Below are 55,728 nucleotides of genomic sequence, written 5' to 3' on the forward strand. Positions count from 1 at the left end.
AAATCATGGTCGAACACCGCCGGCTCGCCTGCCTTCTGCGCATCACGTTCCCATTGCAGGAGGAACTTGGCCATGCCGCGCAGCACCGCCATGTCGCCGCCGAGTGCCGGGCGGAAATACGCGGTGTTGGTCGGCTTGTCGCCGTTGGTGAGCATTTCGATCGGGTGCTGGGGATGCTGGAAGCGCTCCAGACCGCGCTCTTTCAGCGGATTGATGCACACCACCTGGGCGCCGCGTTTCACCGCTTCACGCAACGGTTCGAGCATGCGCGGATGGTTGGTACCGGGGTTCTGGCCCCAGACGAAAATCGCGTCGGCGTGTTCGAAGTCGTCGAAAGTCACCGTGCCTTTGCCGACCCCGACACTCTGCGCCAACGCCACGCCGCTGGCCTCGTGGCACATGTTCGAGCAGTCAGGGAAATTGTTGGTGCCGTAAGCCCGCACGAACAGCTGATACAGATACGCCGCTTCGTTGCTGGCGCGGCCCGAGGTGTAGAACTCGGCCTGATCCGGGCTTGGCAGATTGCGCAGGTGCTTGCCGATCAGGGCGAAGGCATCTTCCCAAGAGATTGGCTTGTAGCGATCGGACTCGGCGTCGTAGACCATCGGCTCGGTCAGGCGGCCCTGATATTCCAGCCAATAATCGCTCTGCTCCAGCAGGGAAGTGACGCTGTGCTTGGCGAAGAATTTGGCATCGACGCGACGCTTGGTCGCTTCCCAGTTCACCGCTTTGGCGCCGTTCTCGCAGAACTTGACCATGCCGCTCTCCGGCGAATCACCCCAAGCGCAACCCGGGCAGTCGAAGCCGCCATTCTGGTTGGTCTTGAGCATCATGCGCAGGTTTTTCAGGGCGTTGTCGCTGGTCAGCCACGCCTGGGCCACACTGATCAGGGCGCCCCAGCCGCCAGCGGCACCTTTGTAAGGCTTGTAGCGCGGGACAGGTTTCTGGTCGGCTTGATGATGTTGGCTCACGCTTGATTCTCCATCGCGGGGCTGTACACCCGCGGCGCACTTTTCTGCGGCAGGTGGATGAGATTGAGGTTATGGCGCCGGGCCCATTGCACGGCAAGGCCGGTAGGCGCCGACAGGCTGACCAGGGTCTGGATCCCGGCACGCAAGACTTTCTGGATCAATTCGAGGCTGCAACGGCTGGTGACAATCGCCAGGCCGCCTTCGGTGGAAATCTTCTGGCGGATCAACCCGCCGATCAGCTTGTCGAGGGCGTTGTGTCGGCCGATGTCTTCGCGGCCGAGCAGCAATTCGCCACGGGCATTCATGAACACCGCTGCATGCACCGCGCCGCAGTGCTGACCGAGCGGCTGGAACGCGCCGATGCGCTGGCGCAAACCGTCGAGCCATTCGATTGGTGGCAGGGCTGCGCCCGGCAATACCTTGAGATCGGGCAACGCCTGTTCGACGGCTTCGACGCCGCACAGTCCGCAGCCGCTGGTGCCGGCCAACTGCCGACGCTGCTGTTTGAGGTTCCAGAACGCACGGTTGGCGATGGTCACCTGCGCGTATTGCGCCGAGCCTGCGCCTGTCAGTTGCAGATCGTAGATATCGCTGGCGTCTTCGATGATGCCGCTGCCGAGGCTGAAACCGACGATGAAATCTTCGAGGTCGGTCGGCGTCACGAGCATCACTGCCTGACTGATGCCGTTGTAGGCGATCGCCAACGCGACTTCCTCGGCCAGCGCAGTGCTGGCCGATTCCTCAAGGGGTAGATCGCTGTAGCTGTAGGTCTGGCTGGCGGCAGGCGCGGGCGTTTCAATTGCTGGCGCCGCGCAGGCTGGGCGCTTGGCGTTCATGGCATCACCGACGGTTTGATCTAGGTCAAGACTAGGCGCGGCAAGTTGTCGCGTCTAATCGCTATTACCGATCTACCGATAGATGCCGTCGATCAAGCGTCTTTTGACGATTTCTGATAAAGCGCGAAACAGGCTTCTGCCAGCGCTGAACGCGGCGCGCCACGGCGCATGATCAGGCCTAGCGGGGCGAGGGTGTGGGCATTTTCGATCGGTTGCAGACGCAGGTGATCAGCAAGGGTTTCCGCGCCGCCGTCGAGGGGCATGATCGCGCAGCAAAAACCGCCGTGGACCGCTTGCAGCAGTTGATGCACGGCGTCGGTTTGCAAGAGCGGTTGCGGGGTAAGGCCACGGCTGTGGAAGTTGTGGTCGATGGACTGGCGAAAATGCATGCCGCTGGTGAGCATGCACAGCGGCAGTTCTATCAGCGACTCCCAACTCAGGGGTGCTTCGCCGAAGTTGAACGAGCGCTCGTCATAGAGCAGGCCCATGCGCGTCTCGTTAAAGGCCAGCGAATCGAAGCGCTCGCTGTCCAGACGCTCCAGATAGGACACGCCAATGTCGATGCGGTTGTTCGCCAAGTGTTCGAGCACCTGCTCGGAGCTCAGCGACGACAGCTCGAAGCGCAGGTCCGGGTGCGCCGCGTGCAGTCGTTGCATCAGCGGCAAGGGATCGAAACTCGACAGCGGCACCACGCCCAGGCGCAGCGTACCGATCAGGTTGCCGCGACAGGCCGCCGCTTCCGCCTGCAAGCCGTCATAGGCTGCCAGCACCGTACGCGCCCACGCCAGCACGCGTTCGCCCGGTGCGGTGAAGCCTTCGAAGCGCTGGCCGCGATTGACCAATGGCAGGTCGAGTTCTTCCTCGAGGCTGCGCAAGCGCATCGACAAGGTCGGCTGGGTGATGTGGCAGCGCGCGGCGGCCTGGCCGAAATGGCGGGTTTCGTCGAGGGCGATGAGGAATTTCAGTTGCTTGATGTCCATCTTCGCTCCAGGCGGTTGGCGGGGTGTGGCGATTCTACCGCCTGCGGCGCGGCAGCGTCATTGGTCGGACTGGAACCGGGTTTGGCTGGGGTGGTCTAGGCTTGGACGACTGACCCTTTATTACATGGAGTGAATGCGATGAGCCTGTTCAGTTTTTTGAAAGAAGCCGGTGAAAAGATTCTCGATGCACTGACGCCGGACAAGGCCGAGGCCAACAGCGCAGCGCTGACCAAGCACGTGCAGGAAGCGCTGACCGGTATCGATACGTCGAAGATCCAGGTCAAGGTTGAGGGCGAGAAAGTCATCGCCACGGGTGAAGCGGCGAGTCAGGAAGAGAAAGAAAAGATTCTCTTGGCCCTGGGTAACGTCGCCGGCGTGAGTGGTGTGGACGATCAGATCACCGTGACGGGTGGCGTTGCCGCCGCTGCAAAATTTGTCACGGTCGAGAAGGGCGACACGCTGAGTGCGATTTCCAAGCGCGTGTATGGTGACGCCAACCAGTACAACAAGATTTTCGAGGCCAACAAACCTCAGCTCAAACATCCAGACAAGATCTACCCGGGACAAGTACTGCGCATTCCTGAATAACATTCGAAAGCGCTTTCGCGAGCAGGCTCGCTCCCACATTTGAAACGCACTTCAGTGTGGGAGCGAGCCTGCTCGCGAAGGCAGCAACGCGACGTCAAAGCCCTGCAATCAAATCGCGGTAATCCTCGACAGCGGCAAACTCTGCTGTGTCCTTCGGCCCTTTGCGGCTGTCCGGTTCTTTCACCGCCAGCAAGTGCGCCACGCCAAAATCCCGTGCACTGCGCAGGATCGGCAAGGTGTCGTCGATAAACAGGCTGCGCGCCGGATCAAAACCGATGTCCGCCTGCAAGGCATCCCAGAACTGCGGGTTCTCCTTGGGATAACCATAGTCGTGCGAGCTGATCAGCCGCTCGAAGTATGGTGCCAGTTCGATCCGTTCCAGTTTCAACGACAGCGAATCGCGGTGCGCATTGGTGATCATGATCACCCGTTTGCCGGCGCGTTTGATTGCGTCGAGAAAGGTATCGGCATCCGCGCGCAGGGCGATCAAGTGGGCGGTTTCCTGTTTCAGTTCACGCACCGACAATTTCAGTTCCGCGCTCCAGAAATCCAGGCAGTACCACTGCAACTGGCCGGCGTGGCGTTCGAACAGCGGCTGCAATTCCAGCTCGGCCATGGCCCGGCTGATACCGTGGAGTTCGGCGTAGCGCTGGGGCAGGTGTTCGAGCCAGAAATGGTTGTCGAAGTGCAGATCCAGCAGCGTGCCGTCCATGTCGAGCAGAACGGTATCGATGTCGGACCACGGTAAAGAAGGCATGGCAACGTCTCGAACGGTGAAAAGATATCCGACGCAAACAATCGGGAAAGCCGCGTTATAGTAGCGCGTTCACGCCAAGGAGCTTTGCATGCGCCAGAAACCCACCGTACTCGCCCGCGAGATCGTCGCCACCAGTCGCCTGTTTCGCGTCGAAGAACTCAAGCTGCGATTTTCCAATGGCGTGGAGCGCACTTACGAGCGTCTGGTCGGCAAGGGCGCGGGTTATGGCGCGGTGATGATCGTCGCGATGCTCGACGCCGAACACGCGGTGCTGATCGAAGAATATTGCGGCGGCACCGACGAATACGAACTGTCCTTGCCCAAAGGCCTGATCGAGCCGGGCGAGGACGTGCTGGCGGCGGCCGAGCGGGAACTCAAGGAAGAGGCCGGTTATGGCGCGCGCCAGTTGGAACATCTGACCGAGCTGTCGCTGTCGCCCGGTTACATGAGCCAGAAAATCCAAGTGGTGCTGGCCACCGACCTCTATGAAGAGCGGCTGGAAGGCGATGAGCCGGAGCCGATGCGGGTCGACAAGGTCAACCTGCGCGAACTGTCGGCGCTGGCGCAGAATCCGCAATTTTCCGAGGGCCGCGCGTTGGCGGCGCTGTATTTGACCCGTGACCTGCTGAGCCAGCGCGGGGTGTTCAGCTATGAGTGAGACGTCGATGAATTTTCCCCATCCGCTGATGGCACCTGTGGTTGCGCTGGCTTTACAGGCTGGCGAGGCGATTCTGCCGTTCTGGCGTGCCGGCGTCGAAGTCACGGCAAAGTCCGATGATTCGCCGGTGACGGCTGCCGATCTGGCTGCGCATCACCTTATCGTTGCCGGGCTGACGGCGCTGGATCCGAGCATTCCGGTGCTCTCGGAAGAGGACGCCGACATCCCGCAAAGCGTGCGCGCCGGTTGGCAGCGCTGGTGGCTGGTGGATCCGCTGGACGGCACCAAGGAGTTCATCAGCGGTAGCGAGGAATTCACCGTCAACATCGCACTGATCGAAAATGGCCGGGTGGTATTTGGCGTGGTGACGATGCCGACCAACGGTCGTTTTTACGTCGGCGGTGCCGGGCTCGGTGCATGGCGTGGCGACGAGGGCGCTACGCCGGTAGCGATTCGGGTGCGCGATGTGCCTGCGCCGGGCGAGGCGTTTACCGTGGTGGCCAGCCGTCGCCATTCAAGTCCCGAGCAAGAGCGTTTGCTGGCCGGGTTGAGCGCCAGTCTTGGTGAGTTGCAACTGGCCAATATCGGCAGTTCCTTGAAATTTTGCCTGCTGGCCGAAGGTGCTGCTGATTGCTATCCGCGACTGGCGCCGACTTCGCAGTGGGACACAGCGGCAGCGCAGGGCGTGCTGGAAGGGGCGGGGGGCGAGGTGCTGGATCTGAGCGGCGAGGCGTTCAGTTATCCGCCGCGAGAATCGCTGTTGAACGAGTTTTTTCTGGCGCTGCCGGCGAAGGCTGCGTGGCGCGGACGGTTGTTGGAGTTGGCCCGAGGCTAACTGGCTGATCCGCAATTCCCCTCACCCCAGCCCTCTCCCCCAGGAGAGGGAGCCGACCGAGTTGTCTGGCGCTATGCATCGACCCGGAGAATCGAGTCGATTGTGGATTCGGCGAAGCAATTTCAGGTCGACGTAAATCTGTAGCATCCCCGTATCGGTTCCCTCTCCCTCGGGAGAGGGCTAGGGTGAGGGGCTGTTGATCTTCAACGGTGCAAAACGTACTGCCCGGTAAATCTAACCGCCTCGTCCTCACTTCCCGCATTCAGGATCCGCGTATCCAGCGTCAACCGCGCCCGTCCGTATCGCCGATACATCGCCACAAAGCGCTTCCACACCGCGGCATCCGATGCCGGGCAGATCGCCACGGCGTCCCCGGTCACCGGCAGCGGATAACTGATCTGCCCTTCCTGAATGACGATGTGTCCGTCAGTAATCCCTTCTTCCTGCAAACGTAGATGCAACCAGCCCCAGCCGGCCAGCACCGCGCCGCAGTAGAGGCTGCCGCCAAACATGGTGCTCTTGTGATTGACGTTGGGCGCAAGCGGCAGGTGCAGGCTCAATTGCTGCTCACGCCACTCGAGCACTTTGAGGCCCATCTCGGCGGTCAGCGGAATGTCGTGATGCAGCACCGTTTGCAGGTATTCGCTTGCGCTGCTCATTCGTTGTCTTCCCCGTGGCTGCTGTCGCCGAAATTCAGACCGTGTTTGCGCAGCTTGTCATGCAGGGTCTTGCGCGGAATACCCAAGGCTTCGGCGAGGCTGCGTACCGAGCTGTGCGAGCGCGCCAGTTCGGCGGCGATCAGCGATTTCTCGAAGTTTTCCACTTGCTCGCTGAGGCCGCCACTGACCACTTCTACCGGCGTGCCGCCGCTGCCATCAGCGCTATTGTCCAGTGCCAGTTCAAGCCCGAGGGCGAAGCGTTCGGCGGCATTTTGCAGTTCACGTACATTGCCCGGCCAGGTGTGGCGCAGCAGCAGGGCGCGGTGTGCCGGTTGCAGCTCGTGGGGGGGCAAGCCGTGGCGGACGCTGGCTTCATCGGCGTAGTGCTGGAACAGCACCAGCGCGTCTTCGCCCCTTTCGCGCAGCGGCGGGATGCGCAGCGGCGCGACGTTGAGGCGGTAATACAAGTCGGCGCGGAAGCGACCCTGATCCGCCGCCTGACGCAGGTCCTCCTTGGTCGCGGCGATGACGCGGATGTCGAGCGGGATCAACTGATTGCCGCCCAGACGCTCGACGACTCGCTCCTGCAGCATGCGCAGCAGTTTCACTTGCACGTCCATGCTCATGCTTTCGATTTCGTCGAGGAACAGCGTGCCGCCGTTGGCGAATTCGAATTTGCCGATGCGGCGTTTCTGCGCGCCGGTGAAAGCGCCGGGTTCGTGACCGAACAGCTCGCTTTCCACCACCGATTCCGCCAGCGCACCGGCGTTGATCGCTACGAACGGGCCGTTGCGGCGGCTCGACAAGTCGTGCAGCGCGCGGGCCACCACCTCTTTACCAGCGCCGGTTTCGCCGAGGATCAGCACGTCAGCCTTGGTCGCCGCCAGCGCACCGATCTGCTCACGCAGGCGCAGCATTGGCGTCGAATGGCCGACCAACCGAGCGCTCAATTCGTTGCGGTCGCTCAAGGCCAGACGCAGGCTGCGGTTGTCCAGCACCAGCCGCCGTAGCGCGAGGGCGCGACGGACGCTGTCGAGCAGCGCATCGCTGGCAAAGGGTTTTTCCAGAAAATCGTAAGCGCCGGCGCGCATAGCCTGCACCGCCAGCGGTACGTCGCCATGACCGGTGATCAGCAGCACCGGCAACTCGGGATCCTGTGCGTGCAATTCACTGAGCAGCTCGAGGCCGTCCATGCCCGGCATGCGGATGTCGCTGACCACCACCCCCGGCCAGTCACGCTCGAGTTGCGCGGCCAGGCCGTTGGCTTCGGACAGCGGCAGGATTTTCAGGCCGGCCAGGTCCAGGGTCTGGCCGAGGGCCTGGCGCAAGTGCGGATCGTCGTCGATCAACACTACCTGGATGCGATTGTCGATGGTCATGCACTTCGATCCTCGGACGGTTGCAGGCTGACTCCGGGCGCGCCGGCGCGCAGGCGCAGGGTGATCAGGGCGCCGCCTTGCTTGTGGTTGGCGAACGACAGCTCGCCACCAAAGGCGCGCATCAGCGTTTCACAAATGGCCAGCCCCAGACCCAGACCCTGGGTGCGGGTCTTGGTGGTGTAGAAGGGCTCGCTGGCGCGGCCAAGGGCTTCCATGCAGAACCCGGGGCCGTTGTCGCGAATGTACAGATTGACGCCGTCGGCGGTGGCTTCGGCACTCAGCCACAATTTGCGCGGCGGGCCTTTTTCGGTGAGCGCATCGAGGGCGTTGGCCAGCAGATTGCCCAGCACCTGACGCAAGCGGGTTTCGCCGGCCTCGACCCACAGCGTGGCTGCGGGCAAGTCGCGGATCAGTTCGACTTCCATGCTGCGCCGACGTTTGGCCAGCAATGCCAGCGCATCGTCCAACGCCGGTTGCAGAGCGACGCTTTCCGGTGCGTGGCGATCGCGGCGGGCGAAGGCACGCAAATGGGCGATGATCGAGGCCATGCGCCCGGTCAGTTCGCTGATCAGCTTGAGGTTGCCGCGCGCGTCCTCGGTGCGCTGATGATCGAGCAGCACTTCGGCGTTTTCCGCATAGCTGCGAATCGCCGCCAGCGGTTGATTGAGTTCGTGACTGATGCTCGCCGACATGGTCCCCAGCGCCGACAGTTTGCCGGCCTGGACCAGATCGTCCTGGGCGCGCACCAGCTCCTGCTGCGCCTGCTCACGCTCAAGCACTTCCTGCTTCAAACGCCGGTTGAGGCCCTCCAGATCGCTGGTACGTTCAGCCACCCGACCTTCCAGTTCGCGGCGCGCCTTGGCCTCGAAGGCGATGCGCTCCAGATAGTGCCGGCGACGTTGCATCATCAAACCCACCAGCAGCATCACCACCAACAGCGTGGCGCCGCCGATCGCGACCACCGTGCGCACCGGACGATCGATCAGCGTGCGCGGGGCGAGAATGCTCACGCTCCAGCCGGTTTCGGCGATGTCGTGGGTCTGCGTCAGCCAGGCGTCGGCGCTCAGGCTAAGCGGTCGGGGTTCGCGGGTCGGGTAGGGCTGGATCGCGGTGATCGCGGCGCGCTCGGCATCGCTCAACTCGCGAGTGGAGCGGAAACGCCATTCCGGGCGCGACGTCAGGATGACCACGCCGTTATGGTCGGTCACCAGCAGTTGTTCCGGGGTTTTGCCCCACAGGCTTTCGGTGTGGTCGAGGTCGACCTTGATCACCAGCACGCCGATGATCTTTTCGCCGTTGCGCACAGCAGCGGCGAAGAAGTAGCCGCGTTTGGCGGAAGTGGTGCCGAGGCCGAAGAAGCGTCCGAGGCGCCCGGCCATGGCTTCACTGAAATACGGGCGGAAGGCGAAGTTGCGGCCGACGAAGCTGTCGCGTTTGTCCCAATTCGACGCCGCCAGCGTCTGGCCGGACGTGTCCATCAGGTACATGACTTCAGCGCCGGTCTGCGCGGCGATGTTTTTCAGCAGGCGATTGGCGTTGCCTTGGGTCACGCCGTCGTCCGGCGCACCAAGCACCGCGCGAAGGGCCGGCAGATCGCCGAGAATCTGCGGCAACACTTCATAGCGATGCAGGGTGCCGAGCAGGTTGGCGACGTACAGATCGAGGGTCTGGCGATTCTGCCCGGCGAGTTCGCTGCGGTAATAGCGCTCGGCAAGATGTTCCAGCGGCCACAGCAGCGGCGCCAGGCACATGGCCAACAGTGCGAGGCTGCGCCAGCGAGGTCTGCGGGGGAGCGGTGGTTTCATGTGCCGGATACGCCTGTAGGGACAGGCGCATTATGCCCGGCCTCAGGCGAAGACGTCAGCGTCCTTGAGCAGCGCAGCCGCCTGGTCCTTGGCCGACAGCTTCGGCGCTTCGTCCAGTTGCCAGTCGATGCCCAGCGCCGGGTCGTCCCAGCGAATGCTGCGCTCGGAGGACGGGTCGTAATAGTTGGTGGTCTTGTAGAGGAACTCGGCGAACTCGCTCAGCACCACGAAACCGTGAGCGAAACCTTCCGGTACCCATAGCTGACGATGGTTTTCCGCCGACAGGCGCACCGCCACCGATTTGCCGAAATGCGGCGAGCTGCGACGGATGTCTACCGCCACATCGAGCACTTCACCCACGGTCACGCGAACCAGTTTGCCCTGGGTGTTCTGCAACTGGTAATGCAGGCCACGCAGCACGCCTTTTTGCGAGCGCGAATGGTTGTCTTGCACGAATTGCGTTTCCAGACCGGTAGCGTCCTGAAACGCCTTGGCATTGAAACTCTCGTAGAAAAAACCGCGCTCGTCGCCGAACACCTTGGGTTCGATGATCAGAACACCGGGCAGATCGGTGGTGATGACATTCATGGGGATTTCCATTGATAGGTGTGAATGGCCGACATTCTTGCGCAAAGCGCTGCGGGGCGCGAGTGTTGGGTTTGAATTGGAGCGTTCATTGAAGTCGGGGGTTGCGTAACCGCCAAGGCAATGGCGATATAAGCGCCTAATAAAATTTCAGGGGTCGTTTCATGCCGCTCGCCACGTTGATTCATCGCGCCAGTTTGCCCGGTCCGCAGGTTTCAGAGGCGCAGGCGCTGCAATGGCTGGCCGAGCATTACGGGCTCAGCGGCACGTTGCAGGTGCTGGGCAGCCAGCAGGATCTGAATTATCGCGTCGACAGCGAGCGTGGACGCTTCGTGCTGAAAGTCTGTCGTGGCGATTACGCTCTTGTTGAGCTGCAAGCCCAGCACGCCGGGCTCAAATACTTGGCCGAGCATTCGGCGATCAAGGTGCCGCGCGTCATCGCAGCCAATAACGGTGCAGATCTGTTGTCGCTGCAAGCCAATGGCGAAACGGTGCATGTGCGGTTGCTGGAGTACATCGACGGCCAGCCGTTGACCGATTTCGATCATCTTGGCCAGGACGTGGTTGCCGGGTTTGGCCGACTCTGTGGCGAGATGGATCTGGCGCTGGCAGGCTTCGATCACCCGGGCCTTGAACGCACCTTGCAGTGGGACGCGCGTCACGCCAACGCTTTGATCAGTCATCTGTTGCCGGTGATCACCGACGCGCAGCAGCGTGCGGTGATCAGCGCTGCCGCCGAGCAGGCCGAGCGCCGTTTGCAGCCGCTGCTGGACAAGCTGCCGGTGCAGGCGATTCACATGGATATCACCGATGACAACGTCGTCTGGGCGCGCGACGCCCAGCGGCATTGGCAGTTGCAGGGTGTGATCGACTTCGGTGATCTGGTGCGCACCTGGCGTATCACCGATCTTTCGGTGACCTGTGCGGCTTTGCTGCATCACGCCGATGGCGATCCGTTTGTCATCCTGCCGGCGGTCCAGGCTTATCACGCGGTCAATCCGTTGCAGTACGCTGAGCTGCAAGCGCTGTGGCCATTGATCGTGGCGCGGGCGGCGGTGCTGGTGCTCAGTGGCGAGCAACAGGTGAGCATCGACCCCACCAATACGTATAGCCGCGACAATCTCGGTCACGAGTGGGAAATCTTTCGCGTCGCGACATCGGTGCCACAGGCGCTGATGGAAGCGGCGATTCTCAGCGCCGTGGACCAGACCGTGCCGAAGGTCGAAAAACTGGAATTTGCGCCATTGCTGCCCGGATTGGTCGGGCGTGAATTTGCGCTGATTGATCTTGGCGTGTTGAGCCCGCACTTCGAGGCGGGCAATTGGGAGCAGCCGGGCATTGATCAGCGCTTGCTGACAGAAGCCGCAGCGGTGCACGGGCTGGCGGCGACGCGTTATGGCCAGTACCGCTTGTCACGTACTCGGCCAGACAGTGCGACTGAGCCGGACACGTTCCCGTTGCATGTCGAATTGCGTGTGCCGGCTGGAGCCGAAGTGCAAGCACCGTTCGCCGGCGTTTTGAAGCAAGCGGCAAACGGTGCGCTGCAACTTGATGGCCCACAGTTCAGTGTTCGCCTGTGGGGCGTGACGCCCGTTCTGGAGCAGGGTGTGGCAGTGGATAGAGGCCAGAAAATCGGTGAAGTCACTGGGTTGCTGATTGTGCAGTTGTGCCGAGAAGCAGAGCTCGAGGCGCCGCTGTTCTGCACGCCGTCCCGTGCATCGGCGTGGCAGGCGTTGTGCCCGTCACCGGCGATGTTGCTCGGGCTGGCCTGCGACGCCGAGCCTGAGCTGGACGCCAAAACCCTGCTCGAACGCCGCGATGCCAGTTTTGCCCGCACGCAAAAACACTATTACGTTGACCCGCCGCGCATTGAACGCGGCTGGCGCAATCACCTGATCGACATGCACGGCCGATCCTATCTGGACATGCTCAATAACGTCGCCGTGCTCGGTCATGGTCACCCTCGAATGGCGGCGGTCGCGGCGCGGCAGTGGTCGTTGCTCAATACCAATTCGCGTTTCAACTACGCGGCGGTCGCCGAGTTTTCCGAGCGCTTGCTGAAGCTGGCGCCGGAAGGCATGGATCGCGTGTTCCTGGTGAACAGCGGCAGCGAGGCCAATGACCTGGCGATTCGCCTGGCCTGGGCGTTCAGCGGCGGGCGCGACATGATCAGTGTGCTTGAGGCGTATCACGGCTGGACGATCGGCGCCGATGCGGTATCGACGTCGATTGCCGACAACCCGAAGGCGCTGGAAAGTCGCCCGGACTGGGTGCACCCAGTGCCGGCGCCGAACACGTATCGCGGCGAATTCCGTGGCGCCGATTCGGCGCCGGATTACGTGCGCAGCGTCGAGCATCACCTGCAAAAACTGGCCGAGCAGAAGCGCCAACTGGCCGGTTTCATCTGCGAGCCGGTCTACGGCAATGCCGGGGGTATTTCTTTACCGCCGGGCTATTTGCCGCAGGTGTATGAAAAGGTCCGCGCGCAGGGCGGGGTGTGCATCGCTGACGAAGTGCAGGTCGGTTATGGGCGCATGGGCCATTTTTTCTGGGGCTTCGAAGAGCAGGGCGTGGTGCCGGACATCATCACCATGGCCAAAGGCATGGGTAACGGTCAGCCACTTGGCGCGGTGATCACTCGCCGGGAAATCGCCGAGGCGCTGGAGGCAGAGGGCTATTTCTTCTCGTCGGCGGGCGGCAGTCCGGTCAGTTGCCAGATTGGTATGGCGGTGCTCGATGTGATGGAGGAAGAAAAGCTCTGGGAAAACGCCCAGGTCGTCGGCGGCCACTTCAAGGCGCGCCTGGAAGCGTTGATCGATAAACATCCGCTGGTCGGCGCGGTACACGGCTCCGGTTTTTATCTGGGGCTGGAGCTGATCCGCAATCGGCAGACGCTGGAACCGGCAACTGCCGAGACTGCGTTGCTGTGTGATCGCTTGCGCGAGTTGGGGATCTTCATGCAGCCGACGGGCGATGACTTGAACATCCTCAAAATCAAGCCACCGATGGTGACGTCGCGCCAGAGCGTGGATTTCTTCGTCGAAATGCTGGATCGGGTGTTGAGCGAAGGCCTGTAAGCAAGGCGCATCCCCTGTGGGAGCGAGCCTGCTCGCGAAAGCTGTGTATCAGTCGCCACATGCGGTGACTGACACAGTGCATTCGCGAGCAGGCTCGATCCCACATTTGTTTTCGGTCTGAAGTCCGATTTGTATCGGTTTAATTGGTGTTCATACAGATAGATTCCTTCTTTACAGCTTTTAAAGCCGATATTTATCGGTTATAAAGTCGCCATTGCTCCGGCATGGTGATCTCTTGTCCGGTGCGCGCGTTTTCTTTTCGGTCGAATTCTTCGACCGTCAAAGCACTAGCCCGGAGATGATTCATGAGCCGTATCGTTACCGTCGCCGCCACGCAGATGGCCTGTTCATGGGACCTGGAAGCCAACCTCGAAACCGCTGAAAGACTGGTCCGCGAAGCCGCCGGCAAAGGCGCACAGATCATCCTCATCCAGGAACTGTTCGAGGCGCCGTACTTTTGCCAGAAGCCGAATCCGGATTACTTGCAACTGGCGACGACGGTTGAAGAGAACGTGGCCATCAAGCATTTCCAGAAAATTGCCAAAGAGCTGCAAGTAGTACTGCCGATCAGCTTCTACGAACTGGCCGGGCGTGCACGCTTCAACAGCATCGCGATCATCGACGCCGACGGCAGCAACCTCGGGATTTATCGCAAGAGCCACATCCCCGACGGCCCGGGCTATCACGAGAAGTATTACTTCAACCCGGGCGACACCGGCTTCAAGGTATGGAACACCCGTTACGCGAAAATTGGCGTTGGCATTTGCTGGGACCAGTGGTTTCCGGAAGCGGCGCGCAGCATGGCCCTGCAAGGGGCGGAAATTCTCTTTTATCCGACCGCGATCGGCAGCGAGCCGCACGACAAGACCATCTCTTCACGCGATCACTGGCAGCGAGTGCAGCAGGGCCATGCCGGCGCCAACCTGATGCCGCTGATTGCCAGCAACCGCATCGGCAATGAAGAGCAGGACGGCTACGACATCACCTTCTACGGCTCGTCGTTCATCGCCAACCAGTTCGGCGAAAAAGTGCAGGAGCTGAATAAAACCGAAGAAGGTATTCTTGTGCACACGTTCAACCTCGACGAGCTGGAACATGTTCGCAGCGCGTGGGGTTCATTCCGCGACCGCCGGCCGAATCTGTACGGCGCGTTGAAAACCCTCGACGGTTCCCTGGAGTCCTGATGACCACATTGAAAAGTACCCCACGCGCCGATGGCTTCTACATGCCGGCCGAGTGGGCGCCACAGACCCAGACCTGGATGGTCTGGCCCGAGCGCCCGGACAATTGGCGTCTGGGCGGCAAACCGGCGCAGGCCGCGCACGCCGCCGTGGCCAAAGCCATCGCCCGTTTCGAGCCGGTCACCGTTGCCGTCTCCGCCGGCCAATACGAAAACGCCCGCGCGCGCCTCGATGTGCCGAATATCCGCGTGGTGGAAATGTCCAGCGACGATGCCTGGGTTCGCGACAGCGGCCCGACCTTCGTCATCAACAACCGTGGCGAAGTGCGCGGTGTGAACTGGGATTTCAACGCCTGGGGTGGTTTCGATGGCGGCCTGTATGCACCGTGGAACCGTGATTCGCAGGTCGGCGGCAAGATCCTCGAGATCGAGCGCAGCCCGCGTTACCGCACCGAAGGTTTCGTGCTCGAAGGCGGTTCGATTCATGTCGACGGCGAAGGAACGCTGATCACCACCGAAGAATGCCTGCTCAACCGCAATCGCAACCCGCACCTGAGCCGCGAAGAAATCGAAGCCGTACTCAGCGACAACCTGTCTGTGGACAAGATCATCTGGTTGCCGGATGGCTTGTTCAACGATGAAACCGACGGCCATGTGGATAACTTCTGCTGCTACGTGCGTCCGGGCGAAGTGCTGCTTGCATGGACCGACGATCCGCAGGATCCGAACTACCCACGCTGCCAGGCCGCAATGAAAGTGCTGCAAAGCAGCACCGACGCCAAGGGCCGCCCGTTCACGGTGCACAAAATGCCGATTCCGGGGCCGCTCTATGCGACCGAAGAAGAGTGCGCCGGCGTCGATGCGGTGGACGGTTCGCAGGAGCGCAATCCTTCCGTGCGTCTGGCCGGTTCCTACGTGAACTTCCTGGTCGTCAACGGTGGCATCATCGCGCCGAGCTTCGACGACCCGATGGATGCCCCGGCCAGGGAAATCCTGCAGAAGCTGTTCCCGCAACACGAAGTAGTGATGGTGCCGGGCCGCGAACTGTTACTGGGTGGCGGCAATATTCACTGCCTTACCCAACAGCAGCCAGCGCCGCACAAAGAGTGAGTTGAGTCGTAACAGCTTGAGTTGATTAACAAATCAGCCAGGCAATGATTAGCTCGCTCAGCATCAAAGCAAGCCCGCGGCCCGTCAGGACCGCGGGCTTGTTTGTATCCGCCGGTCGACATTCGGGTCGCCTTGGCATAGCTCTTGTATTGCTCCTGATGCACTAGGGAGGGCGGGGAACTTCAACAGTTCTGTCACAAACCTTGGATAACGTAGCCGCTCACGAACGGGGAGAGAGCGCTGAAATGAACGCCGAAGTGAACGTAATCAGCGAGCGGACTGTGCATCCCATGGCCGTCAACGGCGAATCGCTCCAGCTTGTCGCGCACTGGTTGAAGTCCAATGGAACGCGTCAGATCAGACAACCTGATCCGCGCCGGATGATGATCGAGCGTTACCCCGCTGGCCTGTTCAGCGAGGCCGAGCTGGAAGCCTTGTGGGATGTGATGGAAGGATAAGAACAATAGGGATTGGTAAAAGCGCTGCCGGGATGGCGGCGCTTTTTTTGCCTGATTTTTATCCACAGGTATTCAAAGGTGGGAGCGAGCCTGCTCGCGAAGGCGTCAGCCCTGCCAATGACTTTGTTGACTGATCCAGCGCTTCGCGAGCAGGCTCGCTCCCACAGTTCAAACTCCCTGTTTAATCCGTTTTTTCTGCAACCGCCCAGCAAAAAAATCACGTTTCTTAGACGTTTTTCGCCTATTTAAAGACGATTCTTGAAATTGACACACTGTTCAGGGCGCGGCTACGATTCGGCCCAACGCCTGTGGCTAACCGCCATGACTCAAAATAAGGAGCAGGCCCGCCATGACGTTAACGTCGGCGGGCTTTTTTGTTTCGGGGTGAATACAAGAGTGCAGAAAGCGCCGTTTCAGCCGTTCGACACAGCGCGTTTCAACCCGTAATAAGGAAAACAAAATGTTGAACAAGCGAATCAGTCTGATCGCACTGGGGATGTTGAGTGCTACACAGGCCATGGCTAACGACCAGGCCGAATCCAAGGGTTTCGTTGAAGACAGCAGCCTGAAAGTACTGTTGCGCAACGCCTACATCAATCGTGATTACAAAGACGGTAACAAGGACAAGGCCGAATGGGGCCAAGCGGCCATCGGTACGTTCTCGTCGGGCTTCACCCAAGGCACCGTCGGTGTCGGCGTGGACGCTTTCGGTCTGTACGCATTGCGCCTCGACGGCGGCAAGGGCCGTAGCGGCGCCGGCGGCATCGATTTTTTCAGACAGGAAAATGACGGTCGTGCGAACCACGACATCGCCAAGGGCGGCGCAGCGGTCAAATTCCGTGTTTCCAACACCGTGTTGACCTATGGCGACCAGATGCCGGCCCTGCCGGTGCTGAGCTACGACAACGTGCGTCTGCTGCCGGAAAGCTATACCGGTACGTTGATCACTTCCCGTGAAATCCAAGGCCTGGAATTGAACGCCGGCCGTTTCACCGCCGAATCACGCAAAAGCGATGAGGGCCGTGACAGCGGCGGTCTGAAGTCGATCAACGTGTTGGGCGGCAGCTATCAGTTCACCGAACACTTCAAAGGCGCGCTCTATGCGTCCGACGTTGAAGACGTCTTGAAGAAACAGTACGTGAACGCCAACTACGTGATCCCGTTCAACAAGGATCAGTCCCTGACCCTGGATTTCAACGGCTATCGCACCAAGCTGGACAGCTCGTACGTACGCGAAAACACCGTACCGGGCGAAAGCATCGTCACCGGTCGCGACAACAAGATCTGGAGCCTGGCAGCCACTTTCGCCACTGGCCCGCACTCGTTCACCGTGGCGCATCAGCGTTCCACTGGCGACAGCAACCTGGGCTACGCCTATGGCGGCTATCAGAAAGACCAGGGTCGTGTCGGCGACGGCGGTAACTCCATCTACCTGGCCAACTCCTACTGGTCTGACTTCAACGCCGAAGACGAACGCAGCTGGCAGCTGGGTTATGGCCTGGACTTTGGTTCGTTCGGCGTTCCGGGTCTGAGCTACAACTTCGCTTACGTGCGCGGCGACAACATCACCACGTCCACCAGCGAAGGCGGCACCGAGCGCGAGATCTTCAACCAGTTCAAGTACGTCGTGCAAAGTGGCCCGGCCAAAGACCTGAGCGTGAAGTTGCGCAGTTCGATCCTGCGCGTGTCGCAGAAATCCAGCGAGTACAACGTCAGCGGTAACGAACTGCGTGTATTCGTGGACTATCCGATCAACATCTTCTGATGATCGATCCGCTGTAAGAAAAATGAGAAAACCCCGATTCGTTCGGGGTTTTTTTTCGGCGTTTTTTCAGCGTAAACCGCAAATAACCGGTGTTCTTGTCATGTAAAAGTCGTTTTTCAAGCGCTGCAGATTCCGTTTCAAGCAGTGCTTCATATGCCTGAAATTCTTTCTCATGGACGCAAATTCTCCACCCAATAGATTAGGGCGTTCAACGCAGCGGAGAATTTGGTAATGATCGTTTTGAACAGAGAAGTGGGCGAATCGCTACGGCGCGACAAGTTTGTCAACGTCCAGGGTGGTGACTTCAATCTCTACGGTCATTTTGCCGACTTCGTCAGACTGACCAAAAGTTGGGAAAACATGGAGCCTGACAGCTACTACGGTCAGGCCGAAGCCGGCATGCGCTACCGTCGTTACAGCGACTTTGAATACAACCCGAAAACCCGTGAACTCAAGCAACTTGAGCACCGCGCTTACGTGCAATCGAAAGAGAACAACGCTTACGTCGGTGGCGTGGTGCGGCATTTTCAGGACTTTTCCGAAGAAGTGATCTCTTCGCCGGTGATGCGCAGCCTGATCGACACCGATTTCGAAGTGTACAAAAGTGTCCTGCCGGAAGAGTTGCACGATGAAATCTGGCAGTGCCAGATCCATCAGATCCGCATCGAGATCAAACCCGGCAAGCAGCTGGAAATCACCCCTGAAGGCATTCATTGCGACGGCTATCCGTTCAGCGGCGTGCACTTCTGGGGGCGTAATAACGTCGAGGGTGCGGAGAGCCGTTTGTACGATACCCACAAGCAACAACTGGCGGCGACCACCTACGAGGAAATTCTCGACACCACCTACTTCCTCGATCGCGACATGCGCCACTACGTGACCCCGGCGCGCAATACTCACACCCATGCCATGGCGTACCGGCAGATTCTGGCGATTTCCTTCTCGCGGCCCGGGACCGCTTTCGACATTGTTCGCTAATCAGATCACCCCAATCGACGGCGTCGAATGCTCGACGCCGGTGGTACTGCGCCGCGCCACCGCCAAGGATGCGCAACGCATGGAGCGCTTCTTCCGCCAGTTCGACGAAGTGTCGTTCTGCGAATGGCAGGACGCCAAGTGCCTGCGCGGCGTGTTGATCCAGAAAACCACCACGGCGTATCTGGCTTTCGATGTGGATGGCGAGATCGTCGGCGCGGTGCTCGGCGGCATGCTCGGCAGTCGCGGCACGATCAACCATCTGGCCGTGAGCCCGCGTTACCGCAGCCAGGGCGTGGGCCAGCGTCTGGTCGAAGCAGCGTCGTCCGACATGAAACGGGTCGGGGTGCTGCGGATGTTTCTGTTCGTCGACGATGCTAACCTCGCGGGCAAGCGATTCTGGGCTGCCCAGGGTTTTTGCGAGCCTCACGGCGAACGAACATTTGAGAGGGATCTATGAATGAAAGGTCCGGCAGCGCGCCGCTGATGGCGACTCATCAGCCGTCGCGCACGTTTGCCGAAGCCAGCCCGGTGGTCGCCGGGTATTTCACCGTGTCGTTTGTCTTCGGGCTGATGGCGGTCAACGCCGGCCTGCCGATGTGGCTGCCGGTGGCGATGTGCTTGTTTGTCTATGCCGGCGCTTCGCAATTCGCCGCGCTGGCGCTGATCTCCAGCGGTGCGTCGCTGACCACCATTGTGCTGACCACGTTTCTGATCAATGCGCGGCACATGCTGATGTCGGTGTACATGGCCAAAGCCCTGCGTGCATTGGGCTTGAGCCGCATGGAGCGTTGGGCTTACGCCGGTGGCCTGACCGATGAATCCTTCGCCTTTCATAGCGTCAAGCTCGGCACGGGCGCACCGGTCAACGTGCGTTACCTGATTGGTTTCAATCTGTTCTGCCACACCTCGTGGGTGCTCGGCGGTTTGCTCGGTGCGGTCTGCGCGCAGTACGCGGCGCACTTGATCAAATATCAGCTCGATTACGCGCTGACGGCGATGATGCTCTACGTGCTGGTCTCGCTGTGCAACACGCGTAACAAATTGATTGCGGCCGCTGCTGCCGTGGTCTGCATGGGCGCGCTGAGCCTGATCGGCAGTTCGCCCTTCAACGTATTTATCGCCACGTTTGTGGGCTGCGGAGTGGGTGTATGCCTGACCAAACGTTCCTGATTCTGGTGGTGGTGCTGATGATGGCGGTGACCTTCCTGCCGCGCGCCTTGCCGCTGCAGATCAACACCGAACACTGGCCGCCGTTCGTGGCGCGCGCACTGGAATATCTGCCGGTGGCGATCGTCGCTGCGATCAGCCTCACGCCCCTGTTGATCAAGGACCGGCAAATTCAGCTCGATCGCCCGGAATTCTATGCCGCGATTCCGACGTTGCTATGTGCGTATTTCAGCAAAAACCTCTTTCTCAGTGTGGCGGTGGGGACGGCTGCGTACATTGCGCTCGGCTCGTTCATGTAGCGGCAGATCAACGACGTCGTTCAGCGCCTGGTGGGACAACTCCGGGTTGTTTACCGCCAGCCGGACTTCGAGGAAATCCTCGAAACCGGGAAAAATCGTCAGTCCGTTCTTCTGCGCCGCTTCACGCGAGACCATGCCGACCGCATCCATCTGCGTGATCAACGACAGCGTCAGGGTTTCGCTGCAGGAATAGACCATGCGCTGGCCGTTCTCGTGATTGCCCAGTCCGGCGTCGAGAAAGCGCAGAAAACTGTGGGAATATGGACAATCTTCCGCAGGACGCACCTGAAACTTGTTGCCCAGCAAGGTCAGCGGATCGTTTTCCTGACCGCAATGCGCACCGACCACCTGCACCTGCACATCCGGCAGGACGATGCTCGGCAGCCCCGGCCGCTGCGGGCCGATCAGCACGGCAAGGTCGAAATCTTCATTCTTCAGCTTGCTGAGGTTTTCCATCGACTCGGCGTAGCTGAACTCCATCTGATAATCGGGAAACACCTCGATCAGGCGTCCGATCATGCGTCGGTTGAAATCAGGCGACAGGGTGTTGTTCAACGCCACTTTCAACGTGCGCTGCCCGGGCACCTTCAGCGCCTCGACCTTTTCTTCCATCTGTCGCGTGGCGATCAACACTTTGTCGATGTAAGGCGTGAGCTCCGTGCCTTGCGGCGTCAGCGTCAGGCCCTTGTTGGAACGGCGAAACAAGCGGAAACCGAACTGCTCTTCGACCTTGTTCAACTGTGCGGCCAACGCCTGCACGGTCAGGCACGAATGCTCGGCTGCGGCCGACAACGAGCCGGTCTGCACGATGCGCATGAGGTTGCGTAAGGTTCTGCTATCCATGGGTAATGCCCTCTGAAGTGGGCTGGGTATTGTTGTGTACGAAACGACCGAAACGGCGCCATATGCCGGCTATATTCCTGCACCTGAGCATAGTTGTCGCGGATTTAGTAGCGAATTGATTTCCCCGCCGATGGCTGGAGGCTGACAGAGGATCGGGGTTTTTGGTGAAGTGGGGGTGATGAAGGTCAAAAAAGTGCGTGGTTTTGGTGCGCGGGGAGATTCTTTTCGAAGAGAAACAGCTTACATCTTCCTAGCTTTTTGCCTGCGTCATACGCAGATAGCTCTCGGGTAAAGTAACGATTTAGCTGATAGCGCCCAACAGTCAAAGGAGATGAAATGGATGTCTGGCATGCGAGCCATGGTGGTACATAACCACCTATCAACTTCGCGTTGACCGACGAAGATCACTCCGAACACAATGCAGAGGTAGCGCTGATGTAGCTACAAAACCACGATGAGGTAATTGAAATGGCTGCACTCCTGAAAACTACCGATGTGCGCTGCCGCATTGATGAGGATTTGAAAGCGCGTGCCACTGAAGTCTTGAACGCTTGCGGGCTGAGCATTAGTGACGCCATGCGACTTTTTCTGCGACAGGTTGTTGCTACTCAGGGGCTTCCCTTCGAAGTGCGAGTCCCATCGGAGAAGACGGCCCGCGCAATGATGGAAGCACGAGAAATCCGTCAGCGTTTCGACTCGATAGACGACATGCTGAGGAATGCTGATGGCGAAACAGGAGAAAACACAAAAACGCGCTGATCGACCTAAACAGTGTGCACAGACTTCTGAATTCAAGAAGTCTTGGGATCGTTATAACCGTGCCGGAAGGCGAGATATGAACGACGTTCGGAAGGTGATGGCAATGTTGTTCCTGGGGCAGCAGTTACCGGCAGAATATCTGGATCATGCGCTGACTGGAGATTGGTCTGGATTCCGCGAGTGTCATATCGGTGGCGATTTTCTGATGGTTTACGAGAACACACGTCCAGACCTGATCACGTTCGTGGATGTAGGGAGTCATTCAGAACTGTTTCAATAGCGCAGAAATACGTAAGTCGGCTTAACTCCGGCTTCTGTGCGTTTGATTGTTACGATTAGTTCGTTTATGTATCAAAATACTAAAAAATTACAGTTATGTACTAGTCTTCAGCTAAGACAAAAAATCAGGAGGCGTCTATGCCTACCTCATCCCCAGCTCTCACCCCACGCGAACAACTCGACGCCCCCGAAGCCGGCCGGGTTGCGCTGAAGTTCTTCTTCAGCCTCATGGAGCATTGGGGCTGTAGCGCCGAGCAACAACGCACCCTGCTCGGTGGAGTCGGCAACACCACATTCTATAAATACAAACACCTGCCAAACACACGCTTGCCCCATGACACCCTCGAGCGCATCTCTTATCTGATGGGCATTCACAAGGCGCTGAGCATCATCTTCAGCAATAGCCGCGAGCGCGCTTACAAGTGGGTCAGCAGCCCCAATACGGCGGCACCGTTCAATGGCAAAACCGCGCTGGACTACATGCTGGCGGGCCGGGTGGTCGATATCGCCGATGTACGCCGCTACCTCGACGGAGTGCGCGGTTGAAAGCGCCGGCGCCGGTGGATGTGCCATGGCCGCGGGCGTATCGCATCGTCAACAGCAGCTTCCCGCCGATTGCACTGTTCGAAGATGTCCTCGATCCGGAGGATCTTGAAGTTGCCTACGCCATCGAAGCGCTGACCAACGATCGCCTGATCGAACAGGCCGGCGTACTGGCCCGCGTACGTCCCGAAGATCGCCTGTCCGGCCCCGGTTCCAGCCCGGTGATGGCCGCGTTCACTCATGTCGGCAAACGCAGCCGTTTCAGTGACGGCACCTTCGGCGTCTATTACGCCGCCAGCAGCCAGGCGGCGGCGATCGCCGAAACCTGTTTTCACCAGGAACGTTTTCTTGCTGCGACTCAGGAAGCTGATCTTGAGTTGACCATGCGCACTTACGTCAATCGGGTGATCAAGCCGTTGCATGATGTTCGCCAAGGCTTCGAACATTTGCATCAGCCCGATCCGCAAGCCTATGGGCCATCGCAGGTATTTGCGCGACAGTTGCGCGATAGTGAATCGTGGGGCTTGCTCTATAACAGCGTGCGGTTGCCCGGGCATGAATGCGTTGCGGCGTTTCGGCCGCCGGCGGTATCGATTCCGAAGCAGGGCAAGCATTTGCGCTATGTCTGGAGTGCAAGTGAGGGCAGAATTTCGTTTGTATTCGAGATCAGTCAGGTCTGAATTATCGCTTTGACTTCGTCGAGCGTTGTGACGGGAATGACGCTGGATGGAATTCGCGAAGAGGGCGACAAGTTGTAAACGGCAAATTTACGGTCGATGACTTTGTTGGACATGAGTTTCAGAGATGGAAGAATTCTGGAATGAAAATGCTGATCCAGACCGCACGGCGAGATAGAGCTTCCATCAGTCTCGTAAAAGCGCCCGGCCGACTGGTTCATATCCGCTCCCACCAAAATCACCTTGGAAAAACCCGCGTGATAGGCAAGTTGGAGTGCGAGATACAAGACTGTGCGGGCATCAAAAAAACCATGGGCGAGGTTTTTGCTGAATCCGATACTGCGGTTTCGGCTTCCCAGAACAGCGCGATTCCGCACGAGATCCTTGTCGTTGCGCAGTAGCCATTCAGTAAGGGTCGGCTTGGGCGCTTTCTTCAGAAGATAGAGATCACCTGTCGGTTCAACGGCGAGTTCCTGGGCCTGGCGAGCCCAGAGAGCTACTCGCTGACTGGTGCGCATTGCATAGGCAAACAGTTCAGGCTGTTGTAGCGAAAAACTGGTGTCGGTGCATGCATAGAAGAACGGCTTTATGCCTGTTCCCGTGAACATGGATATCGCGCCGTTCACCGTGATCATCGGGATGTCGGCGAACTGTTCAATGGGAAAGTCCTTCGCGGAGTTGCCCGACGCGATAATGAATACAGCGCCTTGAGCAATGTTTCGACAGTCAGAAAAGTCCCTGATTTGCGAACGTGCGGAGCCATTTGGCGTTTCTGATGTTGAGTTCATCGATGGTCTCTTGGTCCATGTCATGCATTCAGTCCGTTGTGCTGACGTGATGAAGCGAGATGACTCTTCCACAGCGCCGCGCTTTGTAAGTGAGTGTTGCGCTCGGCGTTAGTTCCCAGTTGGCTGCTGGGCAGCCGATGCGTTGGCCAAGAACGCTCCAGTGGCTGGCGGGTTATCTGGATAGATGCAGGAGGGAAGTCGGGCATGTTTTCGGCAGGCCTGAAACGCAAAAAGCCCTCGCATCAACGAGGGCTTCATATGCAGGTTTACATCAATGGTTCTGAAGCGCGCGCCAAGGTGGGGGGTTCACAAAGTGCGTTCGCCAAACTGATCGGTGTAAGTCTGCGGACTTTGCAGGATGGGGAACAGGGGCGCAGGCAGCCGACGGGTGCAACGCAGACTCTCTTGCGGGTCGCAAGTCAGCATCCTGAGGCGTTGCGGGATTTGTATCCTGCCTGATCCCCATAGTTGACTTCTTGGCTGACTCAGAAATAACAAAGCCCCTGCATTTCTGCAGGGGCTTTATTTTGTATGGTGCCGGCACCAGGAGTCGAACCCGGGACCTACTGATTACAAGTCAGTTGCTCTACCAACTGAGCTATACCGGCGTGTGGGCGACGATTATAGCGATTGGGTAGATCCTGTAAACCCCTGAATTCAGACTATTTTTGCATTCCGGAAAAATCAGGCCCTGCGCAAATTAATGCGCAGCTTTTGTACCTCAAGCGCAGTAAGGCATTTATGCAGGGCGTACGGTTGAGTCTGGGCTTTCGGGACCCTGCAGTTATTCACTCGGCTAGCCCAATATTCGTCGGTTATGTCGTTTTGATTGGCAGCTTATGCACAACTGAGGGGCGCGAGGACTGCTTGGGCGAGGTTTTGTGAAGCCATTCTCATCTTGTTCGCAAATCCCTGTTTTACCGGTTTTTATTTATGTGAGCAAAAAATGACCAGTGCTGTTAAGGCGACGAAACATGCGCAGATATTGGATCCACGGAAAATCCATCAACAGAGTTATCCACAGGCTGTAGCGTTTTAAGCGCGTTCGGCGAGCAGCAGTAAGTTACGCGGCGTGAGGCAGGCGTCGCAAAAGGTGCCGAGGCGTACGACGTATCCCTGTTCTGCGAGGAAAAGTGCCCGATCCAGATTCAGCCAAAGCTCCAGCGGTCGTCGGAACAAACCGCGAAGCAATTCCAGGTTGCGCACTTCGGCCAACCGCTGCCAACCGGCGGCTTCGAGTGTCGACCAATCTAGCGGGCCGACTGTGGATAACTCTTTGAGCACAGCCAGATCGCGACAGTAATCAGCGAACGGTTTGTCCAGCCAGGCGCTGGGCAGGGAGGGCGTTGGCAGGTATTCATCGACGCCGCGCACTTGCCGTTGCAGCAGGTCGAAAGCCAGGCGACGAGCCATCGAGGTGTCGCGCTGACGTCGGACGCGCGCACCGGCGGTGACGGTTTCGCTCATCGGCAACGCCAGATCTTCCAGCGACAGGTGTAGGAGTGATACCGATCCTGCGCAGGACAAGGCCTGATATTCGTTACGACTGATGCGGTTGAAGCAGCAGGGCGCAATCGCCATTTGCTGGCAACCTGCGGCACTGGCCAGTTGCATCAAGCGCACATGCAGATCACCGCAGGCGTGGAGGGCGACGGGGGTGTGGGCGGCGTTCAATACGGCCGGGGCGTCTGCCGCGAGTACATCCTGTTCGACATGCAGGGCGTGCAAGTGATGACGCTGACTCAGTGACTGGCCGCTGGCGACCAAGAAAGGATCGTATTCAACGCAAGTCAATTGTTGCCCGTCACCCAACAGGCGCCGTCCCAGATGCCCTTTGCCGGAGCACCAGTCCAGCCAATGCGTCGGCTGCGAGGCAAAGGACAAGCGACCGGCAAACGCCTCGATCTGCTGCCACTTGCGCCCGGGCACATCGACATTCAAGCGATGCCCGGCAGCCTTAAACGCATGCCCCGGAAACTCACCGACCGCACTCAACTCTGCCGACAACTTCGCCAATGAAGCGAACGGCTCTGGCGCATCGACAAGATCAGCAGGATGGTTATGCGCGCGTTCTGCATCTTCCAGCGACCGCCCGCGTAGCCACGCAGACAGCTCCGGGTAGGACGCTTCCCATGGAAGTTGTAGGTGAGTGAACGGTCGAGGTTTCCACAGCGCCTGATGCTCAATCAAAAAAGCATCCAGCGCGGTGAAGCGGGCGAGTAGAGCCTCGCCCGTCAGCACGTGGGAAGTATCAGCGGCCTTGGCAGGCATCGACGCGCAGCCAGCGCTCCAGCAGCTTGAAGCCGCGTACCAGCACGTAAGCCATGACCAGATAGAACACGCCGGCGGCGAAGAAGATCTCCACCGGCAGATAAGTGCGGGCGATGATCGTGCGGGCCATGCCAGTCAGTTCCAGCAGGGTCACAGTGCTGGCCAGAGCACTGGCCTTGAGCATCAGGATCACCTCGTTGCTGTAGGCCGGCAGGCCGATGCGCGCGGCACGCGGCAGGATGATGTAGAACATCGCTTTCGGACGGGACATGCCCAGGGCTCTTGCGGCTTCGATTTCACCCGGTGGAATCGCCTGAATGGCGCCACGCAGAATCTCGGCGATATACGCGGCTGTGTGCAGGGTCATGGTCACCGTTGCACACCAGAACGGATCGCGCAGGTACGGCCACAAAGCGCTTTCACGCACGGCGTCGAACTGCGCCAGACCGTAATAGACCAGGAACAGCTGCACCAGCAGCGGTGTGCCACGGAAAAAGAAGATGTACGCATAAGGCAGCGAGCGCACGTACCACAGCTTCGAAGATCGGGCGATGCCCAGCGGAATCGCCAGCAGCAGACCGGCAATCACGGCGATGGCGACCAGTTCCAGCGTCAGGGTCGCGCCCTGCGCCAGTTTCGGCAGCCACTTGATAATGACTTCCCAGTTCATTGCGCGCTCCTCGCAAAGCCGCGAGCGGCGCGTTTTTCCAGCAAGTGCATGCCGGTCATCGCCAGCACCGTCAGGCCGAGGTACATGATGGCGGCGACCATATAGAAGGTGAACGGTTGTTTCGACACGGTCACACCAATCTGCGCGTGACGCATGATTTCCTCAAGACCGATCACTGAAACCAGCGCGGTGTCTTTCATCAGGATCATGAACAGATTGCCCAGGCCCGGCAGGGCGATGCGCCACATCTGCGGCATGATCAACCGGGTGAAGATCCGCCACTTCGACAGGCCCAGGGCCTGGCCCGCCTCACGGTGACCCTTGGGAATGGCAAGCAGGGCGCCACGGAACACTTCCGTGGCGTAGGCGCCGAAGCACAGGCCCAATGCGATCACACCGGCGGCAAATGCATTGAGTTGCAGGTCGGGGTTGCCGAAATACTCACCGAGGGCGCGCATCAGGTTGACCGTACCGAAGTAGATCAACAGCACCCAGAGCAATTCCGGGACGCCGCGCACCAGCGTCGAATAGGTGCCGCCAAGCCATTGCAGCGGCTTGTACGGGGAAGTCTTGGCCAAGGCGCCGAGCAGACCGAGCACCAGACCCAGGCACAGGGCGGTGAGGGCCAGTTGGACGGTCATCAGCGCGCCAGCGGCGAGCGCCGGGCCGAATCCGTAGAGGTCGATAATCATGGGTTTCTGTTCAAATTGCGGCAGGCAAAGTCGGGAGCCGGTGCCGCTTGATCACGGCGCCGGTCCCACAGGTCAGATCAATAGATGCTGAACGGGAAGTACTTGTCGTTGATTTTCTTGTAGGTACCGTCAGCGACGATTTCCTTCAGCGCGGCGTTCAGGTTGTTGCGCAGTTCGTTGTCACCCTTGCGCACGGCGATGCCGATCTTGTCGCTTTCCACCACCGGGTCGCCCTTGAACTCGTAGTTCTTGCCGGCGTCGGTTTTCAGCCAGTCATAGTTGGCGTACTTGTCGGCGAGGATCGCGTCGACGCGACCGGAAGTCAGGTCGAGGTAGGCGTTTTCCTGAGTATCGTAGAGGCTGACCTTGATGTCGTCGCCGTAGGTGTCTTCCAGCCAGGTGCCGGCCAGCGTTGCGCGCTGGGTGCCGATGGTCTTGCCTTTGAGCGAGTCCTTGTCGGTCTTGAAGTCGACGTTTTTCGGCGCGATGAACTGCAATTTGTTCGAGTAGTACGGGTCGGTAAAGTCCACCGCGGCTTTGCGCTCTTCGGTGATCGACAGCGAGGAGATCAGGAAGTCGAACTTCTTCGCGTTCAGCGCCGGAATGATGCCGTCCCAGTCAGAGGTGACGACGGAGCATTCGGCTTTCATCTTCGCGCACAGGGCGTCGCCGATTTCCTTGTCGAAGCCGACCACCTGGCCGCTCGCGTCTTTATTGTTGAACGGCGGGTAGGCCGCTTCGATGCCCATCTTCAGGGTTTCAGCCATGGCGCCGGCGCTGAACGCGAGGGTGACGGCGGCGGCCAGGAAGACCTTTTTGAAATTCTGCATGCATGTTGCTCCGTTAGCGGTTGCTGGACATGAATTGTTTGCAGCGCGCCGAAAGCGGGTTGTCGAACACCTGCTGTGGCGATCCTTGCTCTTCTATAAGGCCCTGATGAAGGAACACCACTTCGCTGGAGACCTGGCGGGCGAAGCCCATTTCGTGGGTCACGAGCAGCATGGTGCGGCCTTCTTCGGCCAATGCGCGGATGACACTAAGTACTTCCTGAACCATTTCCGGGTCAAGGGCGGAGGTGGGTTCGTCGAACAGGATCACCTTCGGCTGCATCGCCAGCGTGCGGGCGATCGCTGCGCGTTGTTGCTGGCCGCCGGACAATTGCGCTGGGTAGGCGTGGCGCTTGTCAGCGATGCCGACCTTGGCCAGCAACGCTTCGGCGACTTCGATGGCCTCGGCCTTGCTCTGGCCGAGCACGCGGCGCGGGGCTTCGATGACGTTGTCGAGCACGCTCATGTGCGGCCACAGATTAAAGTTTTGAAATACAAAACCAATCTCCGAGCGCAGGCGATTGATCTGTTTGCCGTCGGCGGCGACCAGTTCGCCGTTCTTCGCGGCCTTGAGCTTGAGTTCTTCACCGGCCACCAGGATCTGGCCCTGGTGCGGGTTTTCCAACAGGTTGATGCAACGCAGGAACGTGGACTTGCCGGAACCGGAAGAGCCGAGGATCGAGATCACGTCGCCGTCGCGGGCGGTCAGCGAGATGCCTTTGAGCACCTCCAGCTGTCCGTAGCGTTTGTGCAAGTTGCGGATTTCAAGCGCGGGCGTGGCCTCAGCCATGTGCGTTCCTCATATATGTTGCGCTCCTGCTGTTGGCGGGCCTTCCTGGCGAGGCGGCCAAGCTAGCATAGCGTTTCAATGGCAGCCAACAGCGCTACGAGCGGTAAACGGGTGGCATGTGGCGGGTTGTCGCATCGGCGCAGCAGACTGTCGCCCCATCAACAACCGAACGGGTGTTTGATCGTGCAAACCCGTGGGTGCCGCGTAAAAAAAGGCGCGATGTTGCCAGCTTTGGCGGGGTGTTGGAAGCGCTATCCGGCCGAACGTTCCTTATTCGCCCTTTTTCTGTGCGCCGCACACTTTTTCTGTGTGTTTCTGGTGCGCGGATTCGTCTTGAAAGTGAGTCGCCGGGTAACGTTCTGGCGAATAGCCATTAAACTCAATGACTTGCATCGGATGCCGGAGCCCCGGCACTCAAGGACTCGAAACATTTTGGCGCAAATATTGCGTGCAGAATAAGGAACAGGCCGTTGGATTCTTTTTACGAGAAAGAATTTTCAGACGCGCCGGACGCACTCGCTTTCCTTGCAAAGGTAGTCTCTATGAGCAGTACCCCAAGCTCCACTGGCCTCGAACAGGGGCTCAAACCGCGTCATGTGACCATGTTGTCGATCGCCGGTGTGATCGGCGCCGGTCTGTTCGTCGGTTCCGGCCACGCCATCGCTGCCGCCGGCCCGGCCGTGCTGCTGGCCTACGCCGCTGCCGGCACTCTGGTGGTGCTGGTGATGCGCATGCTCGGCGAAATGGCCGTCGCATCGCCGGACACCGGTTCGTTCTCGACTTACGCTGACCGCGCGATCGGTCACTGGGCCGGTTTCACCATCGGCTGGTTGTACTGGTGGTTCTGGGTGCTGGTGATTCCGCTGGAAGCCAACGCCGCGGCAACCATCCTGCACGCGTGGTTCCCGGGGGTGGATATCTGGGCTTTCGCGCTGGTCATCACCATGCTGCTGACCGTGACCAACCTGTTCAGCGTGAAGAATTACGGCGAGTTCGAGTTCTGGTTCGCCCTGATCAAGGTGCTGGCGATCATCGGCTTCATCGGCCTCGGTCTGGCGGCGATTTTTGGCTTCCTGCCGACCAGTCAGGTCAGCGGTGTGTCGCATCTGTTCGACAGCGGCGGCTTCCTGCCCAACGGCATGGGCGCTGTGCTGGGCGCGATCCTGACCACCATGTTCTCGTTCATGGGCACCGAGATCGTGACCATCGCGGCGGCGGAATCGAAGGACCCAGGCAAGCAGATCTCCAAGGCGACCAACTCGGTGATCTGGCGGATCGGCCTGTTCTATCTGGTGTCGATTTTCATCGTGGTGGCGCTGGTGCCGTGGAACGATCCTACCCTGGCCAACCTCGGTTCCTACCAGACCGTACTTGAGCGCATGGGCATTCCCAATGCCAAGATGATCGTCGACATCGTTGTGCTGGTGGCGGTGACCAGTTGCCTGAACTCGGCGCTGTACACCTCCTCGCGCATGCTGTTCTCCCTCGGCAAGCGCGGTGACGCCCCGGCCATGTCGACCCGCACCAACAAGAGCGGCACGCCTTACTGGGCGGTGATGCTGTCCACCGGCGCTGCGTTCCTCTGCACCTTCGCCAACTATGTGGCTCCGGCCGCGGTGTTTGAGTTCCTCCTGGCCAGCTCCGGCGCCATCGCCCTGCTGGTGTACCTGGTGATCGCCTTCTCGCAACTGCGCATGCGCAAGCAGCGCATGGCGCGCGGCGAGAAGATCGTCTTCAGCATGTGGCTGTTCCCGGGTCTGACCTGGGCGGTGATCATCTTCATTGTCGCCGCGCTGACCATCATGCTGTTCCAGGAAGCCCACCGCGTGGAAATCCTCGCCACCGGTCTGCTGAGCCTTATGGTGGTAGCGGCTGGTCTGCTGGTGTCGCGTCGTCGCAAGCTGGAAAAGCGTGGTGCGGTGGTGTTGAACTGAGTCGTAACGCGTGATGTAAAAACGGCCGCTGTCAGGGATGACTAGCGGCCGTTTTTGTTTCTGAGCTTTCCAGTCAGGTTAAACCCAGTCCTCGATTCGCAAACCGGAAACGCGTTGAAACTCCCGTACGTTGTTCGTCACTACAATGAGTCCAAGTGAGCGTGCGTGGCCAGCGATCATTTGGTCGTATGGCCCGATCGGCGTTCCAGCCTTCGCGAGTTCAGATCGAACCATCCCGGCCTGTGCGGCTGCGTCGTTATCGAAAGGCAAGACATCCAGTCGCGCGACAAATCCTTCAACAATTGCCAGATTTTTCTCCGGGGCTGCCGACTTTTCAGCACCGTAAATAAGCTCCATGAGCGTGATAGCGCTGATGCACAGCTGCCCGGAATGTCGATTGAAGGCTTCCCGGACAATTTGTGGTTTGTTCTTGATGGTGAAGATGCAGATATTTGTATCCAGCATGTACTTGATCATCAGAACGACTCGCGCTCCTGATCAGTGGGTTGCTCACGGTTAGCCATGAAATCAGGGCTGACGCTGTCGCCATCAAACCAGCTATCCCAGCTTTCTCCAGCAGGCGTAATGACGCGTGTTCTGCCAATCGCGATGACTTCCACTCGTTTAACGTCGCCGGGCATCGCAACTGCCTTTGGCAGTCGGACTGCCTGACTTCTGTTGCTCATGAAAATTGTGGTCTGCTCCATATTCGAGCTTCCGGGTCTGATCCTGTGATTAGCTCAGGATAGATCGTGCTTGGGATATGTCAATGGGATATACATCGTCACCGGACAAAGAGTAGCTAGGCCATCCAAACAAAAACGGCCGCTGTCAGGGATGACTAGCGGCCGTTTTTTGTTTCTGAGAAGGGCTTATTCGCTCTTGTCTTCCTGGGGCTCTACCGACTTGCCATAAGCATCCAGCGCCACCCCGAAATCCGTAATGAACTGCGGCTCGCTAAGCCAGGCCTGGGCTTGTTCGATGGTCATGCCGTCGGCCCACATGCGGTAGTCGATCAGCATGTCGGCGGCGAGGTGCGTGGCGGCCATGCCTTCGTTGTCGGCGTTTTCCATGTCGAGCAGTTCAGGATGGTCGACGATGATGAAGGCCAGTTCGCGCAGCAGGGTCAGCAGCATTTCGTTGCGGCTGACGGCTTCGGCGTCGCGCATTTTACTGAACATCGCCAGGGTGTATTCCGGGATCGGCTCGGCGAGGTGGCCGAGGTCTTCGTCCTGATCCAGCGGTTTGCGCCCGACCATGCGGATCTGCTTGGCTTTGGCCTTGGCGCGTTTGGCGCGTTTCTGTTGCTTGTTCAGGGATGCCATGGGAGCTCAGTTCTTCTGTTGGGTTTGTGCAGCGATCGCGTCGGATGCCGCTACATAGTCAGCCTGGAATGCCGGGGATTCGATCCACGCCAGCGCGCCGGCCTCGTCGGTTTCCTGCGACCACTGGCGATACTCGATCAGCGCGGCGAGGATGAAATCCATCGCGCCTTCTTCACCTTCCTGCTCATAGACCAGTTCCAGCAGCGGATCTTCAAGGAACGCGGTGCACATGGCCTGTTGGCTGATCTTCTCGGCGTCGATCATTTTCTTGAACAGCTCGGTCAGGTCCACCGATTCGAAATCGATGCGGTCGTCGTTCGGGTCCAGCTCGACCGGCGCTTCGGCACGCTTGGTGCGGTTCTGCTTGGCCTTGGCTTTGGCCCGGGTGGCGCGTTTTTGCTGCTTGTTGGCGGAGGCCATGATGTGTTCCGTCGTGCGTTGAGAGGGGCTCAGCTGCGTGGCACTTGTCGGCCGGGTGTATCGGCGGCCAGTGCGCCGGTCTGCAGCCAGGTCAGAGCAATGGGCCATAGTGTGGCTTGGTATGCGCTGCGAAAAAAGCCGAAATGTCCGACTTGTCGTTCGCCGATGTCCTGCGGCGCAATGCGCAGATGGGTTTTTGCCGCGTTGCTGAAGTAGCCGAGCAGGCGTTCGATCGCCGGGATCGTTCCGTAAGGATCATCGCTGAGGCTGATGGCGAGGGTCTGCGCGCGGACGCCATCGAAGGGCAGGGCGCCCGCCTTTTTCATCAGTGCGCGACCGCTTGGGCGTTGCTCGTAACGTGCGGTGGGCGTGCTCCAGTCGCGGACTACGGCGGTTGGCGTGTCCTCCAGCCAACCTAGCCGTTTGCCGGGGAAATAGCCGCAGAGCAGCGCCATCAAAGGCATGACCACATGCCACTTGCCGAACATCCGCCAGCGCTGTTCAGGGGCGTAATCGCGCCAGTAAGCGAACTGCGCCCCGACGGTAACCAGCCGTCGGATGACCGTGCCCGACGCTGCCAGGCCTGCCGCGCAGCCGCCGAAACTGTGGGCGACCACATCGATTGGCTGACCGGGAAACTCCCGCTGCGCGCGTTTGAGCATCGCTTCGAAATCCAGAGCGCCCCAGTCAGTCCACGAAGCGCGCAGCCCTTTGATCGATTCACTGCGTGATTCGCCAATGCCCCGGTAATCGTAGGTCATCACATCGCAGCCATGGCTGAACAGGTAGGCCGCGAACCGTGAATAGTGCCGACAGCGCACCGAGGTGGCGGCGCTGATGATGACCACCGGGCGCTGTGGAGCGGGCGAACTGTGGCGCCAGGTGAAGCCGCCGAGTGCGTAGCCGTCGGCTGCGGTTTCCTTGAAGGGCGTAGCTTTAGTTACAGTCAAAGCTGCTTGGCTCAACTCTGGGTCGCCCACATCGGATGTCTGCTGACAGCTCATGGTGCTTGACCTCGGCGGTTAGGTGCCAACCATAGTCGCCGCGCTGATCAAGAACAATCCGGCCGGTTCATTCACTGGATTGAATGAGCATGCGTTCTTCGATCAACGCCTGTTCGCGGTTTAGTTCAGCACGTAACTCTTCTTCGCTCGGCAGTATCGTCTTGTAGCTGCTGGCGAACAGTTGCTCATTGCCTTTGAGCATGGAATAGCGCGCCACCGAGTCATTGCTTTCCGCGCTCAGAATGATACCGACGGTTGGCTTGTCACCTTCGCTGCGCTTGAGCTCGTCGTACATGCGCACATACATGTCCATCTGCCCGACATCGCGGGCGCTGAGCTTGCCGCGTTTCAGGTCGATGATCACGAAGCACTTGAGCAGGTAGTTGTAGAACACCAGATCGATATAGAGGTCGACGCCGTCAGTGCTGATGCGTTGTTGGCGGGCGACAAAGGAAAAGCCTTTGCCAATTTCAAGCAGAAAGCTTTGCAAGTGATCGATGAGGGCTTGTTCGAGTCCGCTTTCCCTGACTTTGCCTGCCGAGGGCAGGCCGAGGAATTCGAGCATGACCGGATCGCGAATGAATTCCCGCGGATTGCATTTCATCGCGTCGATGTTGGTCGTGGCTTCCTCGGCCACCTCGGCTTTGTCCTGACTCATCAGCAGGCGCTCGTAGTAGAGCGTCAGGATCTGACGATCAAGGGCGCGGCTTGACCAGTTGAGGTCGGCGCATTCGTTCATGTACCACAGGCGCGCTTTCTCGTTCTCGACGCGTAGCAGGCGGCGGTAATGGGTCCAGCTCAATTCGGAACGCACTGCGTTCCAAATTGGAAAAGACTGATAAAAGCTGCGCATATATCGCAGATTGCGCTCATCAAATCCCTTCCCGAATTTCCCCGTTAGATCCTTCGCCAGCAGCGCGAGCAACTGCTGGCCATAACCCGCACGATGAGCGCCTTTCTGTTCGAAATTGACGATATGCCGGCCTATTTGCCAACAAGTCTGCACCTGGATCGTATCGACCGCGCGTAGCACTTTTTGCCGCGCCTGGCGAATCAGCTCGCCCAGTTCGCCCAGCAGTGAATCGATTTTATGGTCTTGCGTATCAGCAGGTTTGAGCTGGCTCATCGGGTCTTCCGCATTCTGGAAACAGAGACGCAAGCATGCCGGGGAAGGCGGCGCAGGTATGTCGGGCGAACCTGCGAGTTCGGAAGGAAGGACGGGACAGGCGTTGCAGGACATTGCCACCGGAAGGCGCGTAACAGGGTAAATGTCCGTAGTCCATTTCGTACTTTTGCCCAGTCAATCGCCGCAGAGTTGGCAGCGCTGCGGTGAGCGATCTGGTGTTGCGCTGGAATGAAAGAACAGGCAGGTAAGAGGCTGCTTCAAAAAATCGCCCCAGTTGCATCATCGCGAGCGCTTGCCCTTCGGCCTCTGCTCACGCACCCGTCCTTTGCGATAAATCCACAGCCCAAACACACCGATGGCCAACATGAACGCGGTCCAGAAGCTCTGCCAAACGAACTCGAACCAGTATCGCCGAGGTTGCAGTGCCAAGGTGTAGGTGCTGCGCGGTCCATGATTGTTGGTGGTGATGGAACCGCTGCCCCAGCTTTCGAAGAGCATGTAGATCGAAAGGCATACGGCAAACGCGATCAGCACTCCAGCGAGCACTGTCAGCCAGAATGTCCAGCGGCTCGGGCGATACGGCGGGGGATGCGGCAAGCGAATACGGGTTCTTTTCTGATTCATAAGCAGGGCTCGCGCAAGCCGGTCAGGAAACTGCCAGCTCTTGCAGCTGTTCAGTCGGCATCTGCCGCGGGCTCGTCGGGCGTGCGGCAAGGTGGGCGCATTCAGCGATCACCTTGAGAATGCCGATCACCGCCGGGGTCAGCGCGGTGCCGAGGCAGATGCGCACGCCTGTGGAAGCCTGGCCATCAGCGAAAAAAATCCCGCTGCCAGCCACGTGGCAACCACGCTCCGTGGCCAGTTGCTGCAATGCCAGCATGTCGGTGTTTGCGGGCATTTCGATCCAGTGGATGAAGCCGCCGCGCGGTGGGACGTAGCGGGTTGCGGCAGGGAAATCCGTGCGTACCAGCGCTTCGACGAAACTCGCCAGCGAAGAGAGTTGCGACCTCAATCTGGCGCAGTGCTCGTCCATGTAGCCGCGGCCGATGAATTCGTTGAGAACATTTTGCGCCAGGCTGGAAACGGCGAGGTTGCGCGAAAACATTTGCGCGAGGATGGCATTGCGGTATTTGCCGGCCAGACACCAGCCGACGCGATAACCCGGCGCGATGGTTTTCGAAAACGACGAGCAATAGATCGTCTGGCCGCTGCTGTCGTAGCTCTTGAGGGCGCGCGGCCGATCAGCTTCGGGCACCAGGTCAAAGAAGATGTCGTCTTCGATGATCGGCACATCCGCTTCGCGGGCGAGCCTTGAAAGTCGCGCGCGCGCTTCGTCGGGCATGATGAAGCCGCGAGGATTCTGCAGCGTCGGGTTGAGAAAGATCACCGCGACTTTTTTCTGTTTCAGCGCTTCTTCCAGATGATCGACATCCAGGCCCGTGCGGCCGTGGGTGCGGATCGGCAAGGCGCGCATGCCCAGGCGTTCGATGGTCTGCAGGATGCCGTAATAAGTCGGGGTTTCGATGGCGACTGTAGCGCCTTTCGACGCGACGGCTTCGAGGGCCAGTTCCAGAGCGATGGTGTCGCCCGAGGTCACCAGAATATCGTCCGGCCCGCAGACTACACCGCGGGTCAGCATCAGCCCGGCAATGCGCCGCCTCAGCGCCGGCAGGCCGGGTGGCGCAACCAGACCGCTGAGTGCGTTATCGGCCTTGGCGGCCAGCACCGACAGACATTTGTTGAGCAACACATTGGGCGTGAGATCGCTGTGCAGAACCGCCGAATTCAGCGATGCAGTGGTGCGCGACGCTGCTTCGGAGAGCATCGCGACCACCGCATGATTGACGTTGACGGTGACACTGGAAAAGTCGAAAGCGCCGGACGGTTTTGCCCGTCCTGACGCCGAGACGAAGTAGCCGACGCGCGGCACCGTCGTGACGTAGGCGTCGGCCTCGAGATCGGCCAGCGCCCGCTGCACCGTGGTGATGCTGGTCTCGAACATCCGCGCCAGAACGCGGATTGACGGCAGTTTCGCTTCGGCCGCCAGGTCACCGCTGTCGATCTGGCGAATAATCCAGTCCTTGACTATCCGCCAGCGCTTGTCCGGCAAATCAAACCTGTCCATAAGTTCTCTGTGATGATTCGAAACAATTCACAGAAAGTAGAGCAAAACGATCCCCGTTGCAGCAACTATGACGATGTTCAGCGCCACCAGACCGAAGGCGAAGCGGATCAGGCTGTTTTCTTCCTGGCGGTTGGCGCCGGCAAGTCCGGTGATCAACGACAGGATCGACAGCGAACCGAGTGCGCCATGGCCGGCGGCGCTGTTGACCATTGCCGCCAGCCACGCCCCGTGTTCGCTGCTCAGCGCGGCAATGGACGGCATCACCAGCGTGTTGCCGCCGACGTTGGAGCCGGTGACATAACCGGCAATTCCCGCCAGCAGAGCGATCGTCGGCGCCAGCGAAATCCCCGACATGGATTGCAACGCGCTTTGCGCCTCGACAAGGAATCCGGCGTTGACCATCACCTGTGACAGCAGCAGGAACAGGAAGATTGTCGTGACCGGAAACTTCGCCCGGTTGAACAGGGCTTGCCACGGGAAGCCCGCGCCCGCGGTCTGCCTGAACGCCATCAGCACGGTCACGATCAGCAGCGCCAGCCCTGGAGACGCCAGCGGCTTCCATGAGACGTGTTCGCCCCTGACGACCCACAGGCCATCCCAGCCCGACAGCACGAACAGTCCGCGCGACGCCACAATCACTCCCAGCAAGGCCAGATAAGGCCATGCCGCGCTCGGCCAGCGCACCAGTTTTTTCCGTTGCGCCCAGGAGATGCCCAGGCCAACGCAAGCCACGGCCAGCCCGGCCAGCACACCGGAAACTTCCGGGCCGAGCCACAGGTTGACGCCAAACAGCACGGCAACGAACAGGGCCGTCACGACAAGCAGCCCCAGCCACGCTGTGATCCAGCGGATGCCGGCCTGCCACAAGGCCAGCGACGCCAGGCAGAGGAACACCGGCGCGCTGATCAGCGCTGAATGGCTACCGAGGGTTTGCGCCGGCAAATGTGCCAGCAAGGCACCGATCACCGTCGCCAGACCCAGCGTGCCCCACGGCATGATGACCATGCCGGCGAGGGCGATTTTCATCCCCGACTGGCGAGTGAAAAGCCCCATCAGCAGCGGCACCGTGGCGATCAGCGAAACGCCGAAGCCGGTCATCGCTTCCAGCAGCGGTGCCAAGCCCAGCACGATGAAGATCACCTGCGCCGGCGGTGTCCAGCCGAGTTCCTTGACCCACGCGCCGATGGCCTGTGGCGCGCCGCCGCGCTCGACCAGAATGACGAAGGCCAGCCCTGGGACGATGACGCACGCAGTGCTGAGAAACAGGATCGTGGTGTCTTGCAAAATCGCCGAGGAGATCGCCGCCGACACCGGCCCGGCAGCGCCCAGTGCCCACAGCACCAGCACCAGCACCACACCGGCCAACGCCGCCTGTACCGGCGGACGCCGGACGATCAGAATCAGCGCGATCACCAGCGCGATGGGTGACATTTGCAGCAAGAGAGAGCTCATAGCGGTTTCCTTGGCTTAATCGTGCGTCTGTCCGCTGTACTCGGTCGCCCGCATGGACGCGCGCTGGCAGAACGTCTGATACCACTCGCTCAGGCGTGCCTGCGCCGAGAAGTCCGAGAGTTGACGGAAAGCGATCCAGTCCAGCGCGGTCGCCAGGGCGATGTGGCCGACGGTGATCGGGCCATTGAGGTCAACGTGCTCTTCGATGAAGCGATACGCCTCCTTGAGTTTGTAGGCCTGGCACTAACTGCAGTTCGCCTGTGGGTTGGGTTCAGATTTTTTTGCTGGGACAGGAAGTGACCTTGCGGGCGACGCCGATCGATTCAAAAAATCAGTTTTGCGCTCTGAGGGCTACAGAAGTCCAGAGTGTTGCGGGGCGCAAAGTAGAGCCATTCATTGGCTCGCCAAGGCTTGCGTGAAGTATTGGCGAAACGCCATCTACGGGGAGAGATACAGATTTCTGGTATTTTCCAGTACAGCTGGAATCCAGGGGTGTATCGAAGGTGGAAGAGGGGAGGGGGATCAAATCGCAGGCTTAAAAAAACCCTGAATCTTGCGATTCAGGGTTTTCGGTATTTGGTGCCCAACGCGTATGTTTTTAGAGATGATTATGACGAATGAATCTGCCGATCTTTCTTGGGAGGTGTATGGAGACATCGAACCCGGATCGAATTCGTTCATACAAATCGTCACTTACGGGGTGATGAGCTACGATTTCCCCAGCGTCCACTTTCAGATCAAGCCGAGATGCGTCAAAGACGGCGGCCTCTTTGTAGACTACCCAGCTGTCCCACCGTACATAAGGGTGACATTCCGTAGTCAAAATGCATGAAGGATCATGGTAAATCCCAAGCTTGATTGAGGAAATGTTTACAGCCAAAACACCGTCGTATCCATGTTCATGTGAATAAACAGGGTTGTTCATCACGATGTGAAGGTGGTTAGCCGGGCCGCTGAGTATCAGTAGAGTTCCTTTCCTTAGAATATTCCCTGGCATCAGATCAACTCAGAAACGGCCCTTCCTAGACTTTTACGCTCAAACAATTCTCGAGCCAGCGCTTCCGCCTGATTCTCGTCCTTGCCTAGCGCCCTGAACACTGCTCGAGGATTGATGGGAGTAGAGGAACGTCCTGGGTCGATCCATTCCGGCAGGTGGTCATGAGTGTAATCCACCAGCTCCCAGCGCTTCATTCGCCCAAACTGATCCCAGACATGATCCATGATCTCAATGTCTGCATCGGACAACTCGTCCAGTTCTTCAATGTCAGTCGGGCCACGGGTCAAAGAGACTTCGAATTGGGCTTCGGAGGTGACCCAGCTTCGCCAGATAGGCGACTGAATTTGACCAGTGATGAGATTAAGCGTTGCAGAGAGGACAGGTCCCTGCGCCATTGAGACATGCGAATCGTGCGAAATGGGGGAGCTATAGCGATCCATCGACTCACGATCCGCTAGGTACAGCAGCTTCATGAGTTTTATGTAGGCCATGCGTCCGCCGCGTTTTTGCAAAAAGTAAGCCGCCATTTGGGCTACTTTTTGTTCGCTGAAGATCACAATTAAACCCCTTTCCCCAATCCATAGGGACATGCTGAAAATGGTGCCGAATTATCGGCTCGGTAATAGGTTAGTCAAGCACAAAATCATCCGGTTCTTCCGAACGGCACATTCCATCTCCACCTGACGGCTGCAACTGTACATCCGTACAGGTTGTGTCGCAACCGACGGGTTATCCCATCATCTATAGCATGCCGGTATCTCGGTAGCGAATGTCAGGTATGCAGAGACCAACCAGATGTCAGGTATTTTCCTACGGACATCAAATCGCAGGCATAAAAAAACCCTGAATCTTGCGATTCAGGGTTTTCGGTATTTGGTGCCCAGAGACGGAATCGAACCGCCGACACGGGGATTTTCAATCCCCTGCTCTACCGACTGAGCTATCTGGGCAACGGGGCGCATTAAAAGGGTTTTTCGGATTTACGTCAACGACTTTTTGAAAATTTCTTAAATTAATTCCGTCGCTTACGAAATCTGCGGGTTATTCGGCTGGCGGCACGTAGCCTTCGGCCTTGGCGTATTCCTCGCCGGAGAAGTACTTGTCCATTTCGCCCTGCAGGTATTTGCGATCTTCGGCGTTCATCATGTTCAGACGCTTTTCGTTGATCAGCAGGGTCTGGTGTTTCTGCCAGTCGGCCCAGGCCTTGGCCGAGACGTGGTCGAAAATGTCCTGGCCCTTGGCACCCGGGAACGGGGCGCGTTCCAGCGCGGGCAGTTCTTCTTTGTACTTGCGGCACATTACGGTGCGGGTCATGGCGATTCTCCTGCATTCAAGACGGCAGCCGCGCGTTCGAGCAAGGTCTTGACCGGGGCAGCAAGGCCCAGGCGCGGCGGGGTGGCGAGGTTATACCAGAGCCAGTCGGCCTCGGCCACGTGATGGCTGGCTTCCTGTACCTGAACCAGCCACGGTTCAATGGACAACTGGAAATGGCTGAAGGTGTGAACCAGGCTCGGCAGCGCCTGCTGCTGGCCCATGGTCAGCGAGTGCTGATCGGCCAGATGTTGCAGATCTTCCAGGTCGTCCAGTTCCGGCAGGCTCCACAAACCGCCCCACAGTCCCGTCGACGGGCGGCGATAAAGCAGAATCGCACCTTCGCCGTTGGCCAGCATTGGCATCAGCGTGCGTTTCTGCGGGATGGCCTTGCGCGGCTTGGGAATCGGATAACGGGTTTCCAGGCCAAGCATGTGCGCTTCACAGCCACGCTTGAGCGGGCACAGCAGACAGCTCGGCTTGCTGCGCGTGCAGAGTGTGGCGCCAAGATCCATCATCGCCTGGGTGTAGGCGTTGACCCGATCGTGCGGGGTGAAGCGCTCGGCGTTGGCCCAGAGTTGTTTGGCCACCTTCGGTTCGCCGGGGTAGCCCTCTTGCGCGGTGAAGCGCGCCAGCACGCGTTTGACGTTGCCATCGAGGATCGGCGCGCGCAGGCCCATGCTGATGCTGGCGATCGCCCCGGCGGTGGACAGGCCGATGCCCGGCAGCTCGGTGAGTTTTTCCACGTCGCGCGGGAATTCGCCAGCGTACTGGCTGACGACGATCTTCGCGGTCTTCTGCAGGTTGCGTGCGCGAGTGTAGTAACCCAGCCCGGTCCACAGGTGCAGCACCTCGTCTTCCGGCGCTGCGGCCAGCGCTTCGACTGTTGGCAGCGCCGCCATGAAACGCTCGAAATAGTTGAGCACGGTGCTGACCTGAGTCTGCTGCAACATGATCTCGGACACCCAGACCCGATATGGATTGATGTCCTGCTGCCACGGCAAATCGTGGCGGCCATGGCGGTCGAACCACTCCAGCACCGCCGTGGAAAATTGCTCTGCTGTCATCGCTTGAACAGCCCCTTCAACGCGTCTTTCAATTCCGGGCTGACTTTATCGCCCAGTTTTTCGTTGATTTTCTCGCTGAGCTTGTTGCCAGCCATCTTGCTGGCGACCTGACCGAGACGGTCATTGTCGACGCGGCAGGCCTTGGCGCCCAGTTCCAGCGGGCCACGGCAGCGCAGTGGCCACTCGATGCCGACGAACTTCTCGCCGACCTGACAGGCCGGGTCGGGCATGGCGCTGGTGTCGCCCTCGACGATGATGCCGACGCGGTAATCCATACCCAAAACGCGCAGGTCGATGTCGCCGTCACCGTTGACGGTCATGCCGGGGATGCGCACTTTCAGGTCGGGGTTGCTGGCGACGCCGTTACGTACAGTCAGGTTGCCCTTGAGCTCCTCGAATGGTGTGTCCTTGCCCCGTGGCTCGCCGCTGAGGGATTTGCGATTGAGGGTGGCGATGCCTTTGCACAATTGCTGTTCAAGATTGGCGTTGAGCAGCACGCCGTTGTTGATGACGAAACTGGCGTTGCCGTTGAGCGTGTCGATCAGCGCCTGCTGGCTGTTGCCGCTGCCGGTGAGGCTGCTGGTCAGCGTTACCAGACCTTTGACCGGCGGATTCTTGCCTTGGCTTTCGATGATTTTTTCCGCCGGCACGCGGTTGAGCCGGGTCTGCAGGTTGAGCACCGGCGCGCTTGGGCGCACGTCGAGTGTGCCGTTGGCGACGAAGCCGCCGTTGTACAGATCACCGCTCAGGTTAGTCAGCGTCAGCAGGCCGCCCTGGCCGGTGGCTTTGAGCGCGGCGTTCTGGATCGGCAGTTTGTCGAGGGTCAGTTGGCCGAAAGTCAGATCGGCGTCCACGTCGAGTTTGGCCAGGCGTTCGACCGGCAGCAGACGCTCGGTGCTCCAGGCGGTTTTGCTCGGTTTGTCCGGCAGCGGCGTGGTACCCGCGACGGCGCCGGCCTCGGTGCTGGCGACTTCGGCCTGACGGGTTTGCGTGGCGTTGTTAGCCTGGGCCGATTTCGGTGGCAGGTAGCGGTCGACGTTGAACGTGTCGGCCTTGAGAATCGCGCGCAGCGACTGTTTGGCGAAGTCCTCGATGGCGATGCGGCCGCTGAAGCTGCTGTCATCGAGTTTCAGGTTGATGTTGTCGAACGACAGGCTGGTCGGAGTGGCAGCAACGCGGCTGACCAGTTCGACCTTGCTCAGGCTGCCTTCGCCCATCGCCGGCAGTGTCTGGCCGATGCTGTCGACGAATTTCGCCAGATCGAACTGGGCAATGGAAATGCCGCCGCTGATCTGTGGCGTCTTGTCGAGGTCGTTGGCTTTCAGCTCGCCCAATGCGCGCAACTGGTTGGCGGAAATCTTGATGCCGGTCCATTCGGCGACGTTCGCTGCCTTGTCCAGCAGCAACTGACCTTGAGCGGAGAAGGTCATGGTCTTGCCTTGCAGCGGATCGCCAGCGAGCTCGCCGGTTAGCTTCAGGTCTTCGAACTTGTAACGCTGCAAGGCGCGCTCGAAGCGCAGCTCGCCGTTGAGCTCGGTGCGCACGCGCAGTACCGGTTGGTTGGTGCCAAGGAACGCGGTGGCTTTCACCGGGATATTGGTCGAATCGTGTACCGGGCCGGTGCTCAACTGAATGCTTTCGGCACTGAACTGCTTGCCGGTCAGCTCATCGGTGTATTCAACGCGGGCGTTGTTGACGGTCAGGCTGTCGATGTCGAGGCGGATCGGTTGCGCCGGTTTTTCCACGGCGACGGTCGGCTCGCTGGCGGTCGCGCCCGGTGTGGCGGGTGGCGTCGAGCCCGGCGCCACAGGCACCTTGCCGATGTCTTCCCAGTTGCCGTGGCCGTTCTTGTCGCGGTTCAGGCGCAGGTTGAGGCCTTCGACGCGCACGTCACTCATCTGCACTTCGCGGCGCAACAGCGGCAGCACGCGCACGGACAGGCCGAGCATCTGCAAGTCGGCAAACGGTTCGGCAGGTTTGGCCAGGGTGGCGACGCTGGCTTCGTGCAATTCCAGGCCGAGCCACGGGAACAGGCTCCAGCCGATATCGCCATTGAGCGTCAGCTCGATGTGGGCCTTGTCGAGGGCAATCTGGCGGATCTCGTCTTTATAATCGTTGGGATCGAAGAGGTGGGTCAGGGCAAAGCCTGCCGCCACAATGATCAGCAACAGCCCGAGAAGTACCAGACCCAGGATTTTGCCGAACGCTTTCATGGGCGAGTCCTTGTAGTTAGTCGAATTGGTCATATGGCCGGGGAGTATAGCGCTGCGAGCACCCGGTTCGGTGTGGCGTCATCCGCCGAGGGTCGGTAACGGTACCTGCAAGTTTGCTATTGGTCCCTGCGCTTGAGGATGCCCGGCGGGCACCAGAAAGCGCAATTCGGCCCCCGTTTGCGATGCCATTTTCTGCGCTTGGTTCACCGGCGGTTCAGCCATTCCAACGCGACAGGTAACTTTTCGCACGCACAAATGGGACAAGTAGCAAACGTCGTGGTGCCTTTGCAGACGCGGGGTTCGCGGCTTCCCGAGTCGTACGAGAACAGATGACTTGAAAAAAGGTGATATCAGTTTGGTTTTTCTGTCACCTGAGAATGGTAACCTTCGCCAGTTCGTCCGCCCGTCTGCGACTTAACGTCGCGCCTTCAAGGAGCTTCACCTGAAAAAACGGTCATGCCTGCGTGCATAAGGCCGAGGGTGAGCAGTGGCTGGCGAACCATACTAACAATTGGGGGATACACAATGAGCACGAGCATCACGGCGGACGGCCTCAAAGCCGACCAGCCTGCGTTCCTGTCCAAGGAACGCATCATCGCCAAGCCCGGTTTCAACCGCTGGCTGGTTCCACCGGCCGCTTTGGCCATTCACCTGTGCATCGGCATGGCCTACGGCTTCTCGGTGTTCTGGTTGCCGCTGTCCAAGGCACTCGGCGTTACCGCGCCGGTGGCTTGCGCGCCGGACATGAGCTTCATCGCACAGGTATTTTCGTCGAACTGCGACTGGCCGATCTCCATGCTCGGCTGGATCTACACGCTGTTCTTCATCTTCCTCGGCTGCTCGGCAGCGATCTGGGGCGGCTGGCTGGAACACGCCGGTCCACGCAAGGCTGGCGTTGTATCGGCCTTGTGCTGGTGTGGCGGTCTGCTGATTTCCGCGCTGGGTATCTATACGCACCAGATCTGGCTGATGTGGATCGGCTCCGGCGTGATCGGCGGTATCGGTCTGGGCCTGGGCTATATCTCACCGGTGTCGACCCTGATCAAGTGGTTCCCGGACAAGCGCGGTATGGCGACCGGCATGGCGATCATGGGCTTCGGTGGCGGCGCGATGGTCGGCGCACCATTGGCGACGGCACTGATGAGCCACTTCGCTTCGCCAGAAGGCGTGGGCGTATGGCAGAGCTTCGTGGCCATGGCGGCCATTTACTTCGTGTTCATGATCGGTGGCGCACTGTCCTACCGCGTGCCGCCAACCGGCTGGAAACCTGAAGGCTGGACCGCTCCGGCGAAGAAAGCTTCCAACGCGATGATCACCAACCGTCACGTTCACGTGAATGTAGCGTGGAAAACTCCGCAATTCCGTCTGGTCTGGCTGGTGCTGTGCCTGAACGTGTCGGCGGGTATCGGTATCCTCGGCATGGCTTCGCCACTGTTGCAGGAAGTGTTCGGCGGCAAACTGCTGGGCGTTGATGTGCCGTTTGGTCAGCTCGACGCTGGCCAACTGGCCTCGATCGCGGCGATCGCAGCGGGCTTCACCGGTCTGCTGAGCCTGTTCAACATCGGTGGTCGCTTCTTCTGGGCCTCGTTCTCCGACTACCTGGGCCGCAAGAACACCTACTTCGTGTTCTTCGCGCTGGGTTTTGCCCTGTACGCGCTGATTCCGAACATGGGCCATCTGGGCAACGTTGCGCTGTTCGTGGCGGCGTTCTGCATCATCCTGTCGATGTACGGCGGTGGTTTCGCCACCGTTCCGGCGTATCTGGCCGACCTGTTCGGTACGCAGATGGTTGGCGCGATCCACGGTCGTCTGCTGACTGCCTGGGCCGCTGCCGGCGTGCTCGGTCCGGTGCTGGTGAACTACCTGCGTGAATATCAGTTGAGCATCGGCGTTGAACGCGCTGCCGCTTACGACATCACCCTGTACATCCTCGCCGGCCTGCTGGTGTTGGGCTTCCTGTGCAACCTGATGGTGCGCCCGGTGGCCGACAAGTACTTCATGACCGACGCCGAACTGGCCGCCGAACAGGCGCTGGGCCACGACAAGGGTGCCGATGCCAGCACCGTTCTGGAGTGGAAAGCGGCGCCGGGCACCAAGCCTCTGGCGATCGCTGCCTGGCTGGTGGTGGGTATTCCGTTGGCGTGGGGTGTGTGGGTGACCCTGCAGAAGACGGCGGTACTGTTTCACTAAGGTGTTAGCTGAATAAACACCGAACCTGTGGGAGCGAGCCTGCTCGCGAAGACGGAGCACCAGTCGACATCAATGTTGGCTGGCGTACCGCATTCGCGAGCAGGCTCGCTCCCACATTTGTTTATGGCATGCCTGTAATGGCTTGTATGGACATGTCTACCCGCGACAGCCGGGCGTTCTATCCGTCAGGCATCTCACCTCTCGTGTTTCTGTTTGCCTCCTGCGTGCCTATAATGGCTGCCTTTTTCGCCCAATGATTTTGCGGAGCTGGTGATGGCCGAACGTAAGGCGTCTGTCGAGCGCGACACTCTGGAAACCCAGATCAAAGCCTCGATCAACCTTGATGGCACCGGAAAGGCCCGATTCGATATCGGTGTACCTTTTCTTGAGCACATGCTGGACCAGATCGCCCGTCACGGGTTGATCGATCTGGATATCGAATGCAAGGGCGATCTGCATATCGACGACCACCATACGGTGGAAGACGTCGGTATCACCCTCGGCCAGGCCTTCGCCAAAGCCATCGGCGACAAAAAAGGCATCCGTCGCTACGGCCATGCCTACGTGCCGCTCGATGAAGCGCTGTCGCGCGTGGTGATCGATTTCTCCGGTCGCCCGGGCCTGCAGATGCACGTGCCGTACACCCGCGCTACCGTCGGCGGTTTCGACGTTGACCTGTTCCAGGAATTCTTCCAGGGCTTCGTCAACCACGCGCTGGTCAGCGTGCACATCGACAACCTGCGCGGCACCAACACCCACCACCAGATCGAAACCGTGTTCAAGGCTTTCGGCCGCGCGCTGCGCATGGCTGTCGAGCTGGACGAGCGCATGGCCGGGCAAATGCCATCGACCAAAGGCGTTCTGTAATGCAGACGGTTGCAGTTATCGACTACGGCATGGGCAATCTGCACTCGGTGGCCAAGGCTCTTGAGCACGTCGGCGCCGGCAAGGTGCTGATCACCAGCGATGCGAACGTGATTCGCGAAGCCGACCGCGTGGTATTCCCGGGCGTTGGCGCGATTCGCGATTGCATGGCGGAGATCCGTCGCCTCGGCTTCGATTCGCTGGTCCGTGAGGTCAGCCAGGATCGGCCGTTCCTCGGCATCTGCGTCGGCATGCAAGCCTTGCTCGATACCAGCGAAGAGAACGCCGGCGTCGACTGCATCGGCCTGTTTCCGGGCGCGGTGAAATTCTTCGGCAAGGATCTGCACGAAGACGGCGAGCACCTGAAGGTCCCTCACATGGGCTGGAACGAGGTGAAGCAGAACATCAGTCACCCGTTGTGGCATGACATCCCGGATCTGGCGCGTTTCTACTTCGTGCACAGCTACTACATCGCCGCCGCCAATGCGCGGCAGGTGGTAGGCAGCGGTCATTACGGTGTCGATTTCGCTGCAGCGCTGGCCGACGGTTCGCGTTTCGCCGTGCAGTTCCACCCGGAGAAAAGCCATACCCACGGCCTGCAACTGTTGCAGAACTTCGCTGCGTGGGACGGTCGCTGGTAAATGGCTGTCAAGAAATCCAAACCGCCGATTCTGACCCTCACTCCCGAGCAGGAGAGCGAGGCCAGTCGCAAGATTCAGCGGTTCATGGAAGACCGTTTCGAACTGGATCTGGGTTCGTTCGAGGCGGCGGAAATTCTTGAGCTGTTTACCCGCGAGATTGCTCCGCACTATTACAACAGGGCGATTTTCGATGTGCAGACCCACCTCAAGGAACGGTTTGAAAGCATCGAAAGCGACCTGTGGGCGCTCGAAAAAAATTAAGAGCAGCGGCAAGCGTCAAGCTGCAAGCTGCAAGAGATAGACGCGCGTGCGCGCTTGCAGCTTATGGCTTGCAGCTTGCCGCTCTTTTGACGAAGGAAAAAGCATGCTGATTATTCCCGCTATCGATCTCAAAGACGGTGCCTGCGTACGTCTGCGCCAGGGCCGCATGGAAGATTCCACGGTGTTCTCCGATGACCCGGTGAGCATGGCTGCCAAGTGGGTGGAGGGCGGTTGCCGTCGTCTGCATCTGGTCGACCTCAACGGCGCGTTCGAAGGCCAGCCGGTCAACGGCGAAGTGGTCACCGCGATCGCCAAGCGCTACCCGACCCTGCCGATCCAGATCGGTGGCGGCATCCGTTCGCTGGAAACCATCGAGCATTACGTCAAGGCCGGCGTTAGCTACGTGATCATCGGCACCAAAGCCGTAAAAGATCCGGCGTTCGTTGCTGAAGCCTGCCGTGCGTTTCCGGGCAAGATTATCGTCGGTCTGGATGCCAAAGACGGTTTCGTCGCCACCGACGGCTGGGCGGAAATCAGCACCGTGCAGGTCATTGACCTGGCCAAGCAGTTCGAAGCCGACGGCGTGTCCTCGATCGTTTATACCGACATCGCCAAAGACGGCATGATGCAGGGCTGCAACGTACCGTTCACCGCTGCGCTGGCCGCTGCCACCAGGATTCCGGTGATCGCTTCCGGCGGCATCCATAACCTGGGTGATATCAAGTCGCTGCTCGACGCCAAGGCACCGGGCATCATCGGCGCGATCACGGGCCGCGCGATCTATGAGGGCACTTTGGATGTTGCAGAGGCTCAAGCTTTTTGTGATGGCTACGCGGCCAGCTCCAAGTTGTAAGCTGCAAGCTGCAAGTTAGAAACTCGACCGCGATCGGCTCTTTCCTGCAGCTAGTAGCTTGAAGCTTGCAACTCTTAATCGGAGATTAAGCCCATGGCGTTAGCCAAACGCATCATCCCTTGCCTGGACGTGGACAACGGCCGGGTCGTCAAAGGTGTGAAGTTCGAGAACATCCGCGACGCCGGTGACCCGGTGGAAATCGCCCGTCGCTACGACGAGCAGGGTGCCGACGAGATTACCTTTCTCGACATTACCGCCAGCGTCGATGGCCGTGACACCACGCTGCATACCGTCGAGCGCATGGCCAGTCAGGTGTTCATCCCGCTGACCGTCGGCGGTGGCGTGCGTACCGTGCAGGACATCCGCAATCTGCTCAATGCCGGCGCAGACAAGGTGTCGATCAACACCGCCGCCGTGTTCAACCCCGAGTTCGTTGGCGAAGCCGCGCAGCATTTCGGCTCGCAGTGCATCGTCGTCGCCATCGACGCCAAGAAAGTCTCCGGCCCCGGCGAAACCCCGCGCTGGGAAATCTTCACCCACGGCGGGCGCAAGCCGACCGGTCTCGACGCAGTCGAGTGGGCGAAGAAAATGGAAGGCCTCGGTGCCGGTGAAATCCTCCTGACCAGCATGGATCAGGACGGCATGAAAAATGGCTTCGACCTCGGCGTGACCCGCGCCATCAGCGACGCGCTGGGCATTCCGGTGATCGCTTCCGGTGGCGTCGGCAATTTGCAGCATCTGGCCGACGGCATTCTCGAAGGCCATGCCAGTGCGGTGCTGGCGGCAAGTATTTTCCACTTCGGCGAATACACCGTGCAGGAAGCCAAGGCCTACATGTCGCATCGTGGCATCGTCATGCGCTAAAGCCTACAGGCCAGTGGACAGCATGGCGCGCCCAAGGCACTCTTGGGCACGCCATGGATTCCGGTAGCCCGACATGATCAAACGCCTGCTTGTTGTTCTCGCCAGCGCCTCGTTGTTGTTCATCAGCAATGCCCGGGCCGAAACCAGTCCCGACACCGATCTGGTGCTACTCACCGAGAACTTCCCGCCGTACAACATGGCGAAGAACGGCAAGAATTTCGCCCAGGGCGACAACATCAACGGCATTGCCACGGACATCGTTCGCGAGATGTTCCAGCGCGCCGGTCTCACTTACAGCCTGACCCTGCGTTTCCCCTGGGAACGTGTCTACAAGCTCGCCCTGGAAAATCCCGGTTATGGGGCCTTCGTCATGGCGCGCCTGCCCGATCGGGAAAGACTGTTCAAATGGGTCGGGCCGATCGGTCCCGACGACTGGATTCTGCTGGCCAAGGCTGACAGCAAGATCACCCTGGACACCCTCAATGATGCCCGCAAATACAAGATCGGCGCCTACAAGGGCGATGCGATTGCCGAGACGCTGACCAAGCAGGGGCTGAAACCGGTGGTGGTGCTGCGCGATCAGGACAATGCGAAAAAGCTGGTAAACGGCCAGATCGATCTCTGGGCTACCGGCGATCCTGCCGGCCGTTATCTGGCGCGGCAGGATGGCGTGACCGGCCTGAAGACTGTGCTGCGCTTCAACAGCGCGGAGTTGTACCTGGCGCTGAACAAGGACGTTTCCGATGACGTTGTCGCCAAGCTGCAGACCGCGCTGGATCAGTTGCGCAAGGAAGGCGTGGTCGATGAAATCATGGGGCGCTATCTGTAGCAGATGGCTGATCCGGCATTGCCTGCGCAGCGCTGATTTCGTCCTGTGTCAGAGACGACTGTACAGTCTGTTCTTCGACCGGCTCCGGTTCCGACACCGCGATGATCTCAGGCTTGGCTTGCGCGTACTGGCTGATGTGCAGACTGCTGCCATCGGTGTAGCTGAAACCTTCTGTCACTGACGTGCCGTCTGCACGCAGCAGCGTGTAGTCGCTCTGCACCAGATACGATGCCACCGATCTGTTTTTGTCCACGACCGCAACCACTTCGATGCTCGCCGTATTGAGCCAGTCATTCGAATGTATCTCGCATTGGGTGAAGTCATGGCCCAGCCGTGCGGAAAACATCGGCGCGTTGTGCTGATTGTTTTGCCATTGGCCGCCGAATTCGACGGAGGTGGTGTGGGTGAACGTGCGCAACCCGGCGGTTCGCTGAGCGCGAGGTGCTGTCCATTTGAATATCTGGCTGTCATTGCCATCATTGCGTGCATGACCGACCAGCACGTACTGATCCTGGCGTTGCAGCAGATAGAAGGGCGAGTGACGCAGTTGCTCGGTGGCGATGTAACGCGGATCCTTGACGGTGAACCAGGGCAGAATGGCGATGTAAGACGGATCGTCGACAGTGTCCAAAGGCGTCGGCGTTTCCCCGCACAGCACCGGTGGCGATGGGCGTGTATGCATCTGAAGTCCAATCTGCAAGCGCAAACAATAGACCGGGAAACTGGCCGGTCTGGTGTAATCACCCAGGCCGAAAAAACTGCCCGATGCCAGGTATATCTCGCCAGGTAGGGCGGTTGGGGGAACGGCGCTCCAGGTACTGACACGCTGTCGGGCTTTGCTGCCCTTGTCGTCCCAGATCAGGTCGCTGCTATTCGATCCGATGACCAGATCGGCGCGAACGCAGCGGACAGCGTTGAGCGACGGTTTTTCATGATCATTGGAGCACACCGACCCCAGCGCCACGTAGCCGGCCGGAGGCAGCGGTCGCCAGATCGACAGATCTCTTTTCGAACCTGACCCGGAATCCTTCCAGATCAGCTCGTAGTCATCGGGACGGCGCAGTGCCCTGCCTTTGGTGGGATCAGTGCTGGCAATGTCTGCTTCGCAAACAACCGCCACCACGCGTTCGTCATTGATGTTGCCCAAGCCTCTGGTGACGACATCGCCCAAGGGAAAATAACCGGGCAGCGCGTCGGGGGCCGGTGTCGGGCGCCAGAACGACGCAGATTTGGCCGACAGACCGTCGGTATCCCAGATGCGCAGAAATTCTGTTGTGAAGTTGATCAGCAGGTTATCGATGCGGATGGGTTCAGACCGCCCTGTGGGCGGGATAATCGGGGGGTTGTTTGTCATGGGCACTCCTGATAGTTGAAAGCGACTCAAAGGAGTCGCGACCTGCAGCAGGTCTTACTATCCGGAACGGGGCAGGGCGTACGGTGGTAACTATGTATTGCAGCGTGACCGGGTATTACCGGTAAACGCCGTCCTTGCCATGCCCGGCCATGGCGCGGTTGCTGCGCACGCTGATCATCTGCCTGATATCGATCCAGTCGATGCCCTGCGCTTTGAGCTTGGGTAATTCGCGCTCGAGCACCGCCAGGGTCTGCGGATACGGATGGCCGATCATCACCGCTGAACCCTGTTTGTGCGCCAGGGAGATCGCGGTCTGTAGCTGAGTGGCAATGGCCGCTTCGGTGCGCTCATCGTCGAGAAACACGTCTCTGGAAACGCTGGCCAGATCGATTTTCTGCGCTTGCTGCGCTGCGACCGTTTGAGCGCTGGTGCGGCTGTCGACGAAGAACTTGTGCCGACGCTGCAACTCGCCCATCAACCATGCCATCGCCGCAGGCTGCGCGGTCATGCGGCTGCCCATGTGGTTGTTGATACCGGCGGTGAAGGGGACTTTTGCAAACGCGGCATTCAGGCGTTTCTGCAATTCTTCGAGGGGCAGTTCGGGGTGCCACGCGTAAGGCCCGGTGGCCGGGTCCATGGGCATGTGCAGGATGACGATCTTGCCGGCGCGATGGGCTTCGCGGGCAAATTCGGTGGCGTGCGGGGTGTCGGGCATGATCGCTGCCGTGACCGGGCCGGGCAGGGCGAGCACGCGACGATCCCGGGGCAGGTTCTGCCCCAGGTCGTCGATGATCAATGTCAGATAGGCTTTGTGCGGCGAGGAGCTGGCGGGCTCTGCTTGGGCAAAACCCGCCAGACAGCACAGCAGAACGCAGAGGGAACGCAGCAACATCCTCAGCGGCCGGAGGTGATGCTCAGGCCTTTGAGCAGGCTCAGGGCTTGGGCCAACTGGTAATCGTCATCCTGCGGCATCGCTTTGGCCTTGCCGCCGGAACCGCTCGGTTTGTCGGCGCCGCCGTTGCCGTTGCCCAAGTGACCTTGCAGATCGGCTTCCTTGAAGTATTCGCTGTCGGCTTCGTTGGTGATTTTCGCGCGGCGCACTTCGATGTCCGGCACGATGCCCTGAGCCTGAATCGAGCGGCCGTTCGGCGTGAAGTACAGCGCGGTGGTGATCTTCAGCGCGCGGTCGTTGTTCAGCGGCAGCACGGTCTGCACCGACCCCTTGCCGAAACTGGTGGTGCCCATGACCACGGCACGTTTCTGGTCCTGCAGGGCGCCGGCGACGATTTCCGAAGCCGAGGCACTGCCACCGTTGATCAGCACGACCATCGGCACCGCTTCGCTTTCGTCCTTGCCGGTGGCGGAGAAGCGCAATTCGGAGTTGGCGATGCGGCCCTTGGTGTAGACGATCAGGCCTTTGGTGATGAAGTGGTCGACCACTTCCACTGCCGATTGCAGTACGCCGCCCGGATTGTTGCGCAGGTCGAGAATGATGCCGTTGAGCTTCTTGCCGTTGTCCTTGCGCAGTTTGGCCAGAGCCTTGGAGACTTCTTCGCCGGTCTTGACCTGGAACTGGGTGATGCGGATGTAGCCGTAGCCCGATTCCAGCAGTTGCGCCTTGACGCTTTTCACCTGAATCACTGCACGGGCCAGGGTCACATCGAACGGCGTGCCGCCATCGCGAACCAGGGTCAGGGTGATTTTCTGGCCGATCTTGCCGCGCATCTTGTCGACGGCTTCGGTCATGGTCTGGCCGCGGGTTGGCTGGCCGTTGATCTTGACGATGAAGTCGCCAGCCTGAATGCCGGCCTTCGACGCCGGGGTGTCGTCGATCGGCGAGACAACCTTGATGAAGCCGTCCTCGGCGCCGACTTCGATGCCCAGGCCGCCGAATTCACCGCTGGTGCTTTCCTGCAGCTCGGTGAAATCTTCCGGGCCAAGGTAGGCCGAATGCGGATCGAGGTTGCTGAGCATGCCCTTGATCGCGTTTTCCAGCAGGGTCTTGTCGTCCACAGGCTCGACGTACGCGGCTTTGATCCGGTCCATGACCTCGGCGAAGGTGCGCAGCTCTTCCAGCGGCAACGGCGCCTTGGCGGTCGCGGCAGTGCCTGCCGGAGCGACGGTCGGGGCCGGTTGTGCGGCGAACGCCAGAGGCGCGCCGATCACCAGGGCGATCGTCAGGGCCAGCGAGGTAAGGCGGGACAAATGCAGCATGTCGAACGAACTCCTGAATTAGGTGGTGCGCTTATCCTTGCGCACGACACCATTGCGCCGGATCACTCGGGTGACCCTGCTGACGAATTGCGAAATACAGCGCTGGGGTGTTCTGACCGCCACTGTTACCGACAGTGGAAATCGACTCGCCAGCCTTGACCACATCACCCGCCGACTTGAGCAGCGTCTGGTTGTGGCCGTAAAGACTCAGAAAACCGTTGCCGTGATCGAGAATCACCAGCAAACCGGCACCGCGCAGCCAATCGGCAAACACCACGCGCCCGCCGTGTACGGCGTGCACCTGGCTGCCGGCGGAAGCGCTGATCATCACCCCATCCCACTTGGTGCGGGCGTCGTCGCCACGGCTTTCACCGAAGCGTGCGAGTAATCGACCATCAACCGGCCACGGAAGTTTTCCCCGGGTTGCAGCAAAAGGCCCGCCAAACGTTTCGCCGCTGCTCGATACCAGCGCGCCGGGGCTTGATCTGGCGGGTTTTCGTGGGGCGTCGCTGTTATCAGCCTGCGCCTCACGCAAACGCTTTTTTTCTGCTTCCTGCTGGGCGATCAGCGCTTTCTGCCGCGCTTCCTCTGCCTCACGAGCCTGGCGGGCCAGGGTTTCTTCAATGGTTTTAAGGACTTTAGACAGGTCTGCCTGATCCTGCTCGCGGGCGGCGAGTTTCTGGTCGCGGGCCTTGACGTCGTCATTGAGTCTGGCAAGGACCTGCTGGCGTTCCTTGCGGACTTTCTCGAGTGCTTCGCGCTGCGTGTCGAGGTCGCTTTTCTGCACCAGCAACTGCGCTTGCTGCAGGCCGATGTCTTTTTCGACATTGGCCAGTTGGCGGAGGGTTTCGTTGAAGTTCTTCAACTGCTCCAGGCGTGCCTGGCTCAGGTAGTCGTAATAGGTGAGGGTGCGGGCAAATTTCTCGGGGTTCTGCTGGTTGAGCAGCAGCTTGAGGTATTCCTGGCGGCCGTTCTGGTAAGCCGCACGGGCCTGAATGGCGATCAGTCGCTGCTGTTCAGTGCGCGCGCTCTGGAGTTTTTTTTTCTCTGCATCGAGCCGCTGTAGCTCGGATTCGCTTTTCTGCAGTTCTTTCTGCAGCGCGTCGACCTGCTTCTGCAGCTTGCCCATCTCGGTTTCAGTGCCCTTGAGCTCTTTCTGCACGCCGGACTTTTCTTCCTGCAGCTTGCCCAGGAGTTTTTTCAGCTCAGCGATATCCTGACGCGTGGCGTCCAACTGCTGTTGGGTTTGCGCGCGCTCGTCGGCGAAGGCCGGCTGGAGCAGACAGGTCAGAGCAAGGGCGATCAGGACGCGAAGCATAGGGGCGGGCGGCACCAGGGTAAGGGACGGCCTAGTATGCCCGCCCGAGGCTGCAAAAAAAACGCCCAATTGGGGCTGTGTGATAACTGGCTGGAGATACAGCTGAAAATAATCTTCGAACCCAGCACAAACCACTGTGG

General features: G+C 59.6%; 56 protein-coding genes, 2 tRNA genes and 1 pseudogene (1 of these 59 running past the window's edge). 25 read left to right on the forward strand and 34 right to left on the reverse strand.

Annotated elements, in window-relative coordinates; genetic code table 11:
• From HU724_RS02265 to HU724_RS02275, 3 genes are all read right to left on the reverse strand, one after another.
• On the reverse strand, positions 1–971 hold the beginning of the coding sequence (locus HU724_RS02265; RefSeq protein ID WP_186568559.1) for an FdhF/YdeP family oxidoreductase. Its footprint begins 1,378 nt before the window's first position; only the first 971 of its 2,349 coding nucleotides appear in the window; the start codon lies at positions 969–971; its stop codon lies beyond the left edge, outside the window.
• Positions 968–1,807 carry a formate dehydrogenase accessory sulfurtransferase FdhD gene (fdhD, locus tag HU724_RS02270; RefSeq protein WP_186568561.1) on the reverse strand — a complete coding sequence of 280 codons (840 nt, stop codon included), beginning with the start codon at positions 1,805–1,807 and terminating at the stop codon, positions 968–970. The genes HU724_RS02265 and fdhD overlap by 4 nt, the downstream gene beginning before the upstream one ends.
• A 92-nt stretch (positions 1,808–1,899) precedes the next feature.
• Positions 1,900–2,787, reverse strand: coding sequence for a LysR family transcriptional regulator (locus tag HU724_RS02275; RefSeq protein ID WP_186568563.1), 888 nt, complete (start codon positions 2,785–2,787; stop codon positions 1,900–1,902).
• A gap of 138 nt (positions 2,788–2,925) precedes the next feature.
• On the opposite strand from HU724_RS02275, the gene lysM reads away from it, so the two are divergent.
• Entirely contained in the window at positions 2,926–3,375 is a 450-nt protein-coding gene (gene lysM, locus HU724_RS02280) for a peptidoglycan-binding protein LysM (protein WP_016772168.1), read from the forward strand.
• A gap of 94 nt (positions 3,376–3,469) precedes the next feature.
• Here lysM and yrfG read toward each other — a convergent pair whose 3' ends face one another.
• Positions 3,470–4,132, reverse strand: coding sequence for a GMP/IMP nucleotidase (yrfG, locus tag HU724_RS02285; protein ID WP_071174081.1), 663 nt, complete (start codon positions 4,130–4,132; stop codon positions 3,470–3,472).
• A gap of 88 nt (positions 4,133–4,220) precedes the next feature.
• On the opposite strand from yrfG, the gene nudE reads away from it, so the two are divergent.
• Together nudE and cysQ are read left to right on the forward strand one after the other, a co-directional pair.
• A complete protein-coding gene (nudE, locus tag HU724_RS02290; protein WP_016772166.1) occupies positions 4,221–4,790 on the forward strand; it encodes an ADP compounds hydrolase NudE in 570 nt (189 codons plus the stop codon).
• 7 nt (positions 4,791–4,797) lie between these two features.
• The gene (gene cysQ, locus HU724_RS02295; RefSeq protein ID WP_024011192.1) at positions 4,798–5,625 is read left to right on the forward strand and encodes a 3'(2'),5'-bisphosphate nucleotidase CysQ; all 828 of its coding nucleotides are present in this window, start codon (positions 4,798–4,800) and stop codon (positions 5,623–5,625) included.
• A 203-nt stretch (positions 5,626–5,828) separates the two neighbouring features.
• On the opposite strand, the gene HU724_RS02300 is transcribed toward cysQ, so the two are convergent.
• The 4 genes from HU724_RS02300 to rfbC are packed head-to-tail and all read right to left on the reverse strand — an operon-like array spanning position 5,829 to position 10,056.
• Positions 5,829–6,284: a YiiD C-terminal domain-containing protein gene (locus tag HU724_RS02300; protein WP_186568565.1), complete on the reverse strand. Its 456-nt coding sequence runs from the start codon at positions 6,282–6,284 to the stop codon at positions 5,829–5,831.
• Positions 6,281–7,663, reverse strand: coding sequence for a sigma-54-dependent transcriptional regulator (locus tag HU724_RS02305; protein ID WP_186568567.1), 1,383 nt, complete (start codon positions 7,661–7,663; stop codon positions 6,281–6,283). The genes HU724_RS02300 and HU724_RS02305 overlap by 4 nt, the downstream gene beginning before the upstream one ends.
• The gene (locus HU724_RS02310) at positions 7,660–9,468 is read right to left on the reverse strand and encodes a sensor histidine kinase (RefSeq protein WP_186568569.1); all 1,809 of its coding nucleotides are present in this window, start codon (positions 9,466–9,468) and stop codon (positions 7,660–7,662) included. The genes HU724_RS02305 and HU724_RS02310 overlap by 4 nt, the downstream gene beginning before the upstream one ends.
• A gap of 42 nt (positions 9,469–9,510) precedes the next feature.
• Positions 9,511–10,056 carry a dTDP-4-dehydrorhamnose 3,5-epimerase gene (rfbC, locus tag HU724_RS02315; protein WP_186568571.1) on the reverse strand — a complete coding sequence of 182 codons (546 nt, stop codon included), beginning with the start codon at positions 10,054–10,056 and terminating at the stop codon, positions 9,511–9,513.
• A 161-nt stretch (positions 10,057–10,217) separates the two neighbouring features.
• Between rfbC and HU724_RS02320 the strand changes: the two genes are divergently transcribed.
• The 9 genes from HU724_RS02320 to HU724_RS02360 all read left to right on the forward strand — a co-directional run bounded on the left by HU724_RS02320 (position 10,218) and on the right by HU724_RS02360 (position 20,087).
• Positions 10,218–13,130: an aminotransferase gene (locus HU724_RS02320; RefSeq protein ID WP_186568572.1), complete on the forward strand. Its 2,913-nt coding sequence runs from the start codon at positions 10,218–10,220 to the stop codon at positions 13,128–13,130.
• A 305-nt stretch (positions 13,131–13,435) separates the two neighbouring features.
• Positions 13,436–14,314, forward strand: a complete 879-nt coding sequence (gene aguB / locus HU724_RS02325) for an N-carbamoylputrescine amidase (RefSeq protein WP_186568574.1) — start codon at positions 13,436–13,438, stop codon at positions 14,312–14,314.
• Positions 14,314–15,420, forward strand: coding sequence for an agmatine deiminase (gene aguA, locus HU724_RS02330; protein WP_186568576.1), 1,107 nt, complete (start codon positions 14,314–14,316; stop codon positions 15,418–15,420). The genes aguB and aguA overlap by 1 nt, the downstream gene beginning before the upstream one ends.
• Positions 15,421–15,665: 245 nt before the next feature.
• Positions 15,666–15,878 carry a hypothetical protein gene (locus HU724_RS02335; RefSeq protein WP_016772156.1) on the forward strand — a complete coding sequence of 71 codons (213 nt, stop codon included), beginning with the start codon at positions 15,666–15,668 and terminating at the stop codon, positions 15,876–15,878.
• Between the two features lie 460 nt (positions 15,879–16,338).
• The gene (locus tag HU724_RS02340; RefSeq protein WP_122751817.1) at positions 16,339–17,643 is read left to right on the forward strand and encodes an OprD family porin; all 1,305 of its coding nucleotides are present in this window, start codon (positions 16,339–16,341) and stop codon (positions 17,641–17,643) included.
• 231 nt (positions 17,644–17,874) lie between these two features.
• Positions 17,875–18,621: a 2OG-Fe dioxygenase family protein gene (locus HU724_RS02345; RefSeq protein ID WP_186568577.1), complete on the forward strand. Its 747-nt coding sequence runs from the start codon at positions 17,875–17,877 to the stop codon at positions 18,619–18,621.
• A 79-nt stretch (positions 18,622–18,700) separates the two neighbouring features.
• Positions 18,701–19,078, forward strand: a complete 378-nt coding sequence (locus HU724_RS02350) for a GNAT family N-acetyltransferase (protein WP_186568644.1) — start codon at positions 18,701–18,703, stop codon at positions 19,076–19,078.
• Positions 19,075–19,791 carry an AzlC family ABC transporter permease gene (locus HU724_RS02355; RefSeq protein ID WP_016772152.1) on the forward strand — a complete coding sequence of 239 codons (717 nt, stop codon included), beginning with the start codon at positions 19,075–19,077 and terminating at the stop codon, positions 19,789–19,791. The genes HU724_RS02350 and HU724_RS02355 overlap by 4 nt, the downstream gene beginning before the upstream one ends.
• Entirely contained in the window at positions 19,770–20,087 is a 318-nt protein-coding gene (locus HU724_RS02360) for an AzlD domain-containing protein (protein WP_024011198.1), read from the forward strand. The genes HU724_RS02355 and HU724_RS02360 overlap by 22 nt, the downstream gene beginning before the upstream one ends.
• On the opposite strand, the gene HU724_RS02365 is transcribed toward HU724_RS02360, so the two are convergent.
• Positions 20,004–20,930 carry a LysR family transcriptional regulator gene (locus HU724_RS02365; protein WP_016772151.1) on the reverse strand — a complete coding sequence of 309 codons (927 nt, stop codon included), beginning with the start codon at positions 20,928–20,930 and terminating at the stop codon, positions 20,004–20,006. The genes HU724_RS02360 and HU724_RS02365 overlap by 84 nt on opposite strands.
• Before the next feature lie 468 nt (positions 20,931–21,398).
• Between HU724_RS02365 and HU724_RS02370 the strand changes: the two genes are divergently transcribed.
• The 4 genes from HU724_RS02370 to HU724_RS02385 all read left to right on the forward strand — a co-directional run bounded on the left by HU724_RS02370 (position 21,399) and on the right by HU724_RS02385 (position 23,191).
• A complete protein-coding gene (locus HU724_RS02370; RefSeq protein ID WP_125917396.1) occupies positions 21,399–21,689 on the forward strand; it encodes a type II toxin-antitoxin system RelB/DinJ family antitoxin in 291 nt (96 codons plus the stop codon).
• The gene (locus HU724_RS02375) at positions 21,655–21,969 is read left to right on the forward strand and encodes a type II toxin-antitoxin system YafQ family toxin (protein WP_186568579.1); all 315 of its coding nucleotides are present in this window, start codon (positions 21,655–21,657) and stop codon (positions 21,967–21,969) included. Before HU724_RS02370 ends, HU724_RS02375 begins: the two co-directional genes overlap by 35 nt.
• 137 nt (positions 21,970–22,106) lie before the next feature.
• A complete protein-coding gene (locus tag HU724_RS02380) occupies positions 22,107–22,514 on the forward strand; it encodes an MbcA/ParS/Xre antitoxin family protein (protein ID WP_133337430.1) in 408 nt (135 codons plus the stop codon).
• A complete protein-coding gene (locus tag HU724_RS02385) occupies positions 22,511–23,191 on the forward strand; it encodes an RES family NAD+ phosphorylase (protein ID WP_186568581.1) in 681 nt (226 codons plus the stop codon). Before HU724_RS02380 ends, HU724_RS02385 begins: the two co-directional genes overlap by 4 nt.
• Here HU724_RS02385 and HU724_RS02390 read toward each other — a convergent pair.
• A complete protein-coding gene (locus HU724_RS02390; RefSeq protein ID WP_225927656.1) occupies positions 23,182–24,000 on the reverse strand; it encodes a WaaZ-like lipopolysaccharide core biosynthesis protein in 819 nt (272 codons plus the stop codon). The genes HU724_RS02385 and HU724_RS02390 overlap by 10 nt on opposite strands.
• Positions 24,001–24,255: 255 nt before the next feature.
• Between HU724_RS02390 and HU724_RS02395 the strand changes: the two are divergent.
• Positions 24,256–24,435 (forward strand): annotated as a pseudogene (locus HU724_RS02395) (helix-turn-helix domain-containing protein); the annotation flags it as partial.
• 73 nt (positions 24,436–24,508) lie between these two features.
• On the opposite strand, the gene HU724_RS02400 reads toward HU724_RS02395, so the two are convergent.
• From HU724_RS02400 to HU724_RS02425, 6 genes are all read right to left on the reverse strand, one after another.
• Positions 24,509–24,584: transfer RNA gene (locus tag HU724_RS02400), tRNA-Thr, on the reverse strand.
• A gap of 427 nt (positions 24,585–25,011) precedes the next feature.
• Entirely contained in the window at positions 25,012–26,247 is a 1,236-nt protein-coding gene (locus tag HU724_RS02405) for a methyltransferase (RefSeq protein WP_186568583.1), read from the reverse strand.
• On the reverse strand, positions 26,228–26,917 hold the full coding sequence (locus HU724_RS02410) for an ABC transporter permease (protein WP_056787188.1): 690 nt from the start codon (positions 26,915–26,917) through the stop codon (positions 26,228–26,230). The genes HU724_RS02405 and HU724_RS02410 overlap by 20 nt, the downstream gene beginning before the upstream one ends.
• A complete protein-coding gene (locus HU724_RS02415; RefSeq protein WP_016772144.1) occupies positions 26,914–27,609 on the reverse strand; it encodes an ABC transporter permease in 696 nt (231 codons plus the stop codon). Before HU724_RS02415 ends, HU724_RS02410 begins: the two co-directional genes overlap by 4 nt.
• A gap of 77 nt (positions 27,610–27,686) precedes the next feature.
• On the reverse strand, positions 27,687–28,439 hold the full coding sequence (locus HU724_RS02420; protein WP_186568585.1) for an ABC transporter substrate-binding protein: 753 nt from the start codon (positions 28,437–28,439) through the stop codon (positions 27,687–27,689).
• A 13-nt stretch (positions 28,440–28,452) separates the two neighbouring features.
• Positions 28,453–29,226, reverse strand: coding sequence for an ABC transporter ATP-binding protein (locus tag HU724_RS02425; protein WP_024011209.1), 774 nt, complete (start codon positions 29,224–29,226; stop codon positions 28,453–28,455).
• A gap of 542 nt (positions 29,227–29,768) precedes the next feature.
• Here HU724_RS02425 and gabP point away from each other — a divergent pair.
• Positions 29,769–31,160: a GABA permease gene (gabP, locus tag HU724_RS02430; protein ID WP_016772141.1), complete on the forward strand. Its 1,392-nt coding sequence runs from the start codon at positions 29,769–29,771 to the stop codon at positions 31,158–31,160.
• A gap of 78 nt (positions 31,161–31,238) precedes the next feature.
• Here the strand turns inward: gabP and vapC are convergent, their stop codons facing one another.
• The 14 genes from vapC to HU724_RS02500 form a co-directional block, all read right to left on the reverse strand.
• Positions 31,239–31,637 (reverse strand): type II toxin-antitoxin system tRNA(fMet)-specific endonuclease VapC, encoded by a 399-nt coding sequence (gene vapC, locus HU724_RS02435; RefSeq protein ID WP_016772140.1) that lies wholly within the window; start codon positions 31,635–31,637, stop codon positions 31,239–31,241.
• A complete protein-coding gene (gene vapB, locus HU724_RS02440) occupies positions 31,637–31,867 on the reverse strand; it encodes a type II toxin-antitoxin system VapB family antitoxin (protein WP_186568587.1) in 231 nt (76 codons plus the stop codon). Before vapB ends, vapC begins: the two co-directional genes overlap by 1 nt.
• Before the next feature lie 165 nt (positions 31,868–32,032).
• The gene (locus tag HU724_RS02445; protein ID WP_016772138.1) at positions 32,033–32,485 is read right to left on the reverse strand and encodes a hypothetical protein; all 453 of its coding nucleotides are present in this window, start codon (positions 32,483–32,485) and stop codon (positions 32,033–32,035) included.
• Between the two features lie 6 nt (positions 32,486–32,491).
• Positions 32,492–32,905 (reverse strand): hypothetical protein, encoded by a 414-nt coding sequence (locus tag HU724_RS02450; RefSeq protein WP_016772137.1) that lies wholly within the window; start codon positions 32,903–32,905, stop codon positions 32,492–32,494.
• A gap of 29 nt (positions 32,906–32,934) precedes the next feature.
• A complete protein-coding gene (locus HU724_RS02455) occupies positions 32,935–33,909 on the reverse strand; it encodes an alpha/beta hydrolase family protein (RefSeq protein WP_186568589.1) in 975 nt (324 codons plus the stop codon).
• A gap of 67 nt (positions 33,910–33,976) precedes the next feature.
• On the reverse strand, positions 33,977–35,035 hold the full coding sequence (locus tag HU724_RS02460; RefSeq protein WP_186568648.1) for a PDDEXK nuclease domain-containing protein: 1,059 nt from the start codon (positions 35,033–35,035) through the stop codon (positions 33,977–33,979).
• A 279-nt stretch (positions 35,036–35,314) separates the two neighbouring features.
• Positions 35,315–35,659: a hypothetical protein gene (locus tag HU724_RS02465; RefSeq protein WP_186568591.1), complete on the reverse strand. Its 345-nt coding sequence runs from the start codon at positions 35,657–35,659 to the stop codon at positions 35,315–35,317.
• Positions 35,660–35,681: 22 nt separating this feature from the next.
• Positions 35,682–37,160: an aminotransferase-like domain-containing protein gene (locus HU724_RS02470; protein ID WP_186568592.1), complete on the reverse strand. Its 1,479-nt coding sequence runs from the start codon at positions 37,158–37,160 to the stop codon at positions 35,682–35,684.
• 27 nt (positions 37,161–37,187) lie between these two features.
• Positions 37,188–38,612 (reverse strand): L-lactate permease, encoded by a 1,425-nt coding sequence (locus HU724_RS02475; RefSeq protein ID WP_186568594.1) that lies wholly within the window; start codon positions 38,610–38,612, stop codon positions 37,188–37,190.
• Between the two features lie 996 nt (positions 38,613–39,608).
• The gene (locus HU724_RS02480) at positions 39,609–40,166 is read right to left on the reverse strand and encodes a Panacea domain-containing protein (protein WP_225927658.1); all 558 of its coding nucleotides are present in this window, start codon (positions 40,164–40,166) and stop codon (positions 39,609–39,611) included.
• A gap of 317 nt (positions 40,167–40,483) precedes the next feature.
• A tRNA-Phe gene (locus HU724_RS02485) sits at positions 40,484–40,559 on the reverse strand.
• 91 nt (positions 40,560–40,650) lie between these two features.
• On the reverse strand, positions 40,651–40,923 hold the full coding sequence (locus HU724_RS02490) for an oxidative damage protection protein (protein WP_016772129.1): 273 nt from the start codon (positions 40,921–40,923) through the stop codon (positions 40,651–40,653).
• A complete protein-coding gene (gene mutY, locus HU724_RS02495; RefSeq protein ID WP_039756580.1) occupies positions 40,920–41,987 on the reverse strand; it encodes an A/G-specific adenine glycosylase in 1,068 nt (355 codons plus the stop codon). The genes HU724_RS02490 and mutY overlap by 4 nt, the downstream gene beginning before the upstream one ends.
• Positions 41,984–44,200, reverse strand: coding sequence for an AsmA family protein (locus HU724_RS02500; protein WP_186568596.1), 2,217 nt, complete (start codon positions 44,198–44,200; stop codon positions 41,984–41,986). Before HU724_RS02500 ends, mutY begins: the two co-directional genes overlap by 4 nt.
• A gap of 525 nt (positions 44,201–44,725) precedes the next feature.
• Between HU724_RS02500 and HU724_RS02505 the strand changes: the two genes are divergently transcribed.
• From HU724_RS02505 to HU724_RS02535, 7 genes are all read left to right on the forward strand, one after another.
• The gene (locus HU724_RS02505) at positions 44,726–46,390 is read left to right on the forward strand and encodes an OFA family MFS transporter (protein WP_016772126.1); all 1,665 of its coding nucleotides are present in this window, start codon (positions 44,726–44,728) and stop codon (positions 46,388–46,390) included.
• A 273-nt stretch (positions 46,391–46,663) separates the two neighbouring features.
• Positions 46,664–47,257: an imidazoleglycerol-phosphate dehydratase HisB gene (gene hisB, locus HU724_RS02510; RefSeq protein WP_016772125.1), complete on the forward strand. Its 594-nt coding sequence runs from the start codon at positions 46,664–46,666 to the stop codon at positions 47,255–47,257.
• Positions 47,257–47,895 carry an imidazole glycerol phosphate synthase subunit HisH gene (gene hisH, locus HU724_RS02515; RefSeq protein ID WP_016772124.1) on the forward strand — a complete coding sequence of 213 codons (639 nt, stop codon included), beginning with the start codon at positions 47,257–47,259 and terminating at the stop codon, positions 47,893–47,895. The genes hisB and hisH overlap by 1 nt, the downstream gene beginning before the upstream one ends.
• Complete coding sequence (locus HU724_RS02520) at positions 47,896–48,156, forward strand: DUF2164 domain-containing protein (protein ID WP_016772123.1); 261 nt, start codon at positions 47,896–47,898, stop codon at positions 48,154–48,156.
• 103 nt (positions 48,157–48,259) lie between these two features.
• Complete coding sequence (gene hisA, locus HU724_RS02525) at positions 48,260–49,009, forward strand: 1-(5-phosphoribosyl)-5-[(5-phosphoribosylamino)methylideneamino]imidazole-4-carboxamide isomerase (protein ID WP_076565146.1); 750 nt, start codon at positions 48,260–48,262, stop codon at positions 49,007–49,009.
• A gap of 93 nt (positions 49,010–49,102) precedes the next feature.
• Entirely contained in the window at positions 49,103–49,873 is a 771-nt protein-coding gene (gene hisF / locus HU724_RS02530; protein ID WP_016772122.1) for an imidazole glycerol phosphate synthase subunit HisF, read from the forward strand.
• Positions 49,874–49,946: 73 nt separating this feature from the next.
• Entirely contained in the window at positions 49,947–50,702 is a 756-nt protein-coding gene (locus HU724_RS02535) for a substrate-binding periplasmic protein (protein WP_186568598.1), read from the forward strand.
• Here the strand turns inward: HU724_RS02535 and HU724_RS02540 are convergent.
• From HU724_RS02540 to HU724_RS02555, 4 genes are all read right to left on the reverse strand, one after another.
• Positions 50,683–52,086 (reverse strand): Vps62-related protein, encoded by a 1,404-nt coding sequence (locus tag HU724_RS02540; protein ID WP_225927659.1) that lies wholly within the window; start codon positions 52,084–52,086, stop codon positions 50,683–50,685. The two genes, HU724_RS02535 and HU724_RS02540, sit on opposite strands and share 20 nt — an antisense overlap.
• 85 nt (positions 52,087–52,171) lie before the next feature.
• Positions 52,172–52,948 carry a divergent polysaccharide deacetylase family protein gene (locus tag HU724_RS02545; RefSeq protein WP_186568601.1) on the reverse strand — a complete coding sequence of 259 codons (777 nt, stop codon included), beginning with the start codon at positions 52,946–52,948 and terminating at the stop codon, positions 52,172–52,174.
• Between the two features lie 2 nt (positions 52,949–52,950).
• A complete protein-coding gene (locus HU724_RS02550) occupies positions 52,951–54,270 on the reverse strand; it encodes a S41 family peptidase (protein WP_039756590.1) in 1,320 nt (439 codons plus the stop codon).
• Positions 54,271–54,301: 31 nt separating this feature from the next.
• Positions 54,302–55,588: a murein hydrolase activator EnvC family protein gene (locus tag HU724_RS02555; RefSeq protein WP_186568603.1), complete on the reverse strand. Its 1,287-nt coding sequence runs from the start codon at positions 55,586–55,588 to the stop codon at positions 54,302–54,304.
• Between the last annotated feature and the right edge of the window lie 140 nt (positions 55,589–55,728).

The organism is Pseudomonas iranensis (assembly GCF_014268585.2).
GTDB lineage: Bacteria > Pseudomonadota > Gammaproteobacteria > Pseudomonadales > Pseudomonadaceae > Aquipseudomonas > Aquipseudomonas iranensis.

Coding starts and splice junctions, on each gene's coding strand:
- fdhD (WP_186568561.1), bottom strand. CDS start 1,807: ATGAACGCCAAGCGCCCAGCCTGCGCGGCGCCAGCAATTGAAACGCCC.
- HU724_RS02275 (WP_186568563.1), bottom strand. CDS start 2,787: ATGGACATCAAGCAACTGAAATTCCTCATCGCCCTCGACGAAACCCGC.
- lysM (WP_016772168.1), top strand. CDS start 2,926: ATGAGCCTGTTCAGTTTTTTGAAAGAAGCCGGTGAAAAGATTCTCGAT.
- yrfG (WP_071174081.1), bottom strand. CDS start 4,132: ATGCCTTCTTTACCGTGGTCCGACATCGATACCGTTCTGCTCGACATG.
- nudE (WP_016772166.1), top strand. CDS start 4,221: ATGCGCCAGAAACCCACCGTACTCGCCCGCGAGATCGTCGCCACCAGT.
- cysQ (WP_024011192.1), top strand. CDS start 4,798: ATGAATTTTCCCCATCCGCTGATGGCACCTGTGGTTGCGCTGGCTTTA.
- HU724_RS02300 (WP_186568565.1), bottom strand. CDS start 6,284: ATGAGCAGCGCAAGCGAATACCTGCAAACGGTGCTGCATCACGACATT.
- HU724_RS02305 (WP_186568567.1), bottom strand. CDS start 7,663: ATGACCATCGACAATCGCATCCAGGTAGTGTTGATCGACGACGATCCG.
- HU724_RS02310 (WP_186568569.1), bottom strand. CDS start 9,468: ATGAAACCACCGCTCCCCCGCAGACCTCGCTGGCGCAGCCTCGCACTG.
- rfbC (WP_186568571.1), bottom strand. CDS start 10,056: ATGAATGTCATCACCACCGATCTGCCCGGTGTTCTGATCATCGAACCC.
- HU724_RS02320 (WP_186568572.1), top strand. CDS start 10,218: ATGCCGCTCGCCACGTTGATTCATCGCGCCAGTTTGCCCGGTCCGCAG.
- aguB (WP_186568574.1), top strand. CDS start 13,436: ATGAGCCGTATCGTTACCGTCGCCGCCACGCAGATGGCCTGTTCATGG.
- aguA (WP_186568576.1), top strand. CDS start 14,314: ATGACCACATTGAAAAGTACCCCACGCGCCGATGGCTTCTACATGCCG.
- HU724_RS02335 (WP_016772156.1), top strand. CDS start 15,666: ATGAACGCCGAAGTGAACGTAATCAGCGAGCGGACTGTGCATCCCATG.
- HU724_RS02340 (WP_122751817.1), top strand. CDS start 16,339: ATGTTGAACAAGCGAATCAGTCTGATCGCACTGGGGATGTTGAGTGCT.
- HU724_RS02345 (WP_186568577.1), top strand. CDS start 17,875: ATGATCGTTTTGAACAGAGAAGTGGGCGAATCGCTACGGCGCGACAAG.
- HU724_RS02350 (WP_186568644.1), top strand. CDS start 18,701: ATGGAGCGCTTCTTCCGCCAGTTCGACGAAGTGTCGTTCTGCGAATGG.
- HU724_RS02355 (WP_016772152.1), top strand. CDS start 19,075: ATGAATGAAAGGTCCGGCAGCGCGCCGCTGATGGCGACTCATCAGCCG.
- HU724_RS02360 (WP_024011198.1), top strand. CDS start 19,770: ATGCCTGACCAAACGTTCCTGATTCTGGTGGTGGTGCTGATGATGGCG.
- HU724_RS02365 (WP_016772151.1), bottom strand. CDS start 20,930: ATGGATAGCAGAACCTTACGCAACCTCATGCGCATCGTGCAGACCGGC.
- HU724_RS02370 (WP_125917396.1), top strand. CDS start 21,399: ATGGCTGCACTCCTGAAAACTACCGATGTGCGCTGCCGCATTGATGAG.
- HU724_RS02375 (WP_186568579.1), top strand. CDS start 21,655: ATGGCGAAACAGGAGAAAACACAAAAACGCGCTGATCGACCTAAACAG.
- HU724_RS02380 (WP_133337430.1), top strand. CDS start 22,107: ATGCCTACCTCATCCCCAGCTCTCACCCCACGCGAACAACTCGACGCC.
- HU724_RS02390 (WP_225927656.1), bottom strand. CDS start 24,000: ATGACATGGACCAAGAGACCATCGATGAACTCAACATCAGAAACGCCA.
- HU724_RS02405 (WP_186568583.1), bottom strand. CDS start 26,247: ATGCCTGCCAAGGCCGCTGATACTTCCCACGTGCTGACGGGCGAGGCT.
- HU724_RS02410 (WP_056787188.1), bottom strand. CDS start 26,917: ATGAACTGGGAAGTCATTATCAAGTGGCTGCCGAAACTGGCGCAGGGC.
- HU724_RS02415 (WP_016772144.1), bottom strand. CDS start 27,609: ATGATTATCGACCTCTACGGATTCGGCCCGGCGCTCGCCGCTGGCGCG.
- HU724_RS02420 (WP_186568585.1), bottom strand. CDS start 28,439: ATGCAGAATTTCAAAAAGGTCTTCCTGGCCGCCGCCGTCACCCTCGCG.
- HU724_RS02425 (WP_024011209.1), bottom strand. CDS start 29,226: ATGGCTGAGGCCACGCCCGCGCTTGAAATCCGCAACTTGCACAAACGC.
- gabP (WP_016772141.1), top strand. CDS start 29,769: ATGAGCAGTACCCCAAGCTCCACTGGCCTCGAACAGGGGCTCAAACCG.
- vapC (WP_016772140.1), bottom strand. CDS start 31,637: ATGATCAAGTACATGCTGGATACAAATATCTGCATCTTCACCATCAAG.
- vapB (WP_186568587.1), bottom strand. CDS start 31,867: ATGGAGCAGACCACAATTTTCATGAGCAACAGAAGTCAGGCAGTCCGA.
- HU724_RS02445 (WP_016772138.1), bottom strand. CDS start 32,485: ATGGCATCCCTGAACAAGCAACAGAAACGCGCCAAACGCGCCAAGGCC.
- HU724_RS02450 (WP_016772137.1), bottom strand. CDS start 32,905: ATGGCCTCCGCCAACAAGCAGCAAAAACGCGCCACCCGGGCCAAAGCC.
- HU724_RS02455 (WP_186568589.1), bottom strand. CDS start 33,909: ATGAGCTGTCAGCAGACATCCGATGTGGGCGACCCAGAGTTGAGCCAA.
- HU724_RS02460 (WP_186568648.1), bottom strand. CDS start 35,035: ATGAGCCAGCTCAAACCTGCTGATACGCAAGACCATAAAATCGATTCA.
- HU724_RS02465 (WP_186568591.1), bottom strand. CDS start 35,659: ATGAATCAGAAAAGAACCCGTATTCGCTTGCCGCATCCCCCGCCGTAT.
- HU724_RS02470 (WP_186568592.1), bottom strand. CDS start 37,160: ATGGACAGGTTTGATTTGCCGGACAAGCGCTGGCGGATAGTCAAGGAC.
- HU724_RS02475 (WP_186568594.1), bottom strand. CDS start 38,612: ATGAGCTCTCTCTTGCTGCAAATGTCACCCATCGCGCTGGTGATCGCG.
- HU724_RS02490 (WP_016772129.1), bottom strand. CDS start 40,923: ATGACCCGCACCGTAATGTGCCGCAAGTACAAAGAAGAACTGCCCGCG.
- mutY (WP_039756580.1), bottom strand. CDS start 41,987: ATGACAGCAGAGCAATTTTCCACGGCGGTGCTGGAGTGGTTCGACCGC.
- HU724_RS02500 (WP_186568596.1), bottom strand. CDS start 44,200: ATGAAAGCGTTCGGCAAAATCCTGGGTCTGGTACTTCTCGGGCTGTTG.
- HU724_RS02505 (WP_016772126.1), top strand. CDS start 44,726: ATGAGCACGAGCATCACGGCGGACGGCCTCAAAGCCGACCAGCCTGCG.
- hisB (WP_016772125.1), top strand. CDS start 46,664: ATGGCCGAACGTAAGGCGTCTGTCGAGCGCGACACTCTGGAAACCCAG.
- hisH (WP_016772124.1), top strand. CDS start 47,257: ATGCAGACGGTTGCAGTTATCGACTACGGCATGGGCAATCTGCACTCG.
- HU724_RS02520 (WP_016772123.1), top strand. CDS start 47,896: ATGGCTGTCAAGAAATCCAAACCGCCGATTCTGACCCTCACTCCCGAG.
- hisA (WP_076565146.1), top strand. CDS start 48,260: ATGCTGATTATTCCCGCTATCGATCTCAAAGACGGTGCCTGCGTACGT.
- hisF (WP_016772122.1), top strand. CDS start 49,103: ATGGCGTTAGCCAAACGCATCATCCCTTGCCTGGACGTGGACAACGGC.
- HU724_RS02535 (WP_186568598.1), top strand. CDS start 49,947: ATGATCAAACGCCTGCTTGTTGTTCTCGCCAGCGCCTCGTTGTTGTTC.
- HU724_RS02545 (WP_186568601.1), bottom strand. CDS start 52,948: ATGTTGCTGCGTTCCCTCTGCGTTCTGCTGTGCTGTCTGGCGGGTTTT.
- HU724_RS02550 (WP_039756590.1), bottom strand. CDS start 54,270: ATGCTGCATTTGTCCCGCCTTACCTCGCTGGCCCTGACGATCGCCCTG.
- HU724_RS02555 (WP_186568603.1), bottom strand. CDS start 55,588: ATGCTTCGCGTCCTGATCGCCCTTGCTCTGACCTGTCTGCTCCAGCCG.